Raw genomic sequence first — 56912 nt, 5'->3', positions numbered from 1 at the left:
CCGACGGCGTCGGCCTCGTGGAGATCCACCACGGCTGGGAATCCGGCTTCGACAATTCACCGCGCTGGGACGGCCCCTATTCACGCGTCACCCCCGGGACGGTCGAGCCGTTCGTCCGCCGGGACACCCAGCACGTGGCCGACGCCAGCCAGCGCCCCGACGACGCCGAGTACACCAAGTACCTGTGGCTCGTCCAGCAGATGGCCTCGGTCCAATTCGACGACGACGCCGTCCGCGACACCGTTGACTTCCGTGTCCGCGACGTGTTCTTCTCGGGGATCATGGCTGCTTCGAGTGAGGTGCTTGCGGGGCTCGGCGACGAACTCGGCCGCACCGAGGAGGCCGCCGAGCTGCGCTCCCTGGCCCAACGGTTCCGCAACGGTGTCGCCTCGACCGTGGACCCGGACACCGGCCTGGCCCGCGACTACGACGTCCTGGCCCGCAGGTGGATCGCCACCGACACGGTCTCCGGCTTCGCGCCGCTGGTGGCGGGCGGGGACCGCGACCTGCTCGAGCGCCAGCGCGACCTCCTGCAGGGGCCGGACTGGATGGGACACCCGGACGTGAAATTTCCGCTGCCGCCCTCGACGTCCCCGGCGAGCCCCGCCTTCCGCCCCCGCACCTACTGGCGCGGACCGGTCTGGCCATTCCTGAACCTGCTCTTCGGGTGGGCGAGCGCCCGCGACGAACAGGTCCACCTCTACGGCACCCTGCGCTCGGCCTCCCTCGACCAGCTCTCCGACCTGAAATTCGCCGAATACTACGATCCGCTCACCGGCACGCCGCTGGGGAGCTTCGCCCAGGCGTGGACTGCGGCGGCAGCCCTCGAGTGGATCGGGTCAATCGGCGAACCATCCCCGGACACCCAGTCGTGAGGACCGTCCTCATCGCCAGCGACAAGTTCAAGGGCTCCCTGGGCGCTCCGGCGGTCTGCGCCGCCGTCGGCCGCGGCCTGGCGGCGCACCGCCCGGACCTGCGCGTGGTGCGCATGCCGATCGCCGACGGCGGGGACGGAACCCTGGACGCCGCGCTCGGCGCCGGCTACGCCCGGCGCGAGGTGCAGGTCGCCGGCCCCACCGGTGAGCGGCTGGCCGCGGCGTTCGCGTGGCACGCCGGGACGGCCACCGCCGTCGTCGAGATGGCCCAGGCATCGGGGCTCGAGAGGCTGCCCGGCGGCGTCCTTGCACCCCTGGCCGCCACGACGTACGGCACCGGGGAACTTGTGCGGGCCGCACTGGATGCCGGGGCACGCAGGATCATCCTCGGTGTCGGCGGCAGCGCCTCGACCGACGGAGGCCTGGGCTTCCTCGAAGCCCTGGGCGCCCTCGCCGTCAACCACCGCGGCCGGGCACTCGGACGCGGCGGCGGGGCCCTGGCGGACCTGGGCCGGCTCGACTTCACGACGCTCGATGCCCGCCTGGCAACCTGCGAGTTCATCCTGGCCACCGACGTCGATAACCCGCTCCTGGGGCCCCGCGGTGCGGCCGCCGTCTACGCTCCGCAGAAGGGGGCCTCACCGGCCGAGGTCGCCGCGCTCGACGACGGGCTGCGGCACTTCGCCGACGCCGTCCACCGCGCCTGCGGCTCGTCCGCCGCCCTCCGCGACAAGCCGGGGGCGGGGGCGGCCGGAGGGCTCGGCTTCGCCGCGCTGGCGGTCCTTGAGGCAACCCCCCGCGCCGGCGTCGAGGTGGTCCTCGAACTCGTCGGGTTCGCCGAGACCCTCGCCCAACTGGGGCCGGGTGACCTGGTGATCACCGGTGAGGGATCCCTCGACGCCCAGACCCTCAGCGGCAAGGCTCCCGCGGGGGTGGCGCGCGCCGCCACCGCCCGCGGCCTGCCGGTCATCGCCGTCTGCGGACGGCAGTCCCTCACCACGCAGGAACTCGAAGGGCTCGGGATTTCCCGCGCCTACGCGCTGACCAGCCTCGAGCAAGACGTGCAGCTCTCGATCCGCAACGCCGATTCGCTGCTTGGCACCCTCGGCCACCGCATCGCCGAGGACTGGTTCGCCGCCCCCTGACCAAAGGGGGCGCGCCGTCGGGCCGACCGGCCTGGGGTAGGCTTGACGACCGACGGGAGGGGACGGAATGGCAGTTCAGCGCGTACCCGCAGGGCTGGGTGGGGCTGCCTCCCACGGCAGCCTCCTCGACCTGATCCGCTCCACCGGCGGGCTGTCCCGCCAGCAGCTGCTGGCGGCGACCGGGATGTCCCGGGCCACACTGTACGAACGGCTCGACGCCCTGCTCCGCCGCGGCCTGATCTATGAGGGCGAAGCGCTTGAGGCGACCGGGGGGCGCCGCTCCCGGAAGATCCGGTTCGACGACCGTGGACGCGTCATCCTCGCCTTCGCCCTCGGCCAGACTCATGCGACGGTCAGCGTCCTCAACACCGAGGGGCGGCAGCTGCGCAGCCGCACGCTGGCCCACCGCATCTCGAACCCCTCGGACACCGTCCTTCCGCCGCTGCTGGCCACCGGGGCCGAACTGCTTGGGCAGGAACCCTCCGAGGTGCTCACCGGCGTGGGCGTGAGCCTGCCCTCCCCCGTCGAAGCGGCCACCGGCCACGTCGTCCACTCGACGACCATCCCCGAGTGGGCGCCCGACGCCGTCGTCAACGCCATGTCGGAGACCTGGCCGGTCCCGCTCGTCATCGAGAACGACGCGCGCACGGCGGCCCTCGGCGAACGGCGCACCGACACCGAAACCCTCGTGTACATCAAGGTCGCCACCGGCATCGGCTGCGGCATCGTCGTCGACGGCTCGATCCTGCACGGCGCCCACGGCGCCGCAGGCGACATCGGCCATATCCGGGTCACCACCGACGGTCCGGTGTGCAGCTGCGGCCGGCACGGGTGCCTCGCGACCTTCAGTTCCGGGCGCTCACTGAGCCTCCAGCTGGCCCCGGCCGGCTACCCGACGCTCCAGGAGATCAGCACCGCCGCCCGACGGGGCGATCCGGTGGTGGCCGAGGCGCTCACGGCGGCCGCCGACGTCCTCGGCCGGGCCCTGGCGACCACCGTCACCACCATCAACCCCGACCGCCTCGTGCTCGGCGGCACCATCGGCGTGCTTCCCGCGTTCGTGGACCAGGTCCGGGAGCGGGTGCTGGCCGACGTGGTCGACCGGATCGCGCAGGGGCTCACCGTCGACGGGGGCGCGGCGGGCGACGACGCGGCACTCGAGGGGCTCACCACCCTGGTCATGCGCAAGGTGTTCGCGCCGGCCGCGATCGATGGAATCGTCCCCCAGTACGCCATCCCCTAGCCTGCCGGGGATCCGCTCACTCCACCGCGTACCGGCGGACGAAATTGCGCAGGATCCGCGAGGGGTGGTCAACGCGCAGGCCGCGGGCCCGGCGCATGTAGTCCTCCGCCTCCTCGGGAGGAAAGTACCCAGCATTGCGGTAGATGGAGATCCGCTCGATGAGGGCATCGACGTCGAGTTCCGGGTGGAACTGGGTGGCGTAGAGGTTCTGCTTGATCCGAAACATCTGGATTGGGCAGGCCGGCGACGAGGCCAGGACCACGGCCCCCTGGGGAAGGGTTGCGCAGGCCTCCTTGTGGCCCACGAAGGCGGTGAAGGATTCCGGCAGGCCCGCAAGCAGCGGGTCGGCGGCGCCTTCCCTGGTCACCGTGACCGTCGAGGCACCCACCGGCTCGCCGAAGCTCCGGTCGATCACCGCCCCCTGGTGCCGCCCCAGCGTCCCGACGCCGTAGCAGGCACCCAGGAAGGGGAAATCCGCCGCCACGACCTCATCCAGGAGGGCGCCGATTTCGGCTTCGACCCGGCGCTGCTCCGCCGACTTCTCATCCTCGGGGTCCGAGGAGTTGTAGGGGCTGCCACCCACGAAGATCCCGGAGTACCTCTCCAGCTCGATCGGCGGCAGCGGGCCCTGCTCGACCCGCACCCGGTGCAGCTCGCCGGGCTTCAGCCCGGCGAAACGCAGGAAGCCCTGGTACTCACCCTCGGCAGCAGCATCGTCGGCACGGGTCGCCAGCAGGAGAAACGGTTTCACCCTCGCATGCTACTGCTTCCCACCGCAGGGCCAAGCCCATCGTGGTGGCGAACCACCCCTACCACCTAGGTTGGCCGGGCCGATCGGTGCAAGAATTGGGGAGGGACGGGCCCGCCGGCCGGGTCCGCGGTACACGGGCGGAGGACAGGCGATGGACGCGGCACAGGATGCCGGAATGGACGCCTCGGTGCGGGTGCAAAACGTTTCCGAACGCAGCCGCTACGAACTGGTCGAGGAGCGGGCCGGCCTCATCGGCTTCACCACCTACCGGCTGCGCCCTGCCGCCAACCAGATCCTGCTGCTCCACACCGAGGTCGACGACGCCTACACGGGCCGCGGGCTGGCCGCACGGCTCGCCCGCTTCGCCCTCGACGACGCCAGCGCCAGCGGTATGCGGATCGTGCCCCTGTGTCCCTATATCTTGGCCTACCTGGGCACCCACCACGATTACGACCACCTCATCGACCAACTGCCTCCCCGAACTCCCCGACCTACAGAAGGATCCTCATGACCGCCGACTCCCTGCCCCGCGCCCGCCGCCGTGTTTTCCTCGACAAGGAGGACCCGGCGCTCTTCCGCACACTCAACGGCCTCGGCCTGAAGGTTCGGGAGTCGGCGGAAGCAGCGGGGATCGGCGCTGAACTCTCGGAGCTGATCAAGGTCCGGGTCTCCCAGCTCAACGGTTGCGCCTACTGCCTGGACGTCCACACCGAGGAGGCGCTCGCGGCCGGCGTCTCGAGCCGCAGGCTGGCGGTCCTGCCCGCCTGGCGCGACACCGAACTTTTCACCCCGCAGGAGCGGGCGGCCCTCGCGGTCGCCGAGAGCACCACGCGGCTTCCGGGCCCGGAGGTCCTCGACCAGGAACACCTTGCGGCCCGGGAGGTCCTCAGCGACGCGGAGTTCTCGGCGGTGAACTGGATCGCCATCACGATCGGGGCCTTCAACCGCATCTCCATCGTCAGCGGCCACCCGGTGAAGGAGTAACACCGGGAGGCAATCGTGGCTCCGGAAGCCGCCCGAACCGGGGCGCCGGCGGCGGGGCACCAAGGATTCCACAGCCCTGGAACAGGCCCGGGCCCGGCTTTGACAAACGTTGATGAGTCAATAGGCTGAACGCCCATGGGGGCGGTTCCTCCCCGGGAGGAGAAGCAGTGACATTCGGCGAGAAACTGAAGGCGGCCCGCACGGCAAAGGGGCTCACCCAGAGCGGGCTGGGAGCCGGACGCTATTCGGCTAGCTACATCTCCCTGCTCGAGAGCGGCCAGCGTCAGCCCTCCAAGGAAATGGCCCTGCACTTCGCCCAGCTGCTCCGGCTCGACCCGGCGGAGGTCCTGGCCTGGATCCGGACAGGCCCTTCGGATGACAGCGGCGCACTTGCCGCCGCCATGCATCACGCACAGAAGGCGCGGGAACTGAAGGACTACAGCCTGGCGGCCTTGGAAGCCGAGTATGCCGCCAGTCTTGCCCACGAACAGGGCGACACCGTTGTGTGGCGGCACTTCACCAACCTCCAGGCCGACGCCTACGCCATCCTGCGCCGCCATGACGAAACCGAAGCGAAACTCGTCGAACTCCTCGCCCATCCCATGACCCTCGAACAGCCCGAACTCCATGCCACGGCACTGGGCGGCCTCGCGAGGGTTCGGCGGTTCGGCAGCGACCTCCCGGAGGCCCTTGCCCTTGCCCGGCAGGCGGCAACCGCTGCCGACCCCCTTCCCGAATACTCGGAAACCCGGTTGATGTCCAAATTCGTCCTCATCGCGTCCCTGTCGGTACTGGGGCTCCTCGATGAGGCCTGGGAGGAGGCCCAGTCCCTCTCCGGCATCGAGGAAATCGGCGGGGTCCCTTCGCCGACCATCGGACGGGCCGGTTGGGTCCTGGGGAATATCGCCTTCCGCAGGGGCGACGTCGACACCGGACTGGCCCAGCACGCCCTCGCGGCACAACACATCCCTCCCCATGCGGATATCCAGTTGTGGTCGCATTTCAACCTCGCGTCCGCCGGAGTCCGCCTGAGGGCAGGCCTCTGCGACGCCGGCGTCGAGAGGTGCCTGGACAATGCCGACCTGGGACTTCAGGTCGCCGGCACGGACGTGCAACGGGCCGAACTGCTGCTGGCGAAAGCCCAGCTTCAGGCGCTGCGTGGCCAAATGGCAGAAGTGGTATCCCTCCTACGCACGGTGCAGGAACAGGACGTTGACCTCGAGTTCGAGCACGCAGGATTGATGGAACGGCTCTGGGGCAGGTACCACGCCTCGACGGATGACCTGCTTCGCGCCCGCAGTCACTACCTGAAGGCGGCGCAGCTCTACTCCGACGCCGGGGATTCGGACATGGCCTCCGAACTCCTCGAGGAACTGCTCGACGTCAGTTCCTGACCGGCCCCCTACCCCGCACCGCCGCTTCTGCTCCTGCGGCGGATTTGACCGGTGGGCGAGGGCGCATAGGCTGTCCCGAGGGGGCGCCGTTCGGCTTTCCCGGGGGAGGAGTGGAACATGGCATTCGGCGAGGAGCTGAGGAGAGCGCGTACCGCGAAGGCGCTCACCCAGGGAGAACTCGGAGCCGGACGATACTCGGCAAGCTACATCTCCCTGCTGGAGAGCGGCCAGCGCCAGCCCACCAAGGAGATGGCCTGGCACTTTGCCGAAATGCTGCAACTCGACCCGCAGACCGTACTCGGCTGGATCCGGACGGGTCCGTCGGACGAGGCCGGAGCGCTCGTGGCCGCCATGCAGCATGCCCAGGGCGCCTTCGACCTGAAGGACTTCACCCTTGCGGCCTCGGAGGCCGAGTACGTGGCGACCCTCGCGCTTGAACAGTCGAACACCGTCGTGTGGTGGCACTTCACCAACCTCCAGGCGGAGGCGTACGCCGCAATCCGCCGTTACGATCTTTCCGAACAGGTCCTCACCGAACTGCTCGCCCACCCGATGACCGGGGAGTGGCCCGAACTGCAGGCCACCGTGCTGAGCGGCATGTCGATCGTCAAGCGCAACACCGGTGCCCTGGGTGCCGCGATCACCCTCGCCCGCGCGGCGGCGACGGCGGCTGAAGCCCTCCCCGACTATGCGGTCACGCGGCTGAAATGCGGGTTCATCCTGGTGGCCGCCCTCTCCATGAAGGGCGATCTGGAGGAGGCCTGGGAAAAGGCGCTCCCGCTGTCGCACCTCCACAGCGTCCAGGGCGTGCCCTCGCCAACCATCGGCCGCGCCGGCTGGGTTGTCGGCAATATCGCCTTCCGCCGCGGCGACATCGAAACCGGCCTCATCCAACACAAGCTCGCGGCTGAACACATCACCCCCCAGGCGGACGTAAGGCTCTGGGCGCATTTCAATCGGGCGTCGGCCACCGTGCGGCTCAAGGCGGGACTCAGCGATGCCGCCGTCGAGCAGTGCCTGGCGAATGCGGAGCTGGGCTTCCGCATCTCCGGAACCGACATTGAACGGGTCGAACTGCTCCTCGCGCAGGCCCACCTCAAGGCGCTGCGGGGACACGTGGACGCGCTGCTGCCCCTGCTCGCGACGGTCCAGGAACTCGACGTGGACCTCGACTTCGAACACACCGCCCTCCTTGAGCGGCTGCTGGCCAAACACTACTGCGCCGTCGATGACCTGATGCGGGCGCGCACCCACTACCTGCGCGCCGCCAAACTGTACTCCGACGCCGGCGATCCCGAAACGGCCTCCGAGGTCCTCAGCGAACTCCTCGACGTCAGCCCCTGACCGGTCGCCCGTTCAGCCGCCCGTTAAAGTGGACCGCCCGCCCACCGGCTCGAAGCGGATGGGCGGGCGGAAGCGCGGACGCGGCTCAGGACGAGCCGACGGAAGAGGACACCGCTGACCCCGGCTGCCACTGCGGAACGATCCACTCGGCTTCCTCGACGACATTGTCGTGGGTCTCCTTGGCACCGCGGGTGACGATGGCGCGGATCACCTCGACCGGAAGCTTCGGCTTCCGGTTCTCGTCGGTCAGCCCGTTGGCCTCCTGCAGTGTGTCGGTGAGCTGGGTGTAGCAGAATCCCGCAAGCACCGGGCTCGTCTGCAGTGCGGAGAACAGCCCACCGACGCGGTCGGCGAAGTCCTCCGCCGACTCAACCGTGGAGTACCCCCAGGTGGCGATGGGGCTGTCCGGCGCGTAGGTCACTCCGCCGAATTCGGAGACCATCACCGGTTTGCCGCTTCCACCGCCGGGAAGGAGGGTCAGCCGCCGGCCGGCCGGCCCCACCCCGTCGACCAGGGAATTTACCGCCGCCGCATCCTCGTAGTTCGCCTGCAGCCCTTCGTGGGTCGTCGTGTAGTCGTGGATGGTCAGCAGATCCGACTCGGCGTGTTCCCATCCGTCGTTCGAGACGACGGAACGGGTCGGATCAAGGGCCTTCGTGAGGTGGTAGAGGGCCTGGACGAAGTGCTGCTGGGCGGGGTCGTGCGAGATGTGCTGGACACCCCAGCTCTCGTTCACGGGAACCCAGGTGACGATCGAGGGGTGGGAGATGTCGCGCTCGATCACGCTCATCCACTCGCGGGCGACCCGCTGGACGGCGGTCGGGGAGAACTCGAAAGTGCTTCCCATCTCGCCCCAGATCAGCAGGCCCAGGCGGTCCGCCCAGTAGAGGAACCGCGGATCCTCGACCTTCTCATGCAGCCGGGCCGAGTTGAACCCGAGGTCCTTGATCAGCTGGACCTCGTCGCGGATCGCCTGCGAGTCCGGCGCCGTGAACAGCGAGTCCGGCCAGAAACCCTGCTCGAGCACCGACCGGACATAGAACGGACGGTCGTTGAGCAGGAAGTGGCCCCCGGCCTCGCCCACGCTCCGCAGGCCCAGGTAGGACCAGATTTCGTCGAGGACCCTGCCCTCCCCGTCCATCAGCACAACGCGCGCGTCAAGGAGCCGGGGGTGATCCGGTGACCAGAGGAGGGACTCGTAGGCCTGCCCGTTGGCCTGGTGCGCCAGCGCGCAGGTCATCGTGAAACGCGGCTGCATGGAGAACGCCTGGTGGGTGCCGAGCGCAGTGCCCCGGTAGCTGAGTTCGACCCGGACGCTCACCTCGTCGAGGGGACGGGAGGAGAGTTCGACGTCGACACTCACCGCACCGCCCGGCACGTCGGAACGCCAGGCGAGCCGGCGGATGGAGGTGGCGGGGACGGCTTCAAGCCACACCCGCTGCCAGATTCCGGTCGAGCGGTGGTACCAGATGACGTGGGGCTCCTCGAGCCAGTCCTGCTTGCCGCGCGGCTGGGAGACGTCGTGGGGGTCATCCTCGGCCCGAACGACGACGGTGAAGTCCTCCCCGGTCCGCGCCTGCTCGGTGATGTCGAAGGAGAACGGGGTCTGGCCGCCCTCGTGGGTGCCGAGCAGCCTGTCGCCGGCCCACACCGAGGCCCGGTAGTCCACCGCCCCGAAGTGGAGGATAACCCGGTCGTCCCCGCCGGTCCATCCGCTCGCGGCGATATCGCCGGGCGTCAGGGTGCGCCGATACCAGACCACCGGGTGGAAGCCGGTGTCCCCGATGCCGGACCGGGTCGATTCCGGCGGGAACGGGACAAGGATCCGCCTGCTGAAGCTGCCTCCACCGGTTGCCCACCCGCCGGCGAGCCCCTCGTCGGCGTCGTCATGCTCGAACTCCCATTCCCCCGACAGGTCGTGCCAATGCCGCCGGACGAGCTGTGGCCGCGGGTACGTGCCGTCTTGGGTGCTTGCGCTGAAGGAGGAAGAGTTTGGCATGGCGTCAATCCTGTCCGAATTTTTCAGCGCTGTAAAGTCGTTTCGTTCATTGCGTCACAGAAGCTGGGCACCCGCCGCGCGGGCGCCCGGTCAGGGAGAAGGGACGGCCGGAGCGCCCTGCGGGACCCTCGAACCGGCGGGCAGCGGCGGGGTGCTCTGCCGGACGGTCAGCCTGTGCTGAACGATCCGGTGGCGGCCCACGCCCCGGAACCCGTCGATGCGCTCGGTCAGCAGTTCGAGCGCGGTCGAGGCAAGAGCCTGCTTGTCCGGAGCCACGGAGGTGAGGCTGGGCGTGGTGTACTTGCCAATCGCGGTGTCGTCCCACCCAACGACCGCAATCTCGCCCGGCACGGCGGTGCCCGCGGCGTCGCAGGCCCTCAGCGCCCCTGCGGCGAACTTGTCGTCGCGGCAGACGATCCCGTCGATGGAGATCCCGCCTTCCAACGCTGCCCGGACCGCCTCCCGGCTGGCCTCGGGCGAGAAGTCGGCAACCGACAGGACGAGGTCGGGATCAGGATCCAGCCCCGCTTCGAGAAGTCCCTGCTGGTACCCGAGCAGCCGCTTGTCGGTCGAGAAGGTCACATCATTCTGGACGACCCCCAGGAACGCAATCCGCCGGCGGCCCTGGTCAGCCAGGAACCGCACCGCTTCGGCCGCAGCGGCGACGTTATCGATCATCACGTGGTCGCTCGTCACCGGCATCGCACCCTCGCCCAGCAGGACAAGCGGAGTGTCGTGGTGGAGCTTGGCGATGGCCAGGGCGCCGATGCTGACCGGATGGAAGATAATCCCATCCACCAGGCCGGCCTCCCGGTCCTCGAGGACGGCATGCTCCGCCTCGAGCTTGCCCAGGGTCTGCTCGATGATGACCCGGTAGTTCCGCCGTGCCGCCTCCTCGGCGATCTGCCGCGAGAGCTCCGAGAAGTAGGGGTGGTCGATCTCCGGGATGGCCAGGGCGATCATGCCGGTCTTCCCGGTGACGAGGCGCCGGGCGGTGAGGTTGGGACGGTACCCGAGTTTGTCGATGGCGGCCTGCACCCGGCTCCGCAGCTCGGGCGCCACGTGCGGATAGTCGTGCACGACATTGGACACGGTTTTCGTCGATACGCCGGCGACCTCGGCGACATCGACAAGCCTTACACGCTTCATTGCCACCCCCTCGGTGAAAAATTAATACTAGTGGACACTTCGGGACCGTTCGGGCTTACTAGACATAGTAGTTTACAGCGCTGTATCTTGGGGCAACGTCTACGGACCGCCGCCCTGCGGCCGGCCGCCGGACAACGATGTGAAGCGTCCCCGGGCGCCGAGCACCACTTTCACCGAGGAGGACAATGATGACCTATCCGAAGCGGTTTATTCGCAGCCGTATATCCACAGCCACCGCCATCGGTGCCACCGCCCTTCTGGCGCTCACCGCCTGCGGCGGCGGCGGCGCCCAGCAGGGCGCGGCCTCGGAGTTCACCGGTGAATACACCGGCCCGAAGGTCGAACTCGACTACTGGAACGGGTTCACCGGTGGTGACGGCCCGTTCATGGAACAGATGGTCGAAGAGTTCAACGCCGAACACGACAACATCAAGGTCGTTCCCAACACGATCAAGTGGGCCGACATGTACCAGAAGCTCCCCGCCGCCGTTCAGGCCGGCGAGGGCCCCGACGTCGGCGTCATGCACCTTGAGCAGTTGTCGACCAACGCCGCCCGCAACGTGATCGTCCCCGTCGACGACCTCGCGGAGGAACTCGAACTGACCGGTGACGACTTCACCGAAGAGGTCTGGGACGCCGGCGTGTACGAGGACAAGCGCTACGGCATCCCCCTGGACGTCCACTCCCTGGCGATGTACTACAACACCGAGCACTTCGAAAAGGCGGGCATCACCGAGGCCCCCACCGACGCCGCATCCTTCGAGGACGCCCTGAAGAAGCTCAAGGACGCCGGCTACGAAAACCCGTTCTGGATGCCCGCGAAGTGGCCCAGCCACCTCATGAACCTCTCGCTCCTGTGGCAGAACGGCGGCGAGCCCTACGACGCCGACGGCGCCAAGGCGACCTTCGATTCCGAAGCCGGCGTCAAGGGGCTCGAGTGGCAGACCTCGATCATCGAGAACGGCTACAGCCCCAAGAACGTCGCGATCGACTCCCAGTACGTCGCCTTCAAGAACGGTGAGAACTCGATCACCTGGGACGGCATCTGGCAGTTCAACGACCTCGAAGCCGCGGGTGTGCCCTACGCCGCAGCCCCGATCCCCGTGATCGGCGAGGAAGACGCCGTGTGGGCCAGCTCGCACAACTTCTTCCTCCCCCGCCAGGCGACTCCTGACGAGAACAAGCTGAACGCCGCGAAGGTGTTCATCGCCTGGATGAGCGAGAACTCCGACACCTGGGCCGGTTCGGGCATGATCCCGGCCCGTGAGTCGGTGCGTGAAGAAGGCGCCCTCGATGGAACCCCGCAGGAACCGATCGCTGCGAAGGTCGACTCGATGAAGTTCCTCCCGCCCGTCCCCGGGCTCGGCACCGTCCAGGCCGAAACCCTCGAGGTCGGCGTCGACAACGCCATCCTCGGCGAGCAGGAGCCCAAGGAAGCCCTTTCAAAAGTTGCTGCGAAAGCATCCCAGCTGATGGAAGAAAACCAAGCCTCGTTTGGAAAATAGCCGGTCATGAAATCCTCATCCCAGGTGGGCGCCTCCTCGAAGGAGGAGGCGCCCGGGCGCCGGTCGACCACGACGCCCACCACGATTGCGGCCCCGAAAACGAATAAGGGTGTCGCCAAGCAGGCCGCAGGCACGCCGTGGCTGTTCCTTGCTCCGTACCTGATCCTCTTCATCGGGTTCGTCCTCATCCCCATCGTCTTCGGCCTCTGGATCAGCCTTCACGCCTGGGACTACACCCGTCCGCTTCAGCCCTTCGTCGGGGTGGCGAACTACGTGTCGCTTTTCCAGCCCGACTCGCCCTACTTCGAGAGCTTCTGGAGCTCGATGAAGGCAACGGGGATCTTCACGGTCTTCAGCGTTCCGCTGCTGCTGACCATCCCGCTGGCCGTCTCACTGCTGATGGCCTCGAAATTCCCGGGCCGGAACTTCTTCCGCGCCGTGTACTTCGCGCCGTACGTCCTCGGCGTCGCGGTGATTTCGGTGCTCTGGCGCTACCTGCTCGACAACAACATCGGCCTCGTCAACTACTACCTGGGCGTGCTGGGCCTGCCGGACGATATCGCCTGGACCACCTCGACCCCCGCGGCCTGGGTCGCCCTCGTCGGCGTGACGGTGTGGTGGACCCTCGGGTTCAACGCCGTCATCTACCTCGCGGCCCTGCAGGACATCCCCGCGGAGCTCTACGAAGCGGCACGGGTCGATGGCGCCAACAAGTGGCAGCAGTTCCTCAATGTCACGATCCCGGGGCTGCGCCCCGTGCTGTCGTTCGTCACCATCGTCACGCTCATCGCCTCGGTGAACATGTTCGGCCAGTCCTACCTGATCACCCTGGGCGGTCCGGGCCGTGAGACCCGCACAGCGATCTACCAGATCGCCGAAACGGGCCTGCGCAACTTCCAGATGGGCAACGCCGCAGCCATGAGCTACGTGCTCACCCTGTTCCTCATGCTCCTGAGCCTCATCGTGTTCTGGCTCTTCCGTGAAAAGAAGGAGGGGAAATGACAGCGCTCACCGAGTCCGGCGCCTCCGGAGCGGGAAACAGCGGAGGCCTGGCCACCAAGCGCGCCGACCCGGCCGGGCGGCGCAGGATGGTCCTGCGGCTGATCGTCCTCAGCATCGTGGCGCTGATCTTCATCAGCCCGCTCATCTTCATGTTCGTCACGTCCTTCAAGACGCGCGCGGATGCCACCGGAATTCCGCCGAGCTGGATCCCCGACCCGTTCTCGCTGCAGGCGTACGAGTCGATCCTGGCGCCCGGCAGCAGCACCCCGGTGCTCCGCTGGTTCCTCAACAGCATGGTGGCCGCCCTGCTCCACGCGGCCCTCGTCGTCGTCATCTCCGCCCTCGCCGCCTACCCGCTGGCGCGGATGGAGTTCCGAGGCAAGAAGATCGTGTTCGGCGTCATTGTCGCCACGCTGCTGGTGCCCCCGGTCATCCTGATCATCCCGAACTACCTGATCGTGAGCGGCCTCGGCTGGCTCAACGCCCTCGTGGCGATCATCGTCCCCACCGCGGCGTCGGCCTTCGGCGTGTTCTTCATGCGGCAGTTCTTCGGAGCGCTGCCCGAGGACCTGGAGGAAGCCGCCCGGCTCGACGGGGCGAACCGGTTCGAGATGTTCACGAAGATCATCCTGCCGCTCGCGAAGCCCGCCATGGCGACGCTGGCGCTGCTGGCGTTCCTCACCAACTGGAACGACTTCCTGTGGCCGATCTACGTGCTCTTCAGCCCCGAGGTGCAGACCCTGCCCGCGGGCCTTTCGACACTCCAGTCGGCCAACGCCGTGCGGTACGACCTCCTGATGGCCGGCGCCGTGATGGCGAGCCTCCCGGTCCTTGCGCTGTTCGTGTTCCTCCAGCGCTTCATCATCGAAGGGGTCTCACGCTCCGGTGTGAAGGGCTAACCCCTGAAGGCTGATCGATCCCCCTCCGATTCCCCCGGCACCTGCGCCGGGGGAATCGGCGTTTAAGCCCCGGCGGATCGGGCGGGGCCGGGTGCGGGCGCACTAGACTTCGAAAGGCACCTCCACCCGTCCCGGCGGAGTGCCCCAGAACCGCCACCTCACCACCCAGGGGAACGCATGCCACCGATGGACTCCGAAGTACCGCTCTCGGGCCGCCAGTACACGCTCCGCTCCGGAAGCTACACCGCCGAGATCGCCAGCGTCGGAGCCTCACTGCGCCGGTTGCGGTTCGATGGCCGGGACCTCGTCGTTCCCTATGGGGAGGACGAGGTCCGTCCTTTCTTCCGCGGCGCGCTGCTGGCCCCCTGGCCGAACCGGGTCGTCGACGCACGGTACACCTTCGGAGGGAGCGAACACTTTCTCGCTCACACCGAGCCCAACCGGGGCCACGCGCTGCACGGGCTGCTCGCCTGGCAGGACTGGCTCCTCGAGGCCCGCACCGAGTCGTCGGTCCGGCTCAGCGCCGAGATTGTGCCCCAGGACGGGTACCCGTTCCGCGTCCTGATCCATGCCACCTACTTCCTCGACGACGCCGGGCTGCACACGACGGTCACCGCGACGAACACCGGGCCCTCCCCCGCCCCCTACGGCACCGCACCGCACCCGTACCTCGTAGGCGGGACGGGCCGCGTCGACGACTGGACCCTCTCCCTGCCGGCGGACTCGGTCCTGAACGTCACCGAGGACCGCCTGATCCCCACGACCCTCGACCCGGTGCACGAGGCGTTCGATTTCCGCACGCCGCGCACCGTCGGCACCACCTTTATCGACCACGCCTTTACGGACCTTGCCTACGACGGCGGAGGGCGGGTCACGGTGGGCGTCACCGGCGCCGACGGCCGCGGCGCCGGTATCACCTTCGGTCGGGACTGCCCCTGGGTCCAGGTCCACACGGCCGACCAGCCGGACCCCGTTCTCTCCCGTCTCGGCATGGCCGTCGAGCCGATGACATGCCCGCCGGATGCCTTCAACTCGGGCACCGACCTCGTGGTGCTGCAGCCCGGCGGCTCACATGAGGCGCACTGGAGCATCCACGCCCTCTGAGCGGCCAGCAAATGGTTGCGGCGGCCCCCGGAGCCTGCTAGTCCTGAGGGACAAGGTGTTCGATAGATGGACCGGCGCGCGCTCGACGGCGAGCGGCACCGGAAGAAGGGAAGTGCACCGTGGTCCGCAGCAACCCTCCGGTCGAGGAACCCGACGAGAAGAACGTCGAGGTCAAGGACCGGCCGAAGGACTGGGCCGCCGGCGTGCCCGGGGTCTACTACTCATTGAAGCCGGCACTCGAGCACATGGGGGTGGACCGGTCCCGGAAGACCCTGCTGGCGCTGAACCAGAAGGACGGCTTCGACTGCCCCAGCTGCGCCTGGCCGGACCCGAACCACCGCAAGACGTTCGAATTCTGCGAAAACGGGGCCAAGGCGGTCACCTGGGAGGCCACCCCCGTCGTCATCGGCTCGGACTTCTGGGCCGAGCACTCACTGACTGACCTGCGCGCGCGGACCGAGTACTGGCTCGGGATGCAGGGGCGCCTCATCGAACCCGTCTACAAGCCCGCCGGTGAGGACCACTACCGGCCGGTGGGCTGGGACGAGGCGTTCTCCATCGTGGCCGGGAAGCTCAAGTCCCTGGCCTCCCCGCACGAGGCTGCGTTCTACACCAGCGGCCGGACCTCCAACGAGGCGGCGTTCCTCTACCAGCTGTTCGTGCGCGGGTTCGGCACCAACAACCTGCCCGACTGCTCCAACATGTGCCACGAGTCCTCCGGCTGGGGCATGGGACAGACCATCGGTATCGGCAAGGCCACCATCAGCTACGACGACTTCGCGAAGTCGGACCTGATCATCATCCTCGGCCAGAACCCGGGCACGAACCACCCCCGCATGCTCACCGCGCTCGAGGAGGCCAAGGAGTACGGCGCCAAGATCGTCGCCGTGAACCCGCTTCCAGAGGCAGGGCTGCGGCGGTACAAGAACCCTCAGCGGGTCAGCGGCATCGTCGGGCGCGGCACCGAAATGGCCGACCAGTTCCTGCAGATCCGGCTCGGCGGAGACATGGCGCTGCTGCAGGCCGTCTCCAAGCGCGTCTTCGAAGCCGAGGCAAGGAATCCGGGCAAGGTCCTCGACCACGCCTTCCTCGAGGAGCACTGCGAGGGCCTCGAGGAGCTCCGCGAGCACCTCGCCCAGCTCGATGAGCAGGCGGTGCTCGAGGCGACGGGGCTGCGCTCCGAGGAGATCGACGAGCTCGCCGCGCGCTACCTGCGGGCGGAACGGGTCATCATCACCTGGGCGATGGGCATCACGCAGCAGAAGAAGGCTGTCCCCACCATCAAGGAGATCATCAACCTGCTGCTGCTGCGCGGCAATATCGGCAAGCCCGGCGCCGGGGCCTCCCCCATCCGCGGGCACAGCAACGTGCAGGGCGACCGCACCATGGGCATCTGGGAGCAGATGCCGCCTGCCTTCCTCGACGCGCTCGGCAAGGAGTTCGCCTTCGACGCTCCGCGCGACCACGGCGTCGACGCCGTCGAGAGCATCCACCAAATGCGCGACGGGAAGATCAAGGTGATGATCGCCCTCGGCGGCAACCTCGTGTCGGCGATCTCCGACACGCAGGTCGCCGAGGCGGCCTTCGCCAACACCGAGATGACCGTGCAGATCTCCACCAAGCTCAACCGCTCACACCTGATCACCGGCGAGGAGGCCCTCATCCTGCCGACGATGGGCCGCACCGAGATCGACGTCCAGGAGAGCGGGCGCCAGTTCGTCTCGGTCGAGGACACGGTCTGCGCCGTCCACCCCTCCTTCGGCAGCGTCGAGCCGGTGTCGCACACGCTGCTCTCCGAACCGGCGATCATCAGCCGTCTGGCCCGCGAGACGCTCGGCGACCGGGTGAAGGCCGACTGGGCCGGTTTCGAGAAGAACTACGACCTCATCCGCGAGCACATCTCCCGGGTGGTGGAGGGCTGCGAAAACTACAACGAGCGGATCCGGCAGGACGGCGGCTTCGTGCTGCCCAACGGACCGAGGGACTCGCGGACCTTCCGGACCCCCACGGGCCGCGCCGTGCTGACGGTGAACGACCTCGAGTCCCTCGAACGGCCGCCGGGCACCCTGATCCTGCAGACCGTGCGCTCGCACGACCAGTGGAACACCACGATCTACGGGCACAACGACCGCTACCGTGGCATCCGCAAGGGCCGCCACGTCGTCTTCGTGAGCCCTGAGGACATCGCGGAGCTCGGCCTCGCCGACGGCCAGCAGGTCGACCTGCACGGGGTGCACGACGACGGCGTGCAGCGCGTGCTGCGCGACTTCCGCGTGGTGTCCTACCCCACCGCCCGGGGCTGCGCGGCGGCGTACTACCCGGAGGCGAACGTGCTGGTCCCGCTGGACTCCGTGGCCGAGGGCAGCAACACGCCCGTGTCGAAGGCGGTCCTGATCCGGCTTGAGCCCACCGCAACCGATGGGGCGGCGGACGCGGAGGCGACGGCGTCCGTTGACGCGCCCGCGCCGGCCTGAGCACCCCGGAAATTTTCCGGGAAGGGATGTCGATCCGGAGGTCCTTCAGCCGTCATGAAGATACGGGACGCACCCCGCGCCCGCTTGATGAAAGGCCGTTGCAATGCGTTACTCACTGCTATTGAACAACCCCGAACCCGCCGACGCCGGCATCACCGAGGAGGACATGGCCCCCTTCCGGGAGGCCTTCGACACCTACGCGAAGTCGCTCGACGCCGCGGGCATCCTCGTGGCTGCCGAAATCCTTTCACCGGCCGAGATGACCACCACTGTGACCCTGCGGACGGGCAGCCTCGCGATCCAGGACGGCCCGTTCGCCGACACGAAGGAGAAGCTGGCGGGAGCCTTCGTCATCGACGTCCCGGACCTCGACGAGGCGCTCGCCTGGGCCTCGAAGTGCCCCGGCGCCCAGTACGGGGTGATCGAGATCCGCCCGTCCGCGATCTCCTTCCGCGAGGGACAGTGGCGCGAACCGGCCTGAGCCCCGCCGGGGCGCGGGCCGAGGCCGTGGCCCGCGCCTCCTACGGCCGCCTGCTCGCCCTGCTCGCGGCACCGACGGGTGACATCCAGGCCGCCGAGGATGCCCTCGCCGACGCCTTCCTCAAGGCCCTGACCGTCTGGCCGATGGCGGGTATTCCGGAGAAGCCCGAGGCCTGGCTGTTCACCGTGGCGCGCAACCGGCAGCGGGACCGCTACCGGTCGGCGGCCCACCGCACCTCGGTGCCGTTGGAGTCCGACGCCGGCGCCTCGGCTGCGGATTCTCCGGGTGGAACATCGCCGAGGGCAGGCTCCCCCGGGGCCGTCCCCTCCCCTGTCCGGCCCGGCTCCGGGGTGCCCGGCGCGGTGCACTGGGATGAAATCGACGTCGGGGCGATCCCCGACCGCCGCCTTGCCCTGCTCTTCGTCTGCGCCCACCCGGCGATCGACCCGGGCGTCCGCACGCCCCTGATGCTCCAGGTGGTTCTCGGGATCCCGTCCGAGCGCATCGCCTCGGCCTTCGCCGTCCCAGCGCCTGCGATGGCGCAGCGCCTGGTGCGCGCCAAGCGCCGCATCCGGGAGGCCCGCATTCCGTTCGTCCTGCCCGACACGTCGGTCCTGCAGCAGCGGCTGCCGGCGGTGCTCGAGGCGGTGTACGGCGCGTATGCGCTCGACTGGCGGAGTGCCCTGCCGGGCGCCGGCAGGGTCCAAGCGGGAGGCGGGCCCGGTGAGCCGGCCGGCACGGACGCCGGGGCCCGCAACCCGGCAGGGCCGGACGCCGGGTCTCAACCCGAGACAGGCGCGGATGCCGGCCCGCCCGAGGGCCTCGCCTCCGAGGCGCTGTACCTTGCGACGGTTCTCGCTGAGCTGCTTCCGGCAGAGCCGGAGGTGCACGGGCTCGCGGCACTCATCTGCCTGTCACTGGCCCGGGGACCCGCGCGCACCGCCCCGGGCGGCGGCTTCGTCCCGCTCGCCCGCCAGGACACCGCCCTCTGGGACGCCGAACTGATCGCCCGCGGTGAGGCCCACCTCCGCCGCGCCTCCTCCTTCGGGCGGATCGGCCGGTTCCAGCTGGAGGCCGCCATGCAATCGGTCCACTGCGACCGGGCCCGGACGGGGCGGACGGACTGGCAGGCGCTGCTCCGCCTCCATGAGGCACTTCTCGCCCGCATGCCCACCCTCGGCGGGATCGTCTCCCTCGCCGCGGCCCTGGGCGAGGCCTCGGGTCCGGAGGCTGCGCTGTCCTTCCTGGACGCCGCCGACGCTCCGGCGCTGACGGAGTTCCAGCCGGCGTGGGCGACCCGGGCCCACCTGCTGGCGCAGGCCGGGCGCACGGCGGAGGCGGCCGAAGCCTATCGCCGGGCCCTGGCCCTGACGGGGGACCCTGCGCTGCGCGGCTACCTCGAAGCCGCCCTCGGGAGCCTCCCGGCGCCGGAGCCGCCGTTGACCGACACCAACGCGGAACGCACCTGAGGTCGCTTCGGCACCGCGGCCGGCGCCTCTTCCCGGGCACCGCCGCCGGCGCCTCCTCCCGCCGAAACAGCAGCTCACCACCCTTCGGCAGCGGTATTCGGTGGTGTACTGCAAACTCGGCAGGGTCCCTCTACTGCGCGGTGCCGGTCCAACCCTCTTCTTCGCGCTCGTCGCCCGTGGCGAGCACCCGCAGCACCGTTGCGGCGGCCTTCTGCACCGCCTCATCCGCGCCCTTGCGGCCCTTGGTGGTGACCGTGCCCGCCGCATAGCCGACGAGGAAGGCACTGATCGCCCCGGCGTTCGGGGAAACGGCGGCCGATGAGCGGTGGGCCACCTCCACGATCCTTGCGGAATCCACCTCAAGGTCGAGGATCTGAAGCGCCTGGGTCAGGGTGCGGCTCCAGTCACTGAGCTCGCGTTCCTCGGCGTCGGGACTCGTTGTCATCGCTTCTCCTTCGAAACGCTCGGCTGCGGACATCTTCTAGGGATAGCACCGCCGGGAGCCGTCCACAACGGAAAGTTGGGACAATGCCGCGGCCTACTTCACGGCTCCGGCGGTCAGCCCGCCGATCAACCGCTTCTCGATGAGGGCGAAGAGGATGATCACGGGAATGATCGCGACGATCGAAATCCCGAACACGTACTGCCAGCTTGTCGCGTACTGGCCAATGAACTTGGTCAGGGCCACCGACAACGGCTGGTTCTCCGCCGTCGACATGATGACTAGGGAGGCAGCGAACTCGTTCCACGACGAGACGAAGGTGAAGATGATCGCCGTGACGATGCCCGGCCAGACGAGTGGGAGATTCACGCTGAAGAGGACCTTGAGCCGGCCGGCGCCGTCGAGCTGGGCCGCCTCGTCGATCTCCTTCGGAATGCCGGCGAAGAAGCTGTGCATGATCCACAGTGCGAAGGAGAGGTTGAACGCGGCGTTGATGAGGATCATCGCAAGCCAGGTGTCGTTGATGTCGAGCACGAGCATCTGGCGGAACAGCCCCGCGGTGAGGACGGCCGGCTGCAGCATCTGCGTCACGATGACGAGGAACAGGAACGCGAGCTTCCCCGGGAAGCGGAAGCGGGCCGTGTAGTACGCCGCGGGGGTCGCCACCAGCAGCACGAGCAGGGTGGCGAAGATCGAGATGATGAGGGTCGAGATGAGGTTGTACGGCAGCGGGGTCTCGGGGGTCGACCACATCGACGCGTAGTTGTCGAGCTGCAGGCCCTCCTGCGGAAGGTACCGCGGTGGGACCCGAAGGATTTCCGGCCGGGTCTTGAGCGAGCCCACGAGCATGATCAGGTACGGCGTCAGGAAGACGACGGCGACGGCGGCCCCGACGGCGATGCGCAGGCCCATCCGCCGGCCGCTCACGCCGTCGGGCCCGTACTTGCGGGTGCGGGCCTGCCGCGGCGGGAGGGTCGTGGCTTTCGCCGGGGCGCTTACTGACACCTCAGGTCTCCTTCATGGGTCGGACGACCTTCACGTACACCGCGACGATCAGGACGACGACGGCGAAATTCACGACGCTGAGGGCGCTGGCGATGTCGAGCCGCCGGTCGAACTGGAGCACCTTGAAGATGTAGGTCATGAGGGTGTCCGCGCTGTAGCCGGGGATCGACCCCGTCATGATGCGCAGGATCGGCAGGTTGTTGAAGACGTTGATGACGTTGATCAGCACCGCGACCGCGAGCGCACCGCGCAGCTGCGGCAGCACCACGCTGAAGTAGGTGCGGACGGGGCCCGCGCCGTCCATGGTGGCCGCCTCGAGGGCGTCGGCTGGAACTGCCTGCAGCCCGGCGAGCAGGGTGTAGGTGGTGAAGGGGATCGAGACGAAGATTCCGACGACGATCGCGGCCCCGAGCGCCGTGGCGACGTTCTTCGTGAAGCCGTAGGTGGAATCGAGGACGCCGATGTCCACGAGGAAGGCGTTCATGATGCCGTAGTCGCGGTCGAGCCCGTAGTAGAAGACAGTCGTCGTCATGACGACGCTTGCGGCCCAGGGGACGATCACGGCCATCCGCACGAAGGTCCGTCCTGGGAAGGGCTTGTTGAGGAAGTTGGCAAGCAGCAGGGAGAGGATGACCGTCACCGACACGACGACGACCACCCAGACGAACGTGTTGAGCAGGATCCGGGGAAGGTTCGGATCGGCGAAGACCGTGGCGAAATTGTCGAAGCCGACGCCTTCGACGTTGGTCCCGGCCTGGCTGATCCGCCGGGTCGAGGAGTAGATCATGTACGCGGCGGGAAAGAGGACGACTCCGAAGATCAGGAGCAGCACAGGCCCGACCCAGGGAAGGGCCGCCCACAGGCTGTCACGGTTCTGGAGACCGACGCCGCGTTTCCGTTCCCGGATCACCGGGGCTGACAAAGTGCTCATGGGGTGCGGACCGTTCCTTGGGGAACGCGGGGGAGCCGGCCGGACCGGACCGGCTCCCCTGCTGGCGAGAGATTTTTGCCGTTGACGTGCGGCGGGAGCCGTTCGTCAGCCGGCGGAGTCGGCCTTGGCCTGGATCTGGTCAAGGACCGTCTTGGCGTCCTGGTCCTCAAGCTGGCCCATGAGCGACTTGAAGGCGCCATCCGTTGCGTTCCACGCCGGGTTGGACGTGGGGTAGAACTTTGCGTCGGGAAGCATCTCGAGGAACGGCTTCAGGACTTCGTTCGATGCCATCGCCTCGGAGCCGCTCTTGGTGGTCGGGAGGAACCCTTCGGCCTCGACCCACGGGACGTAGGTGTCGGTTTCGAAGAAGAAGTCCATGAACTTGGTGATGGCCTCCTGCTTGTTTCCATCGTTCTTGAAGGCCATCAGCCGGTCCGCGACGCCGAGCGTTGCGGGCTCCCCGGTGTTCGTCGGAACGTTCGCGACACCGTAGTTGAGGTCGGGGTTTTCCTTTTCGATCTGGCCAACGGTCTGGGGCAGCGCATAGACCATGCCGATCTGGCCCTGGGCGAAAACGTTGATCATCGGGGTGCGCTGGGTGGCACCGGGGTCGGGCTGGGTGAGGCCGTCGGTGATCATCTTCTTCATGAACTCGGCCGCTTCGATGTTCTCCGGCGTGTTGACCGTGATTTCGGATTCGTCCCCGAAATCACCGCCGTTTCCTGCGAACCAGATGAGGCTCTCGCCCTGGGCTTCCTCGGAGCCCAGGGGCATGCCGTAGCCTGGCGTCCCCGTGGCGGTGATTTTCTGGGCCGCGTCGTAGAGCTCGTCCCAGGTGGTGGGCGGGGCGGAGACGCCGGCCTCTTCCATCAGGTCCTCGTTGTAGAAGAGGGCGCGGGCAGAGGCGAGCAGCGGAAGTCCGTACTGGGTCCCCTCAAAGGATTCGTTCTCGACGAAGGAATCCTGGAAGTCGCCGATGATGTCCTCCGAGGCGACGTCCTCTGCCGGGTAGAGCAGCCCCTCGGAGGCGAAGGCCGAGAACGCCCCGCCGTTATAGATGTCGGGGGCCTCGCCGGACTGGATCTTGGTCTGCAGCACCGACTCGAGGTTTTCCCAGGATTCGATCTGCAGGTTCACCGTGATGCCGTCATTGGCCGCTTCGAACTCCTCAACGACCCCTTCCCACAAGCCCTTGGTGGCGTCGGAGTAGCTCGGGACGAGCATGTCGATCGTGGTGTCTCCGCCTTCGCCTTCCGCTTCGGATCCACCTCCACCGAAACCGCAGGAGGTGACCATCAGGGTCCCTGCGGCGACGGCAGCTACGAGACCTTTGCGCAGTCTGCTCTTCATGACTTCCTCTTTCAGGTGGAATGGTGGCCCGGCCCGGATCCCCGGTCGAACGGGCGCGGGCGGGAATGGGTGCGGCTCGGAAATCGAATGCGAATGTGGTGGTTTTTGGCACTTCAAGGCTTCTCACGATCACCAAAAATCACCTAGTCCCAAAAGAATGACGTGATCTACGTCTCACGTCAAGGGAAAAGTGGCCGGTCCGTGGCTCCACCGTACGCCCATCCCATCGCACCCCACTCCGTCCCGCGACGTCCCCCGGAGGTTCCGCGGGGGCATTCCGTAATGATTGCTACTGATTGCTGGACTTTGACTTCGATCACGCCGCATCATGGGAGCAGTCTTCTCCCCCTCCACCCCGTGCCCCACCGGGTGGCACCGCCCAAAGGAGTCCCATGGCACAGCCCAGCGAACCCGCAGCGTCGACCGCGGCGGCCCCCGGCCGGCACATGGCAGCGGAACTGGCCTCCCAGCCCGAGGTCTGGGAGCAGGCGATTGCCCAGGCCCGGTCCGAGCGGCTGATGCCGGCGGATGGAAGCCGGGTCGCCGTGATCGGATGCGGAACCTCCTGGTTCATGGCGCAGGCGTATGCTGCCGCCCGCGAAGCGGCCGGCAGGGGCGAAACCGACGCATTCGCCGCCTCGGAAGCCCCGGTGCTGGCCTCCCGCTCCTACGATTGCATCGTCGCCATCACCCGCTCGGGGACAACGAGCGAGATCCTCTCCGTCCTCGGCCAGGCCAGGGGACGCACGCCAACGGTCGTCCTGCTCGGCGACGCCGGTTCGCCGGCAACCGCGCTGGCGGACGCCGTCGTCGCCCTCCCCTATGCCGACGAGTCCTCCGTCGTCCAGACCCGCTTCGCGACGACCGCCCTCGCCTACCTGCTGACCACCGTGGGCGAGGACCTGACCGACGCCGTGGCGGACGCCCGGCGGGCGCTGGACGGTACGACCGAACAGGAACTGCTCGATGCGGAGCAGTTCAGCTTCCTCGGCACCGGCTGGACAGTGGGCCTGGCCCACGAAGCCGCCCTCAAGATGCGCGAGGGCGTCCAGGGGTGGACCGAGTCCTACCCCGCCATGGAATACCGCCACGGCCCCATCGCCATCGCGGCCCCCGGCCGGGTCACCTGGTCCTTCGGGAACGCCCCCGACGGCCTCGGCGCGGAGGTCGCCGCCACCGGGGCCCTGTTCATCGATTCGGGACTCCACCCGCTCGCCGAGCTGGTGCGGGTCCACAAGGTGACACTCGAACGCGCCCGGGCCCGCGGCCTGGACCCCGACGCTCCGCGCAACCTCACCCGCTCCGTCATCCTTGGAGGCTGAGCGATGAGCGGAGGAAAGAGTGGACCGGGAGCGCTGGCCGGCCCGCCACCGGGGCTGACGGAGGAAGAGGGAACCCGGCCCGGCGCCGGCCTCGGTGCGCCTCCGCCACGTACGGTCCTTGCCTTCGACGTCGGCGGCACCGACATGAAGGCGGCCCTCGTGGACGAGGCGGGCCGGCTCCATTCCCTCCTGCGCGTCCCCACGCCCCGGGACGGGCGACGCCCCGGTGAGGTGGTGGTCGCCAAGGTCGCCTCGCTGACCTCCGACTACCTCGCCAGGCACCCGGGGTGCTCCGTCGAGTCGATCGGCCTCGTGGTGCCCGGACTCGTCGACGAAGAGGCAGGCATCGGCCGGATGTCGGCCAACCTCGGGTGGCGCGACTATCCCTTCACCGCCGAACTCACCCGCGCCACAGGCCTCCCCGTGGCGTTCGGGCACGACGTGAGCATCGCCGGGGAAGCCGAGATGCGCGCCGGCGCCGGGCGGGGCCTGCGCGACGCCGTCGTTCTGATCATCGGCACCGGGATCGCCGGTGCGGTGTTCTGCGAAGGACGGCGGGTGCGCGCCGACGGGTACGCCGGGGAGATCGGCCACGCTGAGGTTCCCGGAGGCACCCGGTGCCCCTGCGGGGCTAACGGATGCCTCGAAACCGTCGGCTCGGCGGGCGCCATCGCGAGGCGCTACACCGAGCTCTCAGGGAATGCGGTGCCCGGAGCAGAGGCCGTCCTGCGGGCCGCCCAGAGCGGAGACCGGCACGCCGCGCAGGTGTGGCAGGAGGCGGTGGATGCGCTTGCCTTCAGCATCGGCCAGCTCACCGCGATCCTCGGCACCGAAGCCGTCATCCTCGGCGGCGGACTCGCCCAGGCCGGCCCGGCACTGCTGGAGCCCCTGCGCTCACGGGTCGAATCGAGGCTGTCCTTCCTGCGGGCTCCGCGGATCCTCACCTCGATCCTCGGCCAGGACGCGGGCCTCATCGGTGCGGGGCTGCGGGCCCGGGACCTGGTGCGCCCGGGATGACGCCGCGATCCGCAGCGGGCACGGTCCTCACAGTGACCCCCAACCCGGCCCTCGATGAGACCTACACGGTGCCGGGAATCGTCCTGGGGGCCAGCCACCGCGTGACGGCGCCGGCGGTGCGGGCCGGAGGGAAGGGCGTCAACGCCTCCCGCGTCCTGCACCAGCAGGGCCATCCGACACTCGCTCTGGCACCCGTGGGCGGACCGACCGGCGAGCAGTACGCAGCCGAGATCGCCGCGAGCGGCCTCCCCTCGGTCCTCGTGCCGACCACCGCCCCCACCCGCCGCAGCCTCGCCTTCCACGATCCGACAGCCGGCAGCACCCTTCTCTTCAACGAAACCGGCAGCGCCCTCACTCCGGCGGAGTGGGCAGGGCTCCGGGCCGCGGTCGGGGACGCCCTCCCCGGCGCCGACTGCGTCGTCGGCTCGGGAAGCCTCCCTCCCGGGGCGCCGGCCGACTTCTACGCGGTGCTGGTGCGCCGGTGCGCGGAAGCGGGAATTCCCTGCATCATCGACACCTCCGGCCCGGGGCTGCTCCGGGCGGCCGAAGCCGGCGCCGACGCGTTGAAGCCCAATGCGGAGGAACTGCGCGAGGCAACTGGGGAAGAGGACCCGGTCCGCGGCGCACGGCTCCTGCTCGGCCTCGGAGCCCGCTGCGTCTTCGTCAGCTGCGGCGGGGACGGGATGCTCGCGTTCACGGCCGACGCACCCGGGAGCCACCTCCACGCAGCCCTCCCCGAGCCGCTGCACGGCAACGCCACAGGAGCCGGCGACGCGGCCGTCGCGGCACTCGCCACCCTGTTCGCCGCAGGGTCCGGGGAGCTCGGGGAGATGCTCCGCCGGGCCACCGCGTGGTCGGCGGCCGCGGTGCTCATGCCGACGGCCGGCGGGATCCACCCCGACCATCTGAGCCTTTCCGCGAGAGTCTCGGTGACCCGGCACGACGACGGCGCATCTCCAAGAACCAGCGCCCCGGACCTTCCACCCCCCGGAAAGGAATCCTGATGGGACTCACCCCCACGCGCGAGATCCTCGAGGCCGCCTTCGCCGCCGGTACCGGCATCGGAGGCTTCAACGTGCTGCACCTGGAGACCGCCGAGGCGATAGTCGAAGGAGCCGAGGCGGCCGGGCTGCCGGTGATCCTCCAGATCTCCCAAAACTGCGCGGGCTACCACGGGGCGCTCGAGCCCCTGGCGCTGGCCTGCCGCGCCGTCGCTGCTGCCGCAGCGGTCCCGGTGGCGCTGCACCTCGACCACGCCGAAGACGAGGACCTCGTCCATGAGGCCATCCGGCTGGGCTTCGGCTCGGTGATGTACGACGGCGCGCGCCTGCCCTACGCGGAGAACGTCGAGGCGACGGCGCGGGTTGCCAGGCACGCACGCGACCGCGGCGTCCTGATCGAGGCCGAACTCGGCAGGGTCGGCGGCAAGGACGGCGCGCACACGCCCGGGGTCCGCACCGACCCCGGGGAAGCCCGCGCCTTCGTGGATGCCACCGGGGTGGATGCCCTCGCCGTCGCCGTCGGTTCGTCCCACGCGATGACCGAACGGACCGCGTCCCTTGATGTGGACCTCGTGCGCGAGCTGCGCCGGTCGTTGGAGATCCCCCTGGTCCTCCACGGGTCCTCCGGCGTTCCCGATGGATCACTTGTGGAGGCGGTAAAGGCTGGAATGACCAAGATCAACATCTCCACCCACCTCAACGGCTTCTTCACCCGGGCCGTGCGGGGCGTCCTCGAAAAGCAACCAGACCTCGTCGACTCCCGGCGCTACCTCGGCGCCGGACGGCAGGCCCTGGCGCCCGAGGCGGGGCGCCTCCTGACGCTGATCGCCACCGGACCGGGCGGACGCTAGGCCATGGAGAAAACCGAAAGGCTCAATGCCATCCTCGACCTGCTCGCCGCCGACGGGCAGGTCCAGGTCGGGGACATCGTCACCGAGCTCAAAGTCTCCCCCGCCACCGCCCGCAGGGACCTCGACAGCCTCGCCGCCCAGCGCCTCCTCACCCGGACCCGCGGCGGGGCCACCATGGAATCGGTGGCATACGACCTGCCGACCCGCTACAACCGCGACGACCACACGGCCCAGAAGCAGGCGATCGCCCAGGCCGCGAGCGCCCTGGTGCCCATGGGCGCGGTGATCGGGCTCTGCGGCGGCACCACGAGCACCGCCATCGCCCAGGTCCTCGGGATGCGTGCGGACCTCATGGAGCCCTCCAACAAGCCGACGCTCACGGTTGTCACAAACGCCATCAATATCGCGGTGCAGCTTGTGGTGCGGCCGCACATCCGCATCATGGTGACCGGAGGGGTCGTCAACCCGCGCTCCTACGAGCTCGTGGGGCCCTACACCGACGTCATCCTCCAGCGGGTGGCCCTCGACCTTGCGTTCGTCGGCGTGAACGGCCTCGACCCCGGGATCGGGCCGACCGTCAACGACGAGGGCGAAGCGGCGGTCAACGCCCTGATGGCGCGCCGGGCCTCCGAGACGTACATCGTCGCGGACTCCTCAAAGATCGGCATGCGGAGTTTCGCCACGATGACCGGCTACGTGTTCAACAACCTCATCACCGACAGCGGCATCACCGCCGCCCAGAAAGAAGCGTTCGAAGCCGGTGGGACGAAGGTGTTGATCGCCCCGCCCGTCCCGCTCTGACCCGTCCCGCATCCGCTCCACCGATCGGCTCCCCATGCATATCGTCATCCTCGCCAACGCCTCCGACATCGGCGGATACGCCACTGACCGGATCCTCCGCCGGCTGTCCGCCGGCACGCTGCGGACCCTCGGGGTGGCCACCGGGTCCTCGCCGCTGTCCCTCTACCAGGAGCTGGAGCGCCGGTGGACGCCTGCCCTGGGCGCACTGACCGCCTTCGCGCTCGATGAGTATGTCGGGCTGCCTTCCGACCACCCCGAGAGCTATGCGTCGGTGATCCGGCGCGAGGTCACCGACCGGCTCCGGCTCGACCCTTCGAAGGTCCACGTGCCGCAGGGGAACGCCGCCGACCTCCCGGCGGCGTGCGCCGAGTTCGAGGCCGCCATCACGGCCGCCGGCGGCATCGACCTCCAGATCCTCGGCATCGGACGCAACGGTCACATCGGCTTCAACGAGCCAACCTCCTCCCTTGCCTCCCGGACCCGGGTGAAGACCCTGATGTCGGCGACCCGGCTCGACAACGCGCGGTTCTTCGCCGATGTGCAGCAGGTGCCGCGGCACTGCGTCACGCAGGGGCTCGGCACCATCCTCGAGGCACGGGAGGTACTGCTCGTGGCCCAGGGGGCGGCCAAGGCCGATGCCATCGCCCGGGCCGTGGAAGGCCCGGTGTCGAGCATGTGCCCGGCGTCCGTGCTGCAGCTCCACCCCCGGGCCACCCTGGTCATGGACGAGGAGGCAGCACAGCAGCTGACGCTCCGTGAGTACTACCGCTTCGTCCAGGACAATCCCGTCGAGGGCACCACCGGTTCGCCCTGACCGCGCCGGCGGCCCGAAGCAGGGCTGCACTTCCTCCGCAAAGCCACTACCCTGCTGTCATGCCGCGCGTCATCTACAACACCGCCACCTCACTCAACGGGTTCATCGCCGACGAGTCCAACTCCCTGGCCTGGCTCTTCGCCGCCGAAGCCCCCGACCCCTCCCTCCATGAGCGCTTCCTCTCCGGCATCGGGGTGCTGGTGCAGGGATCGACGACCTACGAGTGGGTCCTCCGGGAGGAAAAACTGCTCGAAGCACCCGAAAAGTGGCCCGCCTACTTCGGGCCGCGCCCAACCTTCGTCTTCACCTCCCGGACGCTGCCGGTGCCCCGCGGAGCCGACGTCCGCTTCGTCAGCGGGTCCGTGGAGGCGGCCTATCCGCGACTGGTCGAGGCGGCAGGCGGGAAGGACATCTGGGTTGTCGGCGGCGGCGACCTCGCCGGGCAGTTCCTTGACAGCGGCCACCTCGACGAGATCCAGCTCTCGGTGGCGCCGGCCGCACTGACCGGCGGCGCCCCGGTGCTACCGCGGAAGGTGAACCCCGACGCCCTGGTCCTGCGGGAAGCCACCCAGCAGGGGCAGTTCGCCCAGCTCATCTACGACGTGCGGCGCTGACGGGCCGCGCGCCGAACGGGTTGACCGAATAAACGAAACGGGTGGAATCCAGCACGGGAATTCCACCCGATTAAGAATTATTAGCCCTCACCGCCCGCTGGCCCGCAACCCGGGATCGACAGAAATACGATTCGAGCGGCCGACACTGCGCCGCCTATTTCTGCTCCAACAAAAAACAGCAACCCCTCGCTCCCCTTCCCCACTCCTGCGTGCCCTACCCGATGTTCCGGCCAATCCGCGGGGCTCCTCCTCCCCAGGCAGGGACAGAGGTGAGATCGGCGGCTTCGAGGGCCTCTCAGTCCATCGGATGACTTCCGTACTTCTATCGGATGACATTCCCGCTTTCCGGGCAGTTAGGGCCTTTCCGCCGCGTAGGCTGAAAAGGAAACAAGCGAATCAGTGTGCGGAGAATGCCATTTCCCACACGAACGACCATGCCTTCCCAGGCCGTTAGGAAATAATGTCGAATTACCCGCTTCAAGGCACCGCAGGAAAGAATTACCAGGAGACACCCGGGGAGGGCGCCGGCGCCCGGCGCCCGGCCGGGGGTAGGACCCTGGGCATCGTCGGCCTGATCCTTGCGTTCCTCATCAGCCCCGTGGGGCTGATCATCAGCATCATCGCGATGGTCAGGGCGCGAATAGAGGGGACGCGTACCGGGACCGCCCTCGCCGGGATCATCGTTGGGCTGATCGGCACTGTACTGCTGGTGATCGGCGCCTTCGTCGTCGCGTCGCTCGTCCCGGACTTCGTGCAGCTGACTGAACAGTGCCAGGGCCTGGGCTCAGGAACGACGGTGGAGGTCCGTGGCGCGGAGGTGCAATGCCCCTAGCCCTGCGGTGGTGACAATCGGCTTCGGACCGCCGGAAGGAGGCCACCGGGGCCTGGCCTCCGACCAACCGGCCCCGGTGGGCGGAGAATCACCCCGCCCACCGCGGCCGGTTCCCAAGGCATCGGGTCGATCTTTGGATGCTTCGGGTGGGCCGGGTGCCGCATCGGGCGGGAAGGCCGGGACTGCTACTCGAGGTTGGGGATGATCTTGCGGGCGAGGGTGATGAGCTGCGCCTGTTCGTCGGCCGTGAGGCTCTGCACCGTCTTCCGTTCGAGTTCCTCCCAAATCCGGAGTGTGCGGTCCCGGAGGGCCTGGCCGGCATCGGTGAGGAAGACAAGGGTGACCCTGCCATCGACACTCGACTTCTCCCGCCTGACCAGGCCCGCGGCCTCGAGTCGGCGCACGGACTTGGCGATTGTCGAGTGGTCCAAGCGTTGGGTCTGACCGAGCGCTTTTTGGGATTGGCCGTCCTCATCCCAGAGCTGCATGAGGATCAGTTCCTGGCCCGGGAAAAGCCCAAGGTCCGAAAGCGTTGACGCCGCCAGTGCCCGGTGTGAGCGGGCCAGGCTGAAGATGGCCCAGCCGACGGGAAAGTTGCGGGCTGTGGAGGGCTGGGACTCCGCACTTCCGTTCGGGGTTTTCACGATTGCTGCCTTTGGTTTGTTGTCCTGAGGTGAGGGGCGGGCGGGCTCAACCCGGTTTCCCGCGCCCAAGCGGGTCAACCCTAGCATTCCGTAGCACCCGGCGCCCCGGAGTGCCCCGGAGTGCCCCGACGGGCGTAGACCAGCCCCGGGCCTTCGTGCGCGGGGACGGGACCCGAAGGTCCAGGCGCAGGGGTACCGGGGTGCCGGACCGATCCTGCCAGGGCAGACCGATGGGTGGAGGGGACGTAGGCCCCTCCACCCATCGATGGTCGTTCAGCGGCACGCTGGTGCCATCGCCCTGCTGAGTGGCTACCTGCCGGCAGGCTCCAGGACGGGATAGTCGGTGTAGCCTTCGGCGCCGCCGCCGTAGAAGGTCGCCGGGTTGCCCTCGTTGAACTCGGCGCCGGTCTTCAGGCGCTCGACGACGTCGGGGTTGGCCAGCGCCCACGTCCCGATCGGGGCGATGTCGGCCAGTCCGGCCTCGACGTCGGCGGCCACGTCCTCCCGGGCCCGTCCGGCGCGCAGCACGAGCAGGGTGTTGGGGAATGCGGCCCGGATGTCGCGGAGCAGTTCTTCGTCTCCAATGTGCAGCACGTGCACGTAGGCGAGGTCGAGCTTCGCCAGCTCCTTCACGAGGTACCGGTAGAGATCGGCCGATTCGGGACCTTCGTTGAGGTCGCCGAGGGTCAGGCCCGGGGAGAGGCGGATGCCGGTGCGCTCGGCGCCGATCTCCTCGGCGATGGCGCGGGCAACCTCGAGGGCGAAGCGGGAGCGGTTCTCGATGGAGCCGCCGTACTCATCGGTGCGCTCGTTGGCGTTGGGGGCGAAGAACTGCTGCAGCAGGTACCCGTTGGCGCCGTGGATCTCGACGCCGTCGGCTCCGGCCCGGATGGCCGCGGCGGCCGCGGTGCGGAAGTCCTTCACCGTCGCGGCGATGTCCTCAACGCTCAGCTCCCTGGGCACGGGGATATTCTGCGGACCGGCCGCAGTGAACACCGGTACACCCGGGGCGATGGCCGAGGGGGCCACCGGGGTGCGGTGGTGCGGGGTGTTGTCCGGGTGCGACATCCGCCCTGCGTGCATCAGCTGAATGAACAGGGCACCGCCTGCGTCGTGGACAGCCGAGGTCACCGCCTTCCAGCCCTCGACGTGCGCATCGGTGTAGATGCCGGGGGTGTTCAGGTAGCCCTGCCCGTCGTCCGAGGGCTGGACGCCTTCGGTGATGAGCAGCCCCAGCGAGGCGCGCTGGGCGTAGTATTCGGCGGCGAGTTCCCCGGGAGTGCCGTCGGCGTTCGCCCGGCCGCGGGTCATGGGCGCCATAGCGAGGCGGTGGTTCAGGGTGATGTTGCCGACGGTGGTGGGTTCAAAAAGGTTGGACATTGTTTTTCCGATCGATTGGATGTGGAAATTCCGGTGGGGTTGAGGTGGAGCTGGAAGGCGACCCGGGCGGCGCCCCGGGCATCAGTACATGGACGCGCCGCCGTCGACGTTGAGGATCTGTCCGGTGATGAAGGAAGCGTCCTCCGAGGCCAGGAAGAGCGTGGGTCCCACGAGATCCTCGGGTACCTCGTCGCGCTGCAGGGCGCGGGCGTCGCGCTGCGCCTTGAGGATTTCGGCGGGGAAGCTGTCGCGGACCGCCTCGGTGACTGTCAGTCCCGGGGTGATGACGTTGACGGTGATGCCGTATCCGCCGACCTCGCGGGCCAGGGAACGGGAGAACCCGATGATTCCGGCCTTGGCGGCAACGTAATGGGCCTGGCCCGCGGTTCCGTCGAAGACCGATCCCGAGCCGTAGTTGATGATCCGGCCGGCGTCCGAACCCTTCATGAGGGGCAGGACTGCCTGGGCCATCAGGAAGGTGCCGGTCAGATTGATGTCGATGATTTTGCGGAACTGGGCCGACGTCATGTCCTCGACCTTGGAGAACGGGAAGTAGCCTGCGGCGTTGATCAGCACATCGATGCGCCCGGCAGTGCTGCGGGCGAAATCGGCGACGCGGGCGATGTCCTCCTCGGAGGAGACATCTGCGGCAATGATGGCGAGCCTCGCATCGGCATCGTACCGCTGCCGCCATGCGGTGAGGGTTTCTTCTCGGGCATCCGTGGCGAGAACGGTGTCCCCGTTGGCGAGGAACCTCTCGACAAGGACGGTTCCTACGCCGCCCGCTGCGCCGGTGATGAGTACTACTCGACTGCTGTTCATGATGTCTTCCTTGGATGGTCGGGTGGAATTTACGTTGCCAGCCACATGTATAGTGCCCGGAGCGCTGACCCTATTCCCTGTCGGGGGGGGGGGGCCGACTCCAGCGCTCCTGCTGACGCACTGTCGACATCCCGTTTAGGTTGCCGACCACATGTATAGCAAGGGTGGAACCGGATTTATTCCGGTCGGCTGCCGGGGGTGCGCTGCGGTCCAGCTCTCCAGATATCGTCCCGTTCACCGGGTTCTTCCCCTGCGCTTGCCGAACCGGATCGCCCCGGCAACGGCAATAATGACAGGATGGGCTTCGCTGTCCGCCCGGCCGTGCCCGCCGACGCCGCCGCGCTGGCTGCCTGCGCCGCCGTGACCTTCCCGCTGGCCCGCCCGCCCGGCTCGGACCCCGGGACATCCAACATTTCCTCGACACCGAACTGTCGGCCGAGCGGTTCGCCGAGCACCTCGGCGACCCCGACAAAGCGATCCTCTGTGTGGACCGGCACCCGGCCAGCGGCGCTTCGGACGCTGGGGGTTCGACGGAGCGTGGGCTCGGCGGGTACAGCATGCTGGTCCTGAGCCAGCCGGACGATGCCGGGACCCGCGGGTCCCTGACGGTCCTCCCGGCGGTGGAGCTGAGCAAGTTCTACATCGACCCCGCCCACCACGGCACCGGCGCCGCGCGGGCGTTGATGCAGGCCTCACTCCGCGCCGCGGCCTGCACCGGAATGCCCGGCATCTGGCTCGGCGTCAACCAAGAGAACGAGCGTGCCATCCGGTTCTACGCACGCAGTGGCTTCCGCCTTGCCGGAACGAAAACCTTCCGGCTGGGTGGGCGCCTTGAGGACGACTACATCTTTGAGCAGCGCCTTGGTGGGGATCCAGGTCAGGCGGGCGGGCCGTAGCCCGAAGGTACCGTTCCCATCAACATCGGCAGCTGGCTGATGACGAAGCTGTAGAAGATAACCCCCCAGATCATCATCAAACAGTAGTAGGCGACGGCCGCCCAGGCGAGGATCCGGCCCGCGGTCGAGGGCTCGCCCAGCCGCTCGGCCCGACCCGCCTGAATCAGGGCCAGGGGCACGAAGACGATGGGAAACCAGAAGCTCAGGAATCCGAAGGCAAGGGAGAGCTGCATGTGCTTCTTGCCTGCCAGCGAGTCCATCGGAGTGCCGGCCCCGCGGTACCCGAGGCCCGCACCGCCGAAGGGCTGCTCGCTGGGATACGGCGGCCTGCTCCGGCTTGCATACTGGGACATCGATGATCCTTCCACGGAAAAAGCGGTCGGGGCGCTGCGCCCCGATGAGACGACTACAGACCGGCCCGAGCCCGCGTGGAAGGTTCCCCCATCGATGCGATATGCCTAAGGCGGCATGAGAACTATAGCCCGGTATTTTTGCAGTGGAAAGATACACATGTTACGCGTGAGCAAACCGGTGGTCAGAAAGGAAGGGAATCCATGGACTGGGGAGTTGTCCTCACCTGGCTGGCGGTGGTGCTCGGCGTCTACGCCGTGCTGCTCCTCGGTCTTGCCGCGTACGCCAGGGCCCATCCCGAAACCCTCACCATGACCGATGCGCTGCGCTTCCTGCCCGACCTTCTCCGCCTGCTCCGCCGCCTCGCCGCCGACAGGGCCGTTCCCACCGGAGTGCGTGCCGGCCTCGTGCTGCTCCTTGCCTACCTGCTGCTCCCCATCGACCTGGTGCCCGATTTCCTCCCCGGGATCGGCTACGCCGACGACGTCCTGCTGATCGCGCTCGTGCTGCGCCTCACCGTCCGCCGCGCCGGGGCGTCCGCGGTTGAACGCCATTGGCCCGGCAGCCCCCAGGGCCTCGCTGTCGTCTTTCGGCTCGCCGGCCTCTAGCCGAGCCGCCGTCGACATCTGGCGTAACCGGAGCGCGCGGCCTCGGCGGGTCCGGGCGTAGTCTCCCGGCATGGTTTCAAGCCCAATTCCAGTATTCGACCTCGGCGCCGCCCGCCGCCCCGATGGCACCTTCGACCCGTCCTTCATCGACCGGCTCCGCGACGCCGCGCACACCGTCGGCTTCTTCCAGGTGACCAACTACGGTGCCTCCGACCGCCAGGCGGAGGAGCTGCTGTCGAAGGCCCGCCGATTCTTCGACCTGCCGATCGAGGAGCGCCTGCGGCTCGACAACCGGCGCTCGCCCCACTTCAGGGGCTATGCCAGCCTTGGCACCGAGGTCACCCGCGGCCGCGCCGACGCCCGCGAACAGCTCGACTTCTCGCCGGACCGCGAGCCCCTCGAGAGCTATCCGGACAACCAGCCGTACTGGCTGCTCCAGGGGCCCAACCAGTGGCCCACCGCCGCCCTTCCCGAATTGGAGCACGCCGCGATGGCGTGGGCCGAACTGCTCTCCACGGTGGGGGCGGAACTGCTCGGTGCCCTCTCGGTGGCGCTGGGCCTGCCCGAAGACCATTTCGCGGAGCCCTTCGAAGGCACACCGGCCTGGATGGCGAAGCTTGTCCACTATGTCGGCGGCGACGGCGCGGCGGAGGGCCAGGGCGTCGGTTCCCACGCCGACTACGGTTTCGTCACCCTCCTGCTCCAGGACGAGGTGGGCGGCCTTGAGGTCCTCCCCCGCGGGGGCTCCGGCTGGGTGCCGGTTGAGCCGATCCCGGGTGCGCTCGTCGTCAACCTCGGGGAGATGCTCGAAGTCGCCACCCAGGGTTACCTGGCCGCCACGATCCACCGGGTGGTCTCACCTCCCCCCGGCGTCGACCGTTACGCGGTCCCGTTCTTCTGGTCCCCCCGGCTCGACGCCGTCATCGAGCCGGTGGTGCTTCCCGCGGAGCTCGCGGCCGCCGCCACAGGGATCTCGGACGACCCGGAGAATCCAATGCTCGCCTCCTACGGGGCGAATGTCCTCAAGGGCCGGCTGCGGGCCCACCCCGACGTCGCCGAGCTGCACCACCCCGGGCTGGTCCGGCAGTAGGTCCGGCCGGCGCACCCGGCGCGGCGTCCGGGCCCCGGGCGGCTCAGCCCGCCGCGACGGGCGGACCGGCGATGAGCAGCAGCGTGAAGACGACGCCGATGCCGACGACGGCGAGCGCCCCGGCGAGCACGGGGCTGCGCAGCACCCAGGCCTGGACCTTCTCGGCCGGGTTCCGGGGAGCCTCCCCGCCGGGGCGCAGGCGCCACGGGCCCCGGAGCATCCCGCGGCGCTGGAGGCCCAGTTCGAAGGGGATGGTGGCGAAGGGTACGACGGCGGAGGCCAGCCCCAGCAGGCCCGTCCGCCACGACCACCTCGAGTTGATCCAGACGAAGACCGTGGTGGCAACGAAGCAGAGGAAGACGAACCCGTGGATGCCGCCGGCGGGAGGCACGAGGGCCTCGGTGCTGCGGGTGACGTACTTGAAGAACATGGCGGTGAGCAGGAACCCCCAGGTCAGCGCCTCGGCGACAGCGACTGTACGAAACAGGGTGAGCGGGTTCATGGATCTCCAAGGGCAGTGGACGTTTCACCCGGGGCGGGTTTCGGAGCAGTGCGCGGACCGCGGTCAACGTCCAGGTGGTGAACGGGCCCTTCTACGCTACCGTATGCCGGGGCCTTGGTAGATTGTTGCTGATCGCCCCAGCCGCCGGGAGGCCCAGTGTTCCTGCTCGACAACGCCGCACCGGACGCCGGGGCCGACCTCGTCTTTTCCGCGAGCGACCTCGTGACCGCCGCCGAGTGCGAGTACCGGGTCCTGAGGATCCTCGATGAGAAGCTCGGCCGCACTCCCCCGGCCGGGTTTGCCGCCGACGGAATGCTGCAGCGCGCGGCGGCCCTGGGCGACGTCCACGAGCGCCGGGTCCTGGAGAAGTTCACCGCCGAACTCGGCACCTGGTCCCCCGGCAATCCCGGCGGCGTGTACGAGGTGGTCCCGGCCGCCTCCATGGACCGCGCCACCCTGAGCGCCAAACACGAGGAATCCCTCGAGGCGCTGCGGTCCGGTGCCGGCGTCGTGTTCCAGGCGTCGTTCTTCGACGGACAGTTCCACGGGCGCTCGGACTTCCTGGTGCGCACCGGCGACGGCTCCTATGCGGTGTGGGACACCAAGCTCGCCCGGCATGCGAAGGTCGGCGCCCTGCTGCAGCTTGCGGCCTACGGCGACCAGCTGCTGCGGGCCGGGATCGGGCCTGCGCCCCAGGTCACCCTCGTCCTCGGCGACAACAGCTCAAGCGTCCACGCCCTCGCCGACCTCGTCCCGGTCTACCGGGAACGCAGGGACCGCTTCCTCGCCCTGCTGGCGGGGCACCGCGCCCAGCCGGATCCCGTTGAATGGAACGGCACCGGCCACACGGCCTGCGGCCGCTGCGACTACTGCCAGCAGCTCGTCGACTCAACCCGGGACCTGCTGCTCGTGGCGAACCTGAGCCTGGCCCAGCGGGCGGAGCTGCGCAGCCAGGGCATCCGCACCATCGACGACCTCGCGGCTCTCGAAGTGGCCGGCTCTCCCACGCTCGACCGGCTGCGGGACCAGGCCCGGATGCAGACACATCGGGCGGAGGCCGACGGCGGAGTCGACTACACCGACCCCGACGGCACCCCGCGGCGCCTCGACTACCGGGTCCTCCCCGGGCATGCCCTGGGCCTGCTGCCTCCCCCGGACGACGGCGACATTTTCTTCGACTTCGAGGGCGACCCGCTGTGGCAGGACCCGGAGACGGGGTCCTGGGGCCTCGAGTACCTTTTCGGCGTCGTCGAGAACCCGCCGGCCGGCGGCTCCCGGCCCCCCTTCCGGGCGTTCTGGGCCCATTCCCGCGCCGAGGAGCGCACGGCCTTCACGGGCTTCCTCGACTATGTCGCCGAGCGGCGCCGAAAGCATCCGGGCCTGCACATCTACCACTACGCGGCCTATGAGAAGAGCGCCCTGCGCCGGCTGTCGATGACCCATGTCCTCGGCGAGGACGCCGTGGATACCCTGCTGCGGGAGGGCGTGCTGGTCGACCTGTACGAGATCGTCCGGCGCAGCCTCCGCATTTCCGAGAAGTCCTACAGCATCAAGAAGCTCGAGCCGCTCTACATGGGAGCGGACCTGCGCTTGGGGGCTGTCACCGACGCCGGCGCCTCGGTGGTCGCCTACTCCGAGTACTGTGCCGCCCGGGACGCCGGCGACGAGGCCGGGGCCGCCGAACTTCTCGCCGGCATCCGCGACTACAACGAGTACGACTGCCGCTCCACCCTTCACCTGCGTAACTGGCTGCTTGGACGGGCCCGCGACGCCGGGCTCAACCCGGCTTCCCCTGCACCCCCGGCACCGGTGGAGCCTGACCGCCCGCCCTACGAGCCACCGCCCGAAGAGGCGGCGCTGCTGAGCTACCTGGGCTCCCTGCCGGCTGCGGCGCCGGGTCCCGACGACCGGGCAGTGGCAATGGTCGCGGCGGCCGTGGGCTACCACCGGCGCGAACACAAGCAGTTCTGGTGGGAGCACTTCGACCGGCTCGCCGCCTCCCCCGAGGACCGGGCGCGGGCCCGCGACGTCTTCGTCCCCGACTCGGTCGAGGTGGTGACCGATTGGGTGCTGCCCACCCCGCGCGCCCGCTCCCTGGCCCGGACCCTGCGCCTCACGGGCGTCCTTCCCGAAGGCGTAGACTTCCGGCCGGACTCCACCTGGTTCGCCCTGTACGAGCCGCCCGTGCCCGAGGGTGCCGACTCGGTGGACTCCGGGCCCGGCGGGCGGGGCGGGTGGTTCGGCGCCACAGTGCGCGGGATCGAAGCCGACGGCGGGAAGGCTGTGCTGATCCTTGAGGAGCGCCTGCGGACCGGCACGCCCGCCCACCCGTTCCTGCCCGTGGCCCTCGCCCCCGACCAGCCCATCCGGACCACCTCGATCGAGGCGGCCCTGCTCGCCGTCGCCGCCGAGGTGGGTTCGGCGCTGCCCGGGATCCCCCGCGGGCCCGGTCTCGACCTGCTGCGCAGGATCCCACCGCGGCTGACCGGCGGACCGCTCCCACCGGCCCTTCCCGGCCGCACCGGGTATGCCGACGCCATCACGGAGGCGGTGGAACGCCTCGACTCCTCCTACCTCGCGGTCCAGGGGCCGCCGGGAACCGGCAAGACCTTCGTCGGAGCGGAGGTGATCGCCCGGCTTGTGGCACGCGGCTGGAAGGTCGGCGTCGTCGCGCAGTCCCACGCCGTCGTCGAGAACCTGCTCCGGGCCGCCCTCCGGGCCGGCGTTCCGGCGGAGCTGGCCGCCAAGAAGACGGCGGACCGCGCCGCCCCGTGGGGGCACACGACCGACGACGGCGTCGCGGCGCTGCTGGGCGGAGAGGCCGGCTGCCTGGTCGGCGGCACGGCCTGGACGATGACCGGCAGCAAGGTTCCGGCGGGCTCGCTCGACCTCCTGGTCATCGATGAGGCCGGCCAGTTCTCTTTGGCCAACACCCTCGCCGTGGCGCGCTCGGCCCGGCGGCTGCTGCTGCTCGGGGATCCACAGCAGCTCCCCCAGGTCACCCAGGGCAGCCACCCCGAACCGGTCCACAAATCGGCGCTGGGCTGGCTTTCCGACGGGCACGCCACGCTCCCCGGGCGGTTCGGGTATTTCCTCGCCGACAGCTGGCGGATGCATCCGGCGCTGTGCGCCTTTGTCTCCCGGCTCTCCTACGACGGACGGCTCGAATCCACGCCGTCGGCCGCGCTCCGGCACCTCGAGGGCCTTCCCCCCGGCGTCGAATGCGTTCTGGTGGAGCACATCGAGCGGCGGAGCACCTCCTCCCCGGAGGAGGCGGCCAAGGTGCTCGCGCAGGTCGAGCGGCACCTCGGCAGAAACTGGACCCCGGGCGACGGCGCCGGAGCGCGGCCCCTGCGGGAGGCGGACCTCCTCGTCGTCGCCGCGTACAACGCGCAGGTCCAGCTGATCCGGACCACGCTCGACGCCGCGGGCTACCCGGGGGTGCGGGTGGGAACGGTGGATAAGTTCCAGGGCCAGGAGGCGGCCGTCGTGATCGTGTCAATGGCCTGCTCGAGCGCAGCCGAGGCGCCCCGGGGCATTGAGTTCCTGCTCAGCCGCAACCGCATCAACGTCGCCGTGTCCCGCGGGCAGTGGCGCGCCGTGATTATCCGGGCACCGGAACTCACCCATCACGTCCCCTCCCGCCCGCAGGCCCTCGAGGAGCTCGGCGCGTTCATTGGCCTGTGCGGCGCGGTGTCGGGCTGAGCCGCAGCGCCGGCTTCGGCAACCGCTGGAGGCTTAAACAAAAGCAGGGCGGGAAATATCCCGCCCTGCTTTAGATCCGGACCTTAGAGAGGCTGGATGTTTGACGCCTGGGGACCCTTGGGGCCCTGCTCGGTGTCGAAGCTGACCTTCTGGTTCTCATCAAGCGAGCGGTAGCCGCTGGCATTGATGGCGGAGAAGTGTGCGAACACATCTGCGCTTCCGTCGTCGGGGGCGATGAAGCCGAAGCCCTTTTCAGCGTTGAACCACTTCACGGTACCTGTTGCCATTTTTGTTTATCCTTCTGAAATTCAGACGCTCTCCGACTTTCGGAAAGCCCCAGTCGCGGCGTGCTTGTCCGCTCTTTCAGAGATGCGGCGTGGGCCCCGAGGAGCTACACCACGTGAAATACAAATGCGCAACACTACAACCGTTACCAACCTAACAGCACCACCATGGGTGATGGCAAGCAGGAATCTCAACCTTCTTTTAAATATTTGGTCCTCAGGCGGCCAGCGGCCTCGAAAGGCCCGCCACCAGCTCGTAGGATCTCAGCCAGGCTTCCTCGGAGCTCGCCCGCGTTGCGATGATCAGTTCATCGGCGGAAGCCTGTGCGGTGAAGCGCTCCAGGTAGTCCTGCACCTGCGGCGGGGTGCCGACGGCGGAATAGGTGAACATCGAGGCGACCTGCTGGCCTCCGGGGCTGGCAAGGAGCCCATCAGCCTCCTCCGGGGTTAGGGTGCGGCCACGGCCCAGCAGCAGCTCCGCCATCCGCCGCTGGCCCTCCCGGAACTCGTTCCGGGCCTCCTCCTCGGTATCGGCCGCGATCACATTGACGCCGGCGATGACGTACGGCTGCTTCAGCTGGGCGGAGGGCTTGAACTCCCGGCGGTACAGCGCCACCGCTTCCTGGAGCGCGGCGGGGGCGAAGTGCGACGCAAAGGCGTAGGGCAGCCCGAGGGCCGCGGCAAGTCCCGCCCCGAACAGCGAGGAACCGAGGATGTAGAGCGGAACGTTCGTGCCCCGGCCGGGGGTGGCATGGACCCCCGGGATCCGGGTGTCCCCCGAGAGGTACCCCTGGAGTTCGAGCACGTCCTGCGGAAACGTGTCGGCCGCGGCCGGGTCGCGGCGCAACGCCCGCAGGGTGTTCCCGTCGCTTCCCGGTGCGCGCCCCAGCCCCAGGTCGATCCGGCCGGGGTGGAGCGTCTCGAGGGTCCCGAACTGTTCGGCGATCGTCAGGGGCGAGTGGTTCGGCAGCATCACCCCACCGGAGCCCAGTCGGATCGTCGAGGTCGCCGCAGCGACGTGGGCGATCAGCACGCTCGTCGCGGAGGAGGCGATGCTGCTCAGGTTGTGGTGCTCGGCGTACCAGATGCGCCGGTACCCCCACCCCTCCGCGCTCCGCGCCAGTCGAACGCTCGCCGCGAGGCTGCCGGCGGCTGTTCCGCCCCGGGGAATGTGCGCCAGGTCGAGGATCGAAAGTGGAACTGTAATCAAGTGGAAACCTTCCCAAGTTGTGCGCGTCGTGTTAGCGGCACTTACCGGCAATCATCGGCCGCACCTATTGGAGGCAACGAATTCCCCGGGCTCCTTATTTCGGTGCGCCCCTTTGACGGGGTCCCGTGCGCCACGCGGGCGGCGCATCTGGGACGATTGCGCCATGTCGAAATTCGAGCCGGCCGATTCGGGGACCGCTGCTTCGGGCCTCCCCCCGACCGAGGCCGGGCTGCGGGCCCGGCAGGATGAACTGGTCCGCGCCCTTGCCACTGAGAACAGCACCGGGGGCCTCGCCGCGCTCAGCGCCGAACTCGAGGCGATCCAACGCCGCCTCGAGCGCCTCCGCTGAGCTCCGGCGGCCGCCGGAGCGGCCCTAGATCGGCGTCGAGGACGCCTGTCCCTCGTCCCCGCTGACCCGGACCGCCTTGCGCTTGCGCGCCCGGTCCAGGGCGTTGATGACCGGAGCCGCCGTCATGCCGTGCAGCACGATGGACATGCAGATCACCAGCGCCACGATGCGCCACAGTGGCCCGTCCTCGGCACCGAAGTCCCCCTTCGACAGCGCGTACCCGAGGTAGTAGATCGAGCCGATGCCCCGGACACCGAAGAAGGAGAGGACACCCCGCTCCCACGGCCCGGTGCGCCCCCGGGCGAGGCTGAGCCAGGCGGCGGCGGGGCGGATCACCAGCAGGAACACCACGGCGACGAGGACTTCCTGCCAGATCAGGCCCATCAGGAGCCCGCGGGAGATTGCGCCTCCGAGCAGGATAAGCACCACGGCCGTGAGGAGCCGTTCGAGCTGCTCGATGTAGCTGTGGAGGACCCCGTGGTAGCCGCTTGTCTGCTCAGCGGCCCGGATGGTGACGGCGCAGACGAAGACCGCGATGAAGCCGTACCCCTCGGCCAGTTCGGTGAGGCCGTAGGTGAGGAACGTCGCCGCCAACGCGACGAACCCTTCGGAATGGTTCGCCAGCCGGACGCTCTCGATCCGCGCCGAGAAGAACAGCCGCCCGAGCAGCTTGCCCATGCCGAACCCGAAGAGGCAGCCGATCCCCAGCCGCCACGCGACGTCGAGCGCGATCCACTCCGGGAACCACGCTCCGGGGGCCGCCCCGACGAGGCTGATCGCGATGGCGAGGTAGACGAAGGGGAAGGCAAGGCCGTCGTTGAGGCCGGCCTCGGAGGTCAGTCCGAAGCGCACCTCGTCCTCGCCCTCGAGTTCGTCCTCGGTTTCGGCCGGCTCGCCCACCTGCACCTCGGACGCGAGCACCGGGTCGGTGGGCGCCAGCACCGCGGCGACGAGAAGCGCCGCGGCGATGCCAAGGCCGAGCACCCACAGTCCAAGGAGCATCAGCCCCAGGATGCACAACGGCATGGCGATGCCGAGCAGGCGCCAGGTGGTGGCCCACCGGCGTCTGCCCACCCTCCGGTCGAGGGCGAGGCCTGCACCCATGAGGGAGACGATGACGCAGACCTCGGCGAGGTGGGTGGTGAAGTCGCCGTAGGCCACCGGGTCCGGGTTGGGCAGCGTGTCGATCAGGGAGAAGGCGAGCACCCCTGCTCCGAGGAACACCATGGGCATGGAGATCGGGGCCCGCATCAGGAGGCGTGGCAGCAGGGCGGCGGCGAAAACCGCGAGCCCGGCGGCGGCATAGATAAAACTCGGCGCTTCGAACACCGGCACCCTTTCTCCGGACAACGTTGGACAGCCCCTTTCGTAGACTACGGCGTGGGTGGGCGTACCCGGTACCGCAACCCGGCCATCCCGCATCGAATGGTGGTTCCGCCGGCGGTATGCATGGCCGATAGCGAACATCGGCCACCGGCTGGCATCGGTGCGCGGCCGCCGCGTGAGAGCATGAAAGTATGCCCAATTCGTCCCACCCCCTGGTCGATGTCACCGACATCATCCGCATCGTGGGCGGTGCCGCGTTCCAACGGGGACAGGTCTACGCCAAGGACGGCGCCGTCAGCTCCCTCGCCTGGGATGCCAGCGCGAAGATCCTTACCGGCCGGGTCCGTGGAAGCGCACCCGCCGAGTACCGCACGAAGCTGCGCCTGGGCCTCAAGGGTGACGGCCGTTTCCGCCCACTCGAGAACTTCTGCAGCTGCCCCGTCGGCTCGGACTGCAAGCATGTCGCGGCAACGGCCCTGCAGAGCAACACCGAACATCTCCTGGCCCGCCAGGAACGCACCGGCACTCCCCCTCCCGCGCGACCTGCGGAAGGCTGGCAGGCCTCGCTCAGCGAACTGCTCGCCCCGGTACCCGACGGCCCCGAGGTGCCGGCCGGGCCGACGACCCCGCTCGGCCTGCAGTTCGAGGTGCGCACCCCCGAGGTGGCGGTCCAGCGCTGGGGATCCGCCGCGGACCGGCAGGGGCAGCGTATGCTGAACGCCCGGCTCGGCGTCCGGCCCGTCAGCCAGAACGGCAAGGGCAAGTGGGTCAAGAACAACCTCTCCTGGGGAAGCATCAGCTATCAGACGTACGGGCTGCGGCTCGACCCGGACCAGCACCGCTGGTTCTCCCAGTTCCCCGCCCTGCACCGGGGAACCGGCGTCAACTACTTCGGCAACAACGATTCGTGGCTCTACCTCGACGACTTCAGCAACCCCCTGCTGTGGCAGCTCCTCGAGGAGGCCGGACGCCTGGGCATCGAGTTTGTCGGGTCGAAGAAGCAGGTGACCGTCGCCCTCGCCCACCGCGCCACGCTGCGCCTGGACGCGACGGCGTCGGCCGATGATGCGGTGCAGCTCTCCCCCGTCCTGGAGATCGACGGGAAGATCCATCCGACCGAGACCGCCCACGTCATCAGCGACCACGGGATTTACACCGTTGCGCCGGATTCAACGATCACCCTCGCACCAACCGGGAGGAAACTCAGCGGGCAGGACCTGGAGCTGCTCCGGCGCTCCCGCCCGGTGGTGATTCCGCCGGAGGAAACCCCCGTTTTCCTCGAGGAGTACTACCCCCGCCTGAGCCGGTCGCTCAAGGTCGCCAGCAGCGATGGAAGCGTGAACCTCCCCGAGGTCCAGCCGCCGGCGCTCGTCCTCACCACCGCTTACCGGCCCGACGGCGCCGTGACCCTCTCCTGGAACTTCCGGTACACCTTCGGCACCGCGGTGCAGAGCCACCCCGTGGGCGGTGGCCCGGCCGCCGCCGGCGGTTACCGCGACCCCGACGCCGAAGACGCCCTCGAGGCGTCGGCCCGGGCGCTGCTGAGCCCGCTTCCGCTGCGGACGACGACCCTCGAAGACATGCAGGCCGTCGAGTTCACCGAGTCGGTACTGCCTCGGATCGAGGCGGCACCGGGCCTGGAGGTCGACGTCGTCGGCGAAAAGCCCGACTATGAGCACCTGACCGAGACGCCGCAGCTGGTGATCAGCACGGTGGAGACGGAGGACCGCGACTGGTTCGATCTGGGCGTGATGGTCACCGTCAGCGGACGCAAGATCCCCTTCGACTCGATCTTCCGGGCCCTCGCCCAGGGCCGGACGAAGCTGAAGCTCGTCGACAACAGCTACCTTTCGCTCGACCAGCCCGTCTTTGGACAGCTGCGTGACCTCATCGAGGAGGCCCGCGGGCTCACCGAGTGGGAGACAGGGTTCCAGATCAGCCGCTACCAGGCCGGGCTGTGGGCCGAGTTCGAAGACCTCGCCGACGAAACCGAACAGGCGGTGTCCTGGCGGAACGCCGTGGCGGGGCTTCTCGAGCTTGCCGACCTTGCGCCGGTCGAAGTGCCAATGGGGGTCAAGGCGGAGCTGCGGCCCTACCAGAAGGAAGGGTTCAACTGGCTCGCCTTCCTCTGGCGGCACCAGCTCGGCGGGGTGCTCGCCGACGACATGGGCCTCGGCAAGACCCTGCAGGCCCTGACCCTGATCGAGCACGCCCACGAGACCGGCGGGCCGCACCAGCCCTTCCTCATCGTCGCGCCGACCTCGGTGGTGCCGAACTGGATCAACGAGACCCACCGCTTCACCCCCGGGCTCCACGTCGTGGGCATCACCGACACCCAGGGCGCCTCCGGGGTGCCCATCCGCGACCAGGTGCGCGGGGCCGACGTCGTCGTGACCTCCTACACCCTCTTCCGGCTTGATTTCGAGGCCTACCAGGAGACAGGGTGGGCCGGGCTGATCCTCGACGAGGCGCAGTTCGTCAAGAACCGCACCTCGAAGGTCCACCAGGCGGCGAAGGACTTCTCGACGCCGTTCAAGCTGGCCATTACGGGCACCCCCATGGAGAACAACCTCATGGAGCTGTGGGCGATGTTCAACATCGTCGCACCCGGGCTGTTTCCGTCGGCCCGCAGGTTCACCGAGGATTACCGCACTCCGATCGAGAAGATCGGCGACAACCGCCCGCTGGCCCGGCTGCGCCGGCGCATCCGCCCCCTGATGATGCGCCGCACCAAGGAGGCCGTCGCCTCCGACCTGCCGCCGAAGCAGGAGCAGGTCCTCGAGGTGGAGCTCAGCCCCGAACACCGCCACATCTATTCGACCTACCTCCAGCGGGAACGGCAGAAGCTGCTGGGGCTGATCGATGACCTCAACAGCAACCGCATGATCGTCTTCCGTTCGCTGACGCTGCTGCGCATGCTGAGCCTCGACGCCTCCCTCGTGGACCCCGACCACGCCGATGTCCCCTCGGCGAAGCTCGAGGTGCTCTTCGAACAGCTCGAGGACGTCCTGGCCGAAGGCCACCGCGCCCTGGTGTTCAGCCAGTTCACCTCCTACCTGAAGAAGGCCGCCGAGCAGCTTGAGGCCCGCGGCATCGAGTACGCCTACCTCGACGGGTCGACGCGCAGCCGGGGCGAGGTGATCGAGAAGTTCAAGGAGGGCGCCGCGCCGGTCTTCCTGATCAGCCTCAAGGCCGGTGGTTTCGGCCTGAACCTGACCGAGGCCGATTACTGCTTCCTCCTCGACCCCTGGTGGAACCCCGCCAGCGAGGCGCAGGCGGTCGACCGGACCCACCGGATCGGGCAGACGAAGAATGTCATGGTCTACCGGATGGTCTCCAAGGGCACCATCGAGGAGAAGGTGATGAAGCTCAAGGAGCAGAAGGCCCAGCTCTTCAGCTCGGTCATGGACGACGACGCCGTCTTCTCCTCGGCGCTCACCGCCGAGGACATCCGCGGCCTGCTCGAGGCCTGAGCCTTCCCGGGCCGGACGCCGGCGTCCACAATGAAGGCAGGCGGGCGAGCGCCCGCCTGGGCACCGCGCGGAGGGATAGGCGCATGGACGAACGGCACGACGCCGGCGGACCGGGCCGCGGCACCGCCCGCCTGCAGTGCACGGATGCCACGAAGCGGTTCGGTGGCGAGCCGGTGCTGGAGCGGGTGAGCCTTCAGGTGCGCGGCGGCGAGATCCACGCCCTGGTGGGCCTCAACGGGGCGGGGAAGACGACGCTGATGCGCCTGCTCCTGGGCATGGTGCGCCCCGACGGCGGCTCGGTCCTGGTGGGCGGCCGCGAACCGTCGGCGCTGTCCGCCCCGGAACGCGCCGGCGTGGGGTACCTCATCGAACATCCACTGGCGTATCCGGAACTCACCGTCCTGCAGAACCTCCAGGTGGCCGGACGGCTCGCGGGCCTTGAACCGGGCCGCGCCCGTACCGCTGCCCGGGACCTCATCGAGGAGTTCGCGCTCACGAAGTGGGCCGGCACCCAGTGCCGCCGCCTGTCCCTGGGCAACAAGCAGCGACTCGGCCTGGCGGCCGCCCTGACCGCTTCGCCGGGCATCATTCTCCTCGATGAACCCACCAACGCGCTGGACCCTGCCGGGGTCATGATCGTGCGCCGCATGCTCCTTGATCGGGCCCACGCACGCGGGGCGGCGGTGCTTGTCTCCAGCCACCACCTCGACGAGGTGGCGCGCGTCGCCGACCGCATCAGTGTCCTGAACGCCGGCCGCATCATCGGCAACCTGGCGCCCGAGGCCATCGACCTGGAGCGGCGCTTCTTCCAACTGATCTACGCCGACTCCGGGATCCAGCAGTGAGCGGCCCGGCCCAGCTCCGGGCTGCCCTTGCCGCCGAGTGGCTCAAGTTCCGCCGTGCCCGCCCGGTGGTGTTCACGAGCGTCTTCCTCGTCCTCGGCGTGCCGGCGATGACCGTCGCCTCGGTGTACTCCCTGAAGGGGGCCAACCCGTTGCTGGCGGCCAAGGCCGAGGGCGTGCTCGGTGCCGGCGGCTGGGAGGGTTCTTCACCGGCGCAGGCACAATTATTGCCGTGGGCGGCCTGCTGGGGTTCGGGGTGGTCGCCGGGTGGGTGTTTGGCCGGGAGTTCACCGACGGCACTGTCGGTTCCCTCTTCCTTGCCGCTGTGTCCCGGACGGCCACCGCCGCCGCGAAACTGCTGCTGGTCCTCGCCTGGTCCGGGGCGGTTGCCGTGGCACTGACAGCCACCCTGCTTGCGGCCGGATCGATCACCGGAACGGCGGGAAGCGCTGCCGGGGCAGGCATTTTCGCCCTCGCCGCCAAGTTCCTGCTGATCACCGCCGCCACGGCCCTGCTGGCCCTGCCCGCCGCCTGGGCCGCCACCCTGGGCCGGGGCTACCTCGCCGCGATCGGGGCAGTAATCGGGATCGTGGTCGTGGCGCAGCTGGCCGCAATGACGGGGCTCGGCGGCTGGTTCCCGTTCTCCGCCCCCGGATTGTGGGCGAGTCAGGGCGGGATCGGCACCGATGCGACGACGGCAGTGCAGGTCCTGCTGTCGGTGCCCGTGGGAGCACTTGCCGCGGGCCTGACGCTGCGCTCATGGCGCCGGCTCACCCTGTCCTGAGCCCGCCCCGACCGGCGCCTGGTCCGGCCGGGTGCCGGTTGCCGGGCCCAGCCGGGACCCTGTGCATCCCGCTCTGGGCTCGTTCGCGGTTCTATCCAGTTCGGTTCCGGCACGCCTCGCAATCGGACCGCGGGTGGCCGGACCGCCGGCGGCCGGGCCGCTCCTACGGCTCCCGGCGCAGCACCTCGGCGAACTCCGCGGGCGCGGTCTCCGGCCACCAGTGCCCGGCGTCGACCTTCGTGATCGTCAGGTTCTCCACCCACCCGTCGAGCCCGTCGACAAGGGCCGGCGAAAGGAACGGATCCTGCAGCGGCACCACGACCTGGACGGGCACCGTGACCCGCGGCATCCGGTTCCCGGGGCCGGAGGGCCGGCGCAGCGCCCGGTACAGCGCCAGACCCCGAATTGGATCGGCTCCCACGTGGCGCCGCACCGAACGCTCATAGCGCCGGCGCAGCACCACCCGCCAGAAGAATTCGGGGAGGACCGGGAGCTGGAAGGCGCCCACATACCAGCTGCGCAGCACCTGCCCGGCCAGTTCGGGCCAGCGGCTGGGCGTGCGGAGCCGGCTGCGCGCCCAGCGGCGGACATGCCCAAGGTCCGGTCCCGACACGCTCGTGAAGCGGGCGATCCGCCCCCGGGACCGGGGATCCGCAACCGCCGCCCAGCCCTGGATGGAGCCCCAGTCGTGGCCGGCAAGGTGTACCTCCGGAACGGCCACGGCGGCGAGCACCGCGAAGAGGTCATCCACCAGCACGGAGATCCGATAGTCCCTCGAAACGGCCACCGATTGGCCGGCGTTGCGGGTGTCGAAGGCAACGAGGTGGTGGGTCGCGGACAGCTCGCGGATGACCGGCAGGTACACCCGGTGGTCGTCGGGGTAGCCGTGGATCAGGACCAGCGTGGGCACTCCCGGGCCCGGTTCCCTCCCGTACTCGAAGACCGCCAGTTCGGCTCCCCCTGCCGCTACGGTGCGGCGCCGGCCGCCGTCTGCGCCGTTTTGGGCGTGGGCGCCGGTGTCACTGCCGCCGCTCCTGGCCCCGTCGGCGCTGCCTCCGTTCCGGTCCCCTGCGACGGTATCGGTTCGCCCGGCAAACGAGTCGGGGGCCTTGGCCGGGCTGTGCATACTACCTGTGGGGGCGTCGCCGGAGCTTTCCATTCCGCAACCCTACGCCCCTCCTCCGGCACCCCGGCGGGCCCTGCCGGAGAGGATCCTGCCATCCTTCAGCTCGAGGATCCGGGTGCACAGGGCGTCGGCAAAGGATTCGTCGTGGGTCGCGAGCACCACCGCACCACCTGCCGCCGCGTGGCCGAGGAGCAGGGCACCGACCCGGTTCCGCCCCCGCTGGTCGAGGCCGGCGGTCGGCTCGTCGAGGACCCACAGGGCCGGTCCGGAGGCGATCAGGGAGGCGATGGCGACAAGCCGCCGCTCGACGAAGCCCAGCTCGTAGGGGTGCTCGGCGGCGGCATGCTCCAGCCCGACGGCCGCCAGCGCCGTCCGCGCCCGCTCCTGCGCCGCCTCCCGTTCTGCGCCGGCCGCCATGGGACCGTAGGCGACCTCCCGCAGGACGGTGCGTTCGAACAACTGCTGGTCGGTGTCCTGGAACAGGTACCCCACCGTCCCGGCCAGCCGCCCCACCGGGGTGCGGCGCGCGAGCGGCTCCCCCGCCACCGACACAGTGCCAGCCGAGGCGCGCAGCAGACCGTTGAGGTGCTGCAGGAGGGTCGACTTGCCGGATCCGTTGGTGCCGGTCAGGCCCACGATGTCCCCCGGGGCCACGGTGAGGTCGACGCCGCGCAGCGCCTCCACCGCGGAGCCGCGGTACGTGAAGGACACCCGGGATAGTTGGGCGAGCGGGACCCCCGCCGCAACGGGCTGCAGGAGGGGAACCGCCGGTGCCGGCGGCACGCCCGGAAGGTCCGGCGGTGTTCCCTCGGTGCCGATGGAATACCGCCCAAGCCCTGCCGTCCGCGCCTGCGCCGGGGTGCCGCTGAACACCGGGCTGCCGTCGACGAGCACCAGGACCTGCGACGCGGGCGGAGCCGACGCCGGAAGCATCGGTGCGCAGACCACGAGTGCCGTGCCTGCCGCGCGCAGTGCCTCGAGTGTTTGGGCCACCTCATCCCGGGCGCCGGCGTCGAGCCCCTGGAACGGTTCGTCGAGGATCAGCACCCGGGGCTTCCCGACCACCGCCGCCGCGATGATTGTGCGCCGGAGCTGGCCGCCGGAGAGCCTGCGGGGATCCCTGGAAAGGAGGTCGGTCAGCCCGAGCCGGGCGGCGGTGGCCTGCACGGCGGCCCGCAGCTCGGTGGGCGGTACGCCCCGGTTTGCGGGTCCGAAGGCGATCTCCTCGGCAACGGTGGCCGACATCATGGAGAGCTGGCCCTCGGTCCGCTGGGCGGCGTACGCAACCTCAGCACTCCACGCGGCCGGATCGATCCGCGGGTCGGATGCTCCGCCGGTGAACTCGAGCCGGTTGCCTCCGAGGGTCAGCGCGCCGCGGAACTCCGCTCCCCCCTCGGCCCCGGTCTGCCCCGCCAACAACCGGGCGAGGGTGGTCTTGCCGGACCCCGAGGGCCCGACGACGTGGACCAGGGCGCCGGCGCCGACGGTGAGGTCGATGCCCCTGAGGACGGGTGCGCCGCCGTCGTACGCGAAGGAGGAACACTCGAGCCGGATCACCGCGCCGCCCCCGCCAGGTACCAGGCGCAGCCGAAGCCGAGCACCCCGGCAGCCATCAGCCACCGGGCGGCGCGCTGGGCCGGCGTGTCGGTGTCGGGGAGGTAGCTGGTGCGCGGCCCCGGGGAGGAGAACCCCCGGGCCTCCAGCAGCTGGGTCCGTTCGGCGGCGTCGATCAGCAGGCCGGTGACCAGGGGCACGGTGACCATCATGAGGCCCCGCACCCGCGCGACGATGCCGCCACCGACCACCAGGCCCCTCGCCTGCTGGGCCCTGGTGATCGACCGGGCCCGCTCGGCGACGGAGGGCAGCAGCCCCAGCGCCGACCCGACGACGAACACCAACCTGCGGTTCCAGCCGCGGTGGGTGAGGGTGGAGATCAGCTCGGGGATGCTCGCGGTCAGGGCCGCTGTGAGCAGGACCCCGGTGAAGACGGCGAGCCGCAGCCCGGTCTGCGCGGCGAACTGAAGGCCCTCGGTGGTGACCCGGGCCGGCCCCCACTGCGCGAGCACCGTAATTCCCTCCGGGAAGAACAATCCATGCAGGAGCAGCGAGGACGCCAGCAGCGGACCGGCCGTGACGGCGATGGCCAGGGCGATCCGCCGCGGCTTGCCCGAGAACAGCACGCCGGGCACCACGACGAAAACGAGGACGGCAAGGGAGAACTGCCAGGTGTTGACGATCAGGACGAGCACCACCAGCAGCGCCGCGGCGAGGAGCTCCGTCAGCGGGTTGAAGACGCGACGCCGGGGCACTCGGTCACCGTCCGGTGGGGCCCGAGGGGGTGCCGCCGGCGAGGACGCCGTACCGCCGGAGGAAGGGGAACTGGGCCCGCGAGCGGCGCGGCAGGGCGTAGGCGAGGAGCGCCACCAGGGTGAAGACCACGAGCTTGTCCACCGTGTCGGAGGTCAGCCCCTGCTTGGTCGCGGCGACGAGCAGGGAGTCACCCACGGCCCGGAAGGCCGCCACGAGTGCGTTCGTGCCCACCGTCCCGGCGGCTCCGAACATAAAGGCGGCCACCGGGGCGGCCACGAGCCCGCCGACGGCGCCCACGACGAGTCCGGCGACCGGCGCCAGGTAGACGCGGCGGAACATCCCGTACCGCGCCGCGGTTCCAGCCAGCAGCCCGATCAGGGCGGCCCCGGCCGCGAAGGGCAGCGCCAGGGGGTTGAAGAGGCCCCAGATGGCGTTGCTGAGCGCCCCCGTGGCGGCGCCGGCCGCGGGACCGGCGAGGACGGCGACCAGGACCGTGCCGATGGCGTCGAGGTAGATCTGGAGCCCGAGGCTGCCGGCGGTCTGCCCGATGGCAATATTGAGGGCGATGCCCAGCGGCATCAGGACGAGCGAACTTGTGCTCAGGGCCGGCAGGATTCCCGCCACGAGGAGGGCGCCACCACCCAGGAAGCCGAACAGCGTGATCAGTGACGGAACCCCGCCGAGCCCTTCGGCGATGTCGGCAGGCTGCACGAGCACCAGGTAGAGGTAGGTGGCGGCGATCAGGGCGGTTCCCGCGGCGACCAGCGCCCTCCGGGGGCGCGCGGCCTTCGCTGCGGGAAGGGTCAGGGGTGAGCTCATGGCGGTCCTCGGGCGCAGGGCAAGGGGCGTGCACCTCATGTCACCTCGGCGCGGCCCGCAGCGGTGCGGGCAGTAGCTAAGTGTACCCGCAGGGCCGCGGCGGATCAGCCCCGGTCGGCCGCCAACCGGCCGAGGCGGTCGATGAGCAGGTCGAAGACCTGCGCGGGGTCGTTGGCGGCCACCACCCGGGCGTTGGCCGGTGACTTCCAGAACCCGGCGAAGTCACCAACCGTCTGCCCAAGGGTCAGGGGGGAACCGGTCTCGACGTCGACCGTGGCAGGGCGGGTGGTGGCGGTTGCCTCCCCGGTGGCGACCATGGCGGCGAAGAGGTCGTGGAGGTGGGCGAGGTAGCCCTGGTCGTACCTGCGGTGGAACTCCATGTAGAAACGCAGGGCATCCGAGACGCAGGCGATGACCCGGTTGGGGTTGGTGCTGCGCAGCCCTTCGGGGTCGTCCGGGCTCAGCAGTTCCCCTCCGGCTCCCGCGGCCCGCGACAACCGGTCGAGGTGCTCCGGGCGGCACTCGATTCGCTCGGTTGACTCAAGGGCGCACACCACCGGCAGCTTCTCCGCCGGCAGCCCCCGGTAGGCGGCGAAGACCTCCTTTGCCGCGTGCGGATCGACGTGGACGTTCCACTCCGCGACGGGCGTCGTATTGCCCGGGTAGTTGAACGCCCCGCCCATGATCACCAGGCCCTTGAGGAGCATCGGCAGGCGCGGCTCGGCACGCAGGGCCAGGGCGAAGTTCGTCAGCGGCCCGGTGACCAGGCCCGTGATTTCCCCCGGGCTGGCCCGAGCCGCCTCCACCCACACCTCGACCGCGGAGCGGTCGGAGACCCGCTGGCGGGCCGGCGGAAGCACGGCGTAGCCCACCCCCTGGTCCCCGTGGGTTTCCTCGGTCGTCACCAGCGGCACCTCGAGGGGAACCTCGCTGCCGATGGCGACCTCGACTCCCCCGCGCCCGGCGAGTTCAAGGAGGGCGAGGTTGTTCGCCGCGACCTGCGCCGCACCCACGTTCCCGGCGGTGCAGGTGATGCCCTCGATGGCCACCTCGGGCGCCGACAGCAGGTAGAGCAGCGCCACGGCGTCGTCGATCCCGGTGTCGACGTCGAGCAGCAGCCGGGTTGCCGACCCCACTAGCCGGCCGCCGAGGTCCGCAGGAGTTGAAGGCGCAGGGCTCGCGCCGTCTCCATATGGGTGCGCGCAATCCGCCGCGCGTCCTCGACCCGCCGGTCCCCCACGGCCCGCACCAGCGCCTCGTGCTCGTCCAGCGACTCCTGCCAGCGGTTGCCGACCGAAAGGGTCGACCGGGGGGTGTGGATCAGGTGGGTCGAAAGCCTCGCCAGCAGGTCCGTCAGGACAGGGTTGTGCGAGGCCGCCCACAGGGATACGTGGAACTCCTGGTTGAGGTTGATCCGGGTCCGGTCGTCCGGGTCGGCCAGGGCGCGGTCCCGTTCAACGAGCGCCTCGAGGCGGATCACGTCCGCCGACCGGCGTTCCGAGGCGGCCTGGCCTGCGGCCTCCTCCTCGAGCATCACGCGCAGGTCGTAGATCTGGATGACCTCCTGCGGGTCGATCTGCGGCACCTGGAGCCCCCGGGCCGCCCGCTCGAGGAGCCGCTCGTGCTGGAGCCGGCTGAGCGCCTCCCGCACCGGGGTGCGGGAGACGCCGAACCGCTCCGAGATGACCACCTCGCGCAGGGCGGTGCCCGGCGGGTGGACCCCGGCGAGGATCTCCCCCCGGAGGACCCGGAAGATCACCTCGCCGTCAACTTTCGCTGACACGTCCGTGGACTCGGTCACGGGGCCGGGTCAGCCCACCAGCTGCCGGAGGACGTACTGCAGGATGCCTCCGTTGCGGTAGTAGTCGGCCTCGCCCGGGGTGTCGATACGCAGGACCGCGTCGAAGGAGACCGGCGTGCCGCCGTCGGCGGGGGTCGCCGTCACCGTGACGGTGCGCGGCGTGCTGCCTTCGTTCAGCTCGGTCACCCCTGCCACAGCGAAGGTTTCGGTGCCGGTCAGCCCAAGGCTCTCGGCGTTCTCGCCCTGCGGGTACTGCAGCGGGAGCACGCCCATGCCGATGAGGTTGGAGCGGTGGATCCGCTCGTAGCTCTCGGCGATGACCGCCTTGACGCCCAGCAGCGCGGTGCCCTTGGCCGCCCAGTCACGGGATGAGCCGGAGCCGTATTCCTTGCCGGCCAGGACGACCAGGGGAATCCCGGCCGCCTTGTAGTTTTCCGCGGCGTCGTAGACCGCTGCCTGCGGAGCGTCGGGCTGGCTGAAGTCGCGGGTGAAGCCGCCTTCGACGCCGTCGAGCAGCTGATTCTTGATGCGGATGTTCGCGAAGGTGCCGCGGATCATCACCTCGTGGTTGCCGCGGCGGGAGCCGTAGGAGTTGAAGTCCTTGCGCTCCACGCCGTGCTCGAGCAGGTAACGCCCTGCCGGGGTGTCGGACTTGAAGGATCCCGCCGGGCTGATGTGGTCGGTGGTGACCGAATCGCCGAGCTTGAGCAGGACGCGCGCGCCCTCGATGTCCGAGACGGGCTCGGCCTCGAGCGTCATCCCCTCGAAGTATGGCGGCTTCCGCACATACGTGGACTCCGGGTCCCAGGCGAAGGTCGCACCGGCGGGCGTGGGCAGGGACTGCCAGCGCTCGTCGCCTTCGAAGATGGTGCCGTAGCTCGAGGTGAACATCTCTTCGTTGATCGAGGTGTCGATGACCTGCTGGACCTCGACCGGGTTCGGCCAGATGTCCTTCAGGAACACGTCGTTGCCTTCGCCATCCTGGCCCAGGGGCTGGTTGTCGAAGTCGAAGTCCATGGTGCCGGCCAGGGCGTAGGCGACCACCAGCGGCGGGGAGGCCAGGTAGTTCATCTTCACGTCAGGATTGATGCGGCCCTCGAAGTTGCGGTTGCCCGAAAGCACCGCAGTCACGGCCAGGTCATTGTCCTGGATGGCCTTCGAGATTTCGTCCTCGAGCGGCCCGGAGTTACCGATGCAGGTGGCGCAGCCGTAGCCGACGATGAAGAAGCCGAGCTTCTCGAGATACGGGATCAGCCCCGACTTCTCGTAGTAGTCGGTGACGACCTTCGAGCCGGGGGCGACGGAGGTCTTGACCCACGGCTTCGAGACGAGCCCCTTCTCCACGGCATTGCGGGCCAGCACGGCGGCGGCGAGCATGACCGAGGGGTTGGAGGTGTTCGTGCACGAGGTGATCGAGGCGATGCTTACCGCGCCGTGGTCCAGCTCGAACTCCCGCCCGTCCTTCATGCTGACACTGACCTTCTTCGAAGGCCGTGTCTCCTGGCCTGCCTGGGCGGAGACAGTTTCCCGCGGCTTGGCGTTCTCATCGACGTGAGTGTGGCCGTCCGCGCTGTAGCTCGGGGCGTCGGACGCCGGGAAGCTGAGCTCCGAGGCCTCATCGACGGTTCCCGCCGGCGACTCGGCAAGGTGCGGGTCGTCGGAGTAGTGGGCGAGGTCCTCACGGAACTGGCTCTTGGCTTCGGTCAGGGCGACGCGGTCCTGGGGGCGTTTGGGGCCGGCGATGGAGGGCACCACGGTGGACAGATCCAGCTCGAGGTATTCGGAGAAGCGG

General features: G+C 69.2%; 52 protein-coding genes (1 of these 52 running past the window's edge). 30 read left to right on the top strand and 22 right to left on the bottom strand.

Annotation, left to right across the window (positions count from 1 at the left end; genetic code table 11):
• From ggh to ACX80W_RS14555, 3 genes are all read left to right on the top strand, one after another.
• Window positions 1-875 carry the 3' portion of a glucosylglycerate hydrolase gene (ggh, locus tag ACX80W_RS14565; protein ID WP_459284495.1) on the top strand. It extends 487 nt beyond the left edge of the window, so 875 of the gene's 1362 nt are visible here — the last part of the coding sequence; its start codon lies beyond the left edge, outside the window; its stop codon occupies window positions 873-875.
• A complete protein-coding gene (locus ACX80W_RS14560) occupies window positions 872-2020 on the top strand; it encodes a glycerate kinase (protein WP_459284493.1) in 1149 nt (382 codons plus the stop codon). The genes ggh and ACX80W_RS14560 overlap by 4 nt, the downstream gene beginning before the upstream one ends.
• A gap of 67 nt (window positions 2021-2087) precedes the next feature.
• On the top strand, window positions 2088-3263 hold the full coding sequence (locus ACX80W_RS14555) for an ROK family transcriptional regulator (RefSeq protein ID WP_459284491.1): 1176 nt from the start codon (window positions 2088-2090) through the stop codon (window positions 3261-3263).
• Between the two features lie 16 nt (window positions 3264-3279).
• Here ACX80W_RS14555 and ACX80W_RS14550 read toward each other — a convergent pair whose 3' ends face one another.
• Window positions 3280-4014: a glutamine amidotransferase gene (locus ACX80W_RS14550; RefSeq protein WP_459284489.1), complete on the bottom strand. Its 735-nt coding sequence runs from the start codon at window positions 4012-4014 to the stop codon at window positions 3280-3282.
• A 151-nt stretch (window positions 4015-4165) separates the two neighbouring features.
• Between ACX80W_RS14550 and ACX80W_RS14545 the strand changes: the two genes are divergently transcribed.
• From ACX80W_RS14545 to ACX80W_RS14530, 4 genes are all read left to right on the top strand, one after another.
• Complete coding sequence (locus ACX80W_RS14545) at window positions 4166-4525, top strand: GNAT family N-acetyltransferase (protein ID WP_459284487.1); 360 nt, start codon at window positions 4166-4168, stop codon at window positions 4523-4525.
• On the top strand, window positions 4522-4998 hold the full coding sequence (locus tag ACX80W_RS14540) for a carboxymuconolactone decarboxylase family protein (protein ID WP_459284485.1): 477 nt from the start codon (window positions 4522-4524) through the stop codon (window positions 4996-4998). The genes ACX80W_RS14545 and ACX80W_RS14540 overlap by 4 nt, the downstream gene beginning before the upstream one ends.
• Before the next feature lie 167 nt (window positions 4999-5165).
• Window positions 5166-6392, top strand: coding sequence for a helix-turn-helix domain-containing protein (locus ACX80W_RS14535; protein ID WP_459284483.1), 1227 nt, complete (start codon window positions 5166-5168; stop codon window positions 6390-6392).
• 117 nt (window positions 6393-6509) lie between these two features.
• The gene (locus ACX80W_RS14530; protein ID WP_459284481.1) at window positions 6510-7736 is read left to right on the top strand and encodes a helix-turn-helix domain-containing protein; all 1227 of its coding nucleotides are present in this window, start codon (window positions 6510-6512) and stop codon (window positions 7734-7736) included.
• An 85-nt stretch (window positions 7737-7821) separates the two neighbouring features.
• Here ACX80W_RS14530 and ACX80W_RS14525 read toward each other — a convergent pair whose 3' ends face one another.
• The gene (locus ACX80W_RS14525) at window positions 7822-9735 is read right to left on the bottom strand and encodes a glycoside hydrolase family 2 TIM barrel-domain containing protein (RefSeq protein WP_459284479.1); all 1914 of its coding nucleotides are present in this window, start codon (window positions 9733-9735) and stop codon (window positions 7822-7824) included.
• Between the two features lie 90 nt (window positions 9736-9825).
• Window positions 9826-10884 (bottom strand): LacI family DNA-binding transcriptional regulator, encoded by a 1059-nt coding sequence (locus ACX80W_RS14520; protein WP_459284477.1) that lies wholly within the window; start codon window positions 10882-10884, stop codon window positions 9826-9828.
• Window positions 10885-11072: 188 nt separating this feature from the next.
• Between ACX80W_RS14520 and ACX80W_RS14515 the strand changes: the two genes are divergently transcribed.
• The 7 genes from ACX80W_RS14515 to ACX80W_RS14485 all read left to right on the top strand — a co-directional run bounded on the left by ACX80W_RS14515 (window position 11073) and on the right by ACX80W_RS14485 (window position 19818).
• Entirely contained in the window at window positions 11073-12389 is a 1317-nt protein-coding gene (locus tag ACX80W_RS14515; protein WP_459284475.1) for an ABC transporter substrate-binding protein, read from the top strand.
• 6 nt (window positions 12390-12395) lie between these two features.
• Window positions 12396-13391, top strand: a complete 996-nt coding sequence (locus tag ACX80W_RS14510) for a carbohydrate ABC transporter permease (RefSeq protein WP_459284473.1) — start codon at window positions 12396-12398, stop codon at window positions 13389-13391.
• A complete protein-coding gene (locus ACX80W_RS14505) occupies window positions 13388-14290 on the top strand; it encodes a carbohydrate ABC transporter permease (protein ID WP_459284471.1) in 903 nt (300 codons plus the stop codon). Before ACX80W_RS14510 ends, ACX80W_RS14505 begins: the two co-directional genes overlap by 4 nt.
• 186 nt (window positions 14291-14476) lie before the next feature.
• Window positions 14477-15394: an aldose 1-epimerase family protein gene (locus ACX80W_RS14500; protein WP_459284469.1), complete on the top strand. Its 918-nt coding sequence runs from the start codon at window positions 14477-14479 to the stop codon at window positions 15392-15394.
• Window positions 15395-15513: 119 nt separating this feature from the next.
• Window positions 15514-17868, top strand: a complete 2355-nt coding sequence (locus ACX80W_RS14495; protein WP_459284467.1) for an FdhF/YdeP family oxidoreductase — start codon at window positions 15514-15516, stop codon at window positions 17866-17868.
• Window positions 17869-17971: 103 nt separating this feature from the next.
• On the top strand, window positions 17972-18349 hold the full coding sequence (locus tag ACX80W_RS14490; protein ID WP_459284465.1) for a YciI family protein: 378 nt from the start codon (window positions 17972-17974) through the stop codon (window positions 18347-18349).
• Complete coding sequence (locus tag ACX80W_RS14485; RefSeq protein ID WP_459284464.1) at window positions 18331-19818, top strand: RNA polymerase sigma factor; 1488 nt, start codon at window positions 18331-18333, stop codon at window positions 19816-19818. Before ACX80W_RS14490 ends, ACX80W_RS14485 begins: the two co-directional genes overlap by 19 nt.
• 130 nt (window positions 19819-19948) lie before the next feature.
• On the opposite strand, the gene ACX80W_RS14480 is transcribed toward ACX80W_RS14485, so the two are convergent.
• The 4 genes from ACX80W_RS14480 to ACX80W_RS14465 all read right to left on the bottom strand — a co-directional run bounded on the left by ACX80W_RS14480 (window position 19949) and on the right by ACX80W_RS14465 (window position 23546).
• The gene (locus ACX80W_RS14480) at window positions 19949-20263 is read right to left on the bottom strand and encodes a DUF6457 domain-containing protein (RefSeq protein ID WP_459284462.1); all 315 of its coding nucleotides are present in this window, start codon (window positions 20261-20263) and stop codon (window positions 19949-19951) included.
• 93 nt (window positions 20264-20356) lie between these two features.
• A complete protein-coding gene (locus tag ACX80W_RS14475; RefSeq protein ID WP_459284460.1) occupies window positions 20357-21265 on the bottom strand; it encodes a carbohydrate ABC transporter permease in 909 nt (302 codons plus the stop codon).
• Between the two features lies 1 nt (window position 21266).
• Window positions 21267-22196, bottom strand: coding sequence for a carbohydrate ABC transporter permease (locus ACX80W_RS14470; RefSeq protein ID WP_459284458.1), 930 nt, complete (start codon window positions 22194-22196; stop codon window positions 21267-21269).
• A 105-nt stretch (window positions 22197-22301) separates the two neighbouring features.
• Window positions 22302-23546: an extracellular solute-binding protein gene (locus ACX80W_RS14465; protein WP_459284456.1), complete on the bottom strand. Its 1245-nt coding sequence runs from the start codon at window positions 23544-23546 to the stop codon at window positions 22302-22304.
• A gap of 392 nt (window positions 23547-23938) precedes the next feature.
• Here ACX80W_RS14465 and ACX80W_RS14460 point away from each other — a divergent pair, with 392 nt between their 5' ends.
• The 8 genes from ACX80W_RS14460 to ACX80W_RS14425 all read left to right on the top strand — a co-directional run bounded on the left by ACX80W_RS14460 (window position 23939) and on the right by ACX80W_RS14425 (window position 30798).
• Window positions 23939-24868, top strand: a complete 930-nt coding sequence (locus ACX80W_RS14460) for an SIS domain-containing protein (RefSeq protein WP_459284454.1) — start codon at window positions 23939-23941, stop codon at window positions 24866-24868.
• Between the two features lie 3 nt (window positions 24869-24871).
• Window positions 24872-25885 (top strand): ROK family protein, encoded by a 1014-nt coding sequence (locus ACX80W_RS14455; RefSeq protein WP_459284452.1) that lies wholly within the window; start codon window positions 24872-24874, stop codon window positions 25883-25885.
• Window positions 25886-25917: 32 nt separating this feature from the next.
• The gene (locus ACX80W_RS14450) at window positions 25918-26889 is read left to right on the top strand and encodes a 1-phosphofructokinase family hexose kinase (protein WP_459284451.1); all 972 of its coding nucleotides are present in this window, start codon (window positions 25918-25920) and stop codon (window positions 26887-26889) included.
• A complete protein-coding gene (locus tag ACX80W_RS14445; protein ID WP_459284449.1) occupies window positions 26889-27737 on the top strand; it encodes a class II fructose-bisphosphate aldolase in 849 nt (282 codons plus the stop codon). Before ACX80W_RS14450 ends, ACX80W_RS14445 begins: the two co-directional genes overlap by 1 nt.
• A 3-nt stretch (window positions 27738-27740) precedes the next feature.
• On the top strand, window positions 27741-28538 hold the full coding sequence (locus tag ACX80W_RS14440; RefSeq protein ID WP_459284447.1) for a DeoR/GlpR family DNA-binding transcription regulator: 798 nt from the start codon (window positions 27741-27743) through the stop codon (window positions 28536-28538).
• A gap of 34 nt (window positions 28539-28572) precedes the next feature.
• Window positions 28573-29352, top strand: a complete 780-nt coding sequence (gene nagB / locus ACX80W_RS14435; protein WP_459284445.1) for a glucosamine-6-phosphate deaminase — start codon at window positions 28573-28575, stop codon at window positions 29350-29352.
• Between the two features lie 59 nt (window positions 29353-29411).
• Window positions 29412-29966 carry a dihydrofolate reductase family protein gene (locus ACX80W_RS14430; protein ID WP_459284443.1) on the top strand — a complete coding sequence of 185 codons (555 nt, stop codon included), beginning with the start codon at window positions 29412-29414 and terminating at the stop codon, window positions 29964-29966.
• Window positions 29967-30426: 460 nt separating this feature from the next.
• Window positions 30427-30798, top strand: a complete 372-nt coding sequence (locus ACX80W_RS14425) for a DUF4190 domain-containing protein (protein ID WP_459284442.1) — start codon at window positions 30427-30429, stop codon at window positions 30796-30798.
• Window positions 30799-30983: 185 nt separating this feature from the next.
• On the opposite strand, the gene ACX80W_RS14420 is transcribed toward ACX80W_RS14425, so the two are convergent.
• The 3 genes from ACX80W_RS14420 to ACX80W_RS14410 form a co-directional block, all read right to left on the bottom strand.
• Entirely contained in the window at window positions 30984-31442 is a 459-nt protein-coding gene (locus ACX80W_RS14420; RefSeq protein WP_459284440.1) for a MarR family winged helix-turn-helix transcriptional regulator, read from the bottom strand.
• Window positions 31443-31751: 309 nt separating this feature from the next.
• Window positions 31752-32822 (bottom strand): alkene reductase, encoded by a 1071-nt coding sequence (locus tag ACX80W_RS14415; RefSeq protein WP_459284438.1) that lies wholly within the window; start codon window positions 32820-32822, stop codon window positions 31752-31754.
• A gap of 81 nt (window positions 32823-32903) precedes the next feature.
• The gene (locus ACX80W_RS14410) at window positions 32904-33644 is read right to left on the bottom strand and encodes an SDR family NAD(P)-dependent oxidoreductase (RefSeq protein WP_459284436.1); all 741 of its coding nucleotides are present in this window, start codon (window positions 33642-33644) and stop codon (window positions 32904-32906) included.
• 557 nt (window positions 33645-34201) lie between these two features.
• Here ACX80W_RS14410 and ACX80W_RS14405 point away from each other — a divergent pair.
• A complete protein-coding gene (locus ACX80W_RS14405) occupies window positions 34202-34540 on the top strand; it encodes a GNAT family N-acetyltransferase (protein ID WP_459284434.1) in 339 nt (112 codons plus the stop codon).
• Here ACX80W_RS14405 and ACX80W_RS14400 read toward each other — a convergent pair.
• Window positions 34522-34893, bottom strand: coding sequence for a hypothetical protein (locus ACX80W_RS14400; RefSeq protein WP_459284432.1), 372 nt, complete (start codon window positions 34891-34893; stop codon window positions 34522-34524). The genes ACX80W_RS14405 and ACX80W_RS14400 overlap by 19 nt on opposite strands.
• A 201-nt stretch (window positions 34894-35094) precedes the next feature.
• Between ACX80W_RS14400 and ACX80W_RS14395 the strand changes: the two genes are divergently transcribed.
• Window positions 35095-35499: a YkvA family protein gene (locus tag ACX80W_RS14395; protein WP_459284430.1), complete on the top strand. Its 405-nt coding sequence runs from the start codon at window positions 35095-35097 to the stop codon at window positions 35497-35499.
• A 70-nt stretch (window positions 35500-35569) separates the two neighbouring features.
• Entirely contained in the window at window positions 35570-36589 is a 1020-nt protein-coding gene (locus ACX80W_RS14390; RefSeq protein ID WP_459284428.1) for an isopenicillin N synthase family dioxygenase, read from the top strand.
• Window positions 36590-36632: 43 nt separating this feature from the next.
• On the opposite strand, the gene ACX80W_RS14385 is transcribed toward ACX80W_RS14390, so the two are convergent.
• Window positions 36633-37091 carry a DUF3817 domain-containing protein gene (locus ACX80W_RS14385; RefSeq protein WP_459284426.1) on the bottom strand — a complete coding sequence of 153 codons (459 nt, stop codon included), beginning with the start codon at window positions 37089-37091 and terminating at the stop codon, window positions 36633-36635.
• Between the two features lie 156 nt (window positions 37092-37247).
• Here ACX80W_RS14385 and ACX80W_RS14380 point away from each other — a divergent pair, with 156 nt between their 5' ends.
• Window positions 37248-40796, top strand: a complete 3549-nt coding sequence (locus ACX80W_RS14380) for a TM0106 family RecB-like putative nuclease (RefSeq protein WP_459284424.1) — start codon at window positions 37248-37250, stop codon at window positions 40794-40796.
• Window positions 40797-40879: 83 nt separating this feature from the next.
• Here the strand turns inward: ACX80W_RS14380 and ACX80W_RS14375 are convergent, their stop codons facing one another.
• Together ACX80W_RS14375 and ACX80W_RS14370 are read right to left on the bottom strand one after the other, a co-directional pair.
• Window positions 40880-41083: a cold-shock protein gene (locus ACX80W_RS14375; protein ID WP_026533290.1), complete on the bottom strand. Its 204-nt coding sequence runs from the start codon at window positions 41081-41083 to the stop codon at window positions 40880-40882.
• A 214-nt stretch (window positions 41084-41297) separates the two neighbouring features.
• Window positions 41298-42287 (bottom strand): LLM class flavin-dependent oxidoreductase, encoded by a 990-nt coding sequence (locus ACX80W_RS14370; RefSeq protein ID WP_459284507.1) that lies wholly within the window; start codon window positions 42285-42287, stop codon window positions 41298-41300.
• Between the two features lie 166 nt (window positions 42288-42453).
• Between ACX80W_RS14370 and ACX80W_RS14365 the strand changes: the two genes are divergently transcribed.
• Window positions 42454-42639, top strand: coding sequence for a hypothetical protein (locus ACX80W_RS14365; RefSeq protein ID WP_459284422.1), 186 nt, complete (start codon window positions 42454-42456; stop codon window positions 42637-42639).
• A gap of 24 nt (window positions 42640-42663) precedes the next feature.
• Here the strand turns inward: ACX80W_RS14365 and ACX80W_RS14360 are convergent, their stop codons facing one another.
• Complete coding sequence (locus tag ACX80W_RS14360; RefSeq protein ID WP_459284420.1) at window positions 42664-43968, bottom strand: cation:proton antiporter; 1305 nt, start codon at window positions 43966-43968, stop codon at window positions 42664-42666.
• Between the two features lie 188 nt (window positions 43969-44156).
• Here ACX80W_RS14360 and ACX80W_RS14355 point away from each other — a divergent pair, with 188 nt between their 5' ends.
• The 3 genes from ACX80W_RS14355 to ACX80W_RS14345 all read left to right on the top strand — a co-directional run bounded on the left by ACX80W_RS14355 (window position 44157) and on the right by ACX80W_RS14345 (window position 49064).
• Window positions 44157-47438 carry a DEAD/DEAH box helicase gene (locus ACX80W_RS14355; protein WP_459284418.1) on the top strand — a complete coding sequence of 1094 codons (3282 nt, stop codon included), beginning with the start codon at window positions 44157-44159 and terminating at the stop codon, window positions 47436-47438.
• A gap of 83 nt (window positions 47439-47521) precedes the next feature.
• On the top strand, window positions 47522-48283 hold the full coding sequence (locus ACX80W_RS14350; RefSeq protein ID WP_459284416.1) for an ABC transporter ATP-binding protein: 762 nt from the start codon (window positions 47522-47524) through the stop codon (window positions 48281-48283).
• 229 nt (window positions 48284-48512) lie between these two features.
• Window positions 48513-49064 carry an ABC transporter permease gene (locus tag ACX80W_RS14345; protein WP_459284414.1) on the top strand — a complete coding sequence of 184 codons (552 nt, stop codon included), beginning with the start codon at window positions 48513-48515 and terminating at the stop codon, window positions 49062-49064.
• A 163-nt stretch (window positions 49065-49227) separates the two neighbouring features.
• On the opposite strand, the gene ACX80W_RS14340 is transcribed toward ACX80W_RS14345, so the two are convergent.
• From ACX80W_RS14340 to ACX80W_RS14310, 7 genes are all read right to left on the bottom strand, one after another.
• Window positions 49228-50223: an alpha/beta fold hydrolase gene (locus tag ACX80W_RS14340; RefSeq protein WP_459284412.1), complete on the bottom strand. Its 996-nt coding sequence runs from the start codon at window positions 50221-50223 to the stop codon at window positions 49228-49230.
• A 9-nt stretch (window positions 50224-50232) separates the two neighbouring features.
• A complete protein-coding gene (locus tag ACX80W_RS14335; protein ID WP_459284410.1) occupies window positions 50233-51747 on the bottom strand; it encodes an ABC transporter ATP-binding protein in 1515 nt (504 codons plus the stop codon).
• A complete protein-coding gene (locus ACX80W_RS14330; RefSeq protein WP_459284408.1) occupies window positions 51744-52499 on the bottom strand; it encodes an energy-coupling factor transporter transmembrane component T in 756 nt (251 codons plus the stop codon). The genes ACX80W_RS14335 and ACX80W_RS14330 overlap by 4 nt, the downstream gene beginning before the upstream one ends.
• Window positions 52500-52503: 4 nt before the next feature.
• Window positions 52504-53319: an ECF transporter S component gene (locus ACX80W_RS14325; RefSeq protein WP_459284406.1), complete on the bottom strand. Its 816-nt coding sequence runs from the start codon at window positions 53317-53319 to the stop codon at window positions 52504-52506.
• A gap of 104 nt (window positions 53320-53423) precedes the next feature.
• On the bottom strand, window positions 53424-54455 hold the full coding sequence (locus tag ACX80W_RS14320; RefSeq protein WP_459284404.1) for a nucleoside hydrolase: 1032 nt from the start codon (window positions 54453-54455) through the stop codon (window positions 53424-53426).
• The gene (locus ACX80W_RS14315) at window positions 54455-55102 is read right to left on the bottom strand and encodes a GntR family transcriptional regulator (RefSeq protein WP_459284402.1); all 648 of its coding nucleotides are present in this window, start codon (window positions 55100-55102) and stop codon (window positions 54455-54457) included. Before ACX80W_RS14315 ends, ACX80W_RS14320 begins: the two co-directional genes overlap by 1 nt.
• A 27-nt stretch (window positions 55103-55129) precedes the next feature.
• Window positions 55130-56912: aconitate hydratase (locus tag ACX80W_RS14310; protein WP_459284400.1), on the bottom strand; the 1783-nt coding region annotated here is incomplete at its 5' end.

The organism is Arthrobacter melezitosi (assembly GCF_054511055.1).
The sequence above is the reverse complement of the archived record's forward strand: the minus strand, read 5'-3'. Positions and strand labels throughout refer to the sequence as shown.

Coding starts and splice junctions, on each gene's coding strand:
- ACX80W_RS14410 (WP_459284436.1), bottom strand. CDS start 33,644: ATGAACAGCAGTCGAGTAGTACTCATCACCGGCGCAGCGGGCGGCGTA.
- ACX80W_RS14445 (WP_459284449.1), top strand. CDS start 26,889: ATGGGACTCACCCCCACGCGCGAGATCCTCGAGGCCGCCTTCGCCGCC.
- ACX80W_RS14395 (WP_459284430.1), top strand. CDS start 35,095: ATGGACTGGGGAGTTGTCCTCACCTGGCTGGCGGTGGTGCTCGGCGTC.
- ACX80W_RS14555 (WP_459284491.1), top strand. CDS start 2,088: ATGGCAGTTCAGCGCGTACCCGCAGGGCTGGGTGGGGCTGCCTCCCAC.
- ACX80W_RS14505 (WP_459284471.1), top strand. CDS start 13,388: ATGACAGCGCTCACCGAGTCCGGCGCCTCCGGAGCGGGAAACAGCGGA.
- ACX80W_RS14430 (WP_459284443.1), top strand. CDS start 29,412: ATGCCGCGCGTCATCTACAACACCGCCACCTCACTCAACGGGTTCATC.
- ACX80W_RS14480 (WP_459284462.1), bottom strand. CDS start 20,263: ATGACAACGAGTCCCGACGCCGAGGAACGCGAGCTCAGTGACTGGAGC.
- ACX80W_RS14350 (WP_459284416.1), top strand. CDS start 47,522: ATGGACGAACGGCACGACGCCGGCGGACCGGGCCGCGGCACCGCCCGC.
- ACX80W_RS14510 (WP_459284473.1), top strand. CDS start 12,396: ATGAAATCCTCATCCCAGGTGGGCGCCTCCTCGAAGGAGGAGGCGCCC.
- ACX80W_RS14375 (WP_026533290.1), bottom strand. CDS start 41,083: ATGGCAACAGGTACCGTGAAGTGGTTCAACGCTGAAAAGGGCTTCGGC.
- ACX80W_RS14385 (WP_459284426.1), bottom strand. CDS start 37,091: ATGAACCCGCTCACCCTGTTTCGTACAGTCGCTGTCGCCGAGGCGCTG.
- ACX80W_RS14400 (WP_459284432.1), bottom strand. CDS start 34,893: ATGTCCCAGTATGCAAGCCGGAGCAGGCCGCCGTATCCCAGCGAGCAG.
- ACX80W_RS14415 (WP_459284438.1), bottom strand. CDS start 32,822: ATGTCCAACCTTTTTGAACCCACCACCGTCGGCAACATCACCCTGAAC.
- ACX80W_RS14540 (WP_459284485.1), top strand. CDS start 4,522: ATGACCGCCGACTCCCTGCCCCGCGCCCGCCGCCGTGTTTTCCTCGAC.
- nagB (WP_459284445.1), top strand. CDS start 28,573: ATGCATATCGTCATCCTCGCCAACGCCTCCGACATCGGCGGATACGCC.
- ACX80W_RS14325 (WP_459284406.1), bottom strand. CDS start 53,319: ATGAGCTCACCCCTGACCCTTCCCGCAGCGAAGGCCGCGCGCCCCCGG.
- ACX80W_RS14455 (WP_459284452.1), top strand. CDS start 24,872: ATGAGCGGAGGAAAGAGTGGACCGGGAGCGCTGGCCGGCCCGCCACCG.
- ACX80W_RS14490 (WP_459284465.1), top strand. CDS start 17,972: ATGCGTTACTCACTGCTATTGAACAACCCCGAACCCGCCGACGCCGGC.
- ACX80W_RS14365 (WP_459284422.1), top strand. CDS start 42,454: ATGTCGAAATTCGAGCCGGCCGATTCGGGGACCGCTGCTTCGGGCCTC.
- ACX80W_RS14460 (WP_459284454.1), top strand. CDS start 23,939: ATGGCACAGCCCAGCGAACCCGCAGCGTCGACCGCGGCGGCCCCCGGC.
- ACX80W_RS14390 (WP_459284428.1), top strand. CDS start 35,570: ATGGTTTCAAGCCCAATTCCAGTATTCGACCTCGGCGCCGCCCGCCGC.
- ACX80W_RS14470 (WP_459284458.1), bottom strand. CDS start 22,196: ATGAGCACTTTGTCAGCCCCGGTGATCCGGGAACGGAAACGCGGCGTC.
- ACX80W_RS14515 (WP_459284475.1), top strand. CDS start 11,073: ATGACCTATCCGAAGCGGTTTATTCGCAGCCGTATATCCACAGCCACC.
- ACX80W_RS14525 (WP_459284479.1), bottom strand. CDS start 9,735: ATGCCAAACTCTTCCTCCTTCAGCGCAAGCACCCAAGACGGCACGTAC.
- ACX80W_RS14405 (WP_459284434.1), top strand. CDS start 34,202: ATGCTGGTCCTGAGCCAGCCGGACGATGCCGGGACCCGCGGGTCCCTG.
- ACX80W_RS14340 (WP_459284412.1), bottom strand. CDS start 50,223: ATGGAAAGCTCCGGCGACGCCCCCACAGGTAGTATGCACAGCCCGGCC.
- ACX80W_RS14465 (WP_459284456.1), bottom strand. CDS start 23,546: ATGAAGAGCAGACTGCGCAAAGGTCTCGTAGCTGCCGTCGCCGCAGGG.
- ACX80W_RS14355 (WP_459284418.1), top strand. CDS start 44,157: ATGCCCAATTCGTCCCACCCCCTGGTCGATGTCACCGACATCATCCGC.
- ACX80W_RS14545 (WP_459284487.1), top strand. CDS start 4,166: ATGGACGCGGCACAGGATGCCGGAATGGACGCCTCGGTGCGGGTGCAA.
- ACX80W_RS14425 (WP_459284442.1), top strand. CDS start 30,427: ATGTCGAATTACCCGCTTCAAGGCACCGCAGGAAAGAATTACCAGGAG.
- ACX80W_RS14500 (WP_459284469.1), top strand. CDS start 14,477: ATGGACTCCGAAGTACCGCTCTCGGGCCGCCAGTACACGCTCCGCTCC.
- ACX80W_RS14530 (WP_459284481.1), top strand. CDS start 6,510: ATGGCATTCGGCGAGGAGCTGAGGAGAGCGCGTACCGCGAAGGCGCTC.
- ACX80W_RS14520 (WP_459284477.1), bottom strand. CDS start 10,884: ATGAAGCGTGTAAGGCTTGTCGATGTCGCCGAGGTCGCCGGCGTATCG.
- ACX80W_RS14440 (WP_459284447.1), top strand. CDS start 27,741: ATGGAGAAAACCGAAAGGCTCAATGCCATCCTCGACCTGCTCGCCGCC.